Source organism: Pseudarthrobacter albicanus, from assembly GCF_018224015.1.
GTDB classification, from domain to species: Bacteria; Actinomycetota; Actinomycetes; order Actinomycetales; family Micrococcaceae; genus Arthrobacter; species Arthrobacter albicanus.
On the sequence record NZ_JAGPOT010000011.1, the window covers coordinates 1 to 55575 of the forward strand.

Genomic DNA, 55575 nt, shown 5'->3' on the forward strand with positions numbered 1-55575 from the left:
CCACGGACACCCCGGCCGGCCGTTACACGCCCGGCGACAAACTCCTCACCTTCCTCGAAGCCCTCTGATTATGCCGACAAGTATCCCGGGGAACCCCGCCAAATCAGGCTGCCCGGAGCGACATCGGCATAATCCGGACATCGGCATAATGCTCATTATGCCGACATCGGCATAATGAGCAGAGGATCGTGCCGTTGTCGGTGCCGGTGGACCCGCCGCGGGACCGGTAGCTGATGTGGTGGGCTTCGCACCAGGGCGCGGGGATGGTGCAGCCGGGGAAGGCGCAGCCCTGGTCCCGGGCGGTGAGGGCCTTGCGGATGTGGGGCGGGAAGATCCGTGAGGTCCGGCCGATGTCCAGGATCCTGCCCTGGCCCCCGAGCAGGACCGGGATGATGTCCGCGTCGCAGGCGATCTTCCGGACCGAGGCGGCGGTGACTGGCCCCGGTGAACAGCAGTGTCCCGGTGTTCAGTGTTCCGGTGTTCCCTGTTCCGGTGTGCGACGCCGTCCGGGCCGCCGCGTCGGTGTTCCCGAGCCTTTCGAGGAGGGCACGGTAGTCGATGGTGACCATGACCTGGGGGCGGAGTCCTCCGGCGGCGGGCAGTCCGCCGGAGGCCAGCGCGGCCTTGCAGGCGCCGATGAGGCCGTCGAGGAGTTTCTGCGGGCGGGAGCGGAGGTCCAGCCCGGCCGCGCCGGGGTCAGTGTCGTCTTCGCCGCCGGCACGCGGGATCGCGGCAGCGGCCGCCCGGGCAGCCGCGGTGGAAGCGGCGGGGCCGGCCCCGGGATCCTGGCCATCGCTGGAAGCGCTGGATGGCCCCGTGCCGCTGGTGCGGGGGTTGGTGGCGGTGTTCATGACGGTGAGGAGCTGTTCGAACTGGTCGGCGGTCGCGAAGATTTCCAGGTGGTGCAGGCCGTGGCGGGGCCGGCGGATGAAGGCGCCCTGGAGCTGGCGCAGGAGCTCTTCGGAGGGTTCCGCACCGTCCTGGTCCAGGGCGTCCGCCCAGCGCCGGGCGATCCGGACCAGGAAGTCCGGGTCGTTCCCGGCGGCGGTGCGCGTCAGGGCGTGCTCCATCGCCGCCGCGGCCGCGGCGTCGCAGGTGTGCCGGACGCCGTCCAGCGCCAGGGCGATGATGGTCGCGGACCGGGACGGGACCTCCCCGGCGGCCACGGCCTCGCCGAGTTCCGCCCGGAGGGCAGGCAGCGGCTGCCGGCCGGCGAGTACCGGGCGCGGCAGCACGCTGCCGGCAAGGGACAAACGGCGGCGGGCCTCCGCGGCGCTGATCCGCAGCCGCGCCCGCAGGAACTCCGTGGTGTTCCGGAAGCCGTCATCCACCGGCACGGCCCCGCCGGACCCGGCGGCACAGCCCGGGCTGCCGGCAGGGCTGTCGCCAGGGCTGTCCCGCCACCCCGTGGCCCACGACGTGGGGGCCGTGAAAGCCGTGGCGGCCGGCAGTTTCCTGGCCCGGTCCACCGCCCCGGCCGCGACGAGCTGCAGATACTCCACGGTCCGCGAGAGTTCCTCCACCCGGCCGGCGAAATCGGTGGCGTCGGTCAGGCGGAAGGCTGCTGAATCGGCAACCGCCGTCGTGCCCAGACCCTGCAGCAGCGCCAGCGCGCCGTCGAGCGCCTCAGACCATGGCGGGACGGGAGCCGCAGCCCGCCGCGGGCCGCCGGGGAACATCCCGGCGTCCGGCCAGGCGGCCGGATCCGGGATGAAATCTCCAATGGCTTCCATGACTCCCCTCTTCCAGAGACCTACGACGTTATTAGCCCGGCGGCGCTGGCAGGCCCCCGCCCGCAAAGCGTCGCCAGACTACGGCTTCCCCGGGGACAGGTCTCGTCCGTGGGAAACTGGACGCATGGACAGCCCAGTTGCCCCACGCTCGGGGAATCACTATCCGGCGGGATCTTTTCGGTGGAACCCCGCCGGCCCTTGGGACCCCGCGATCCCGGTGACGCCTGGGTCGAAGGGGACCTCGGGAAATTCTGGGGGCGTTTCGGCTCGGCCGGACTCCTCGTTCACGATCCGGCCAAGGGCGTCCTGCTCCAGCACCGCGCCTTGTGGAGCGATCAAGGCGGCACGTGGGGACTCCCGGGAGGCGCCCTGCACCAGGGCGAGGAGGCTGTCCACGGGGCGCTGCGAGAGGCCAGGGAAGAAGCTGCCGTCCCGCCGGAGAGCCTCCGCATCCTGTTCACATCCGTGTTCGACGTCGGCTATTGGTCCTACACCACCGTCGCCGCGCAGGTGGTCGAGCCCTTTGAACCGGCCATCAGCGACCCGGAAAGCCTCGAACTGGCGTGGGTGGGGATCGACCGCGTCAGCACCAAGGAACTGCACCCGGGGTTCGCCGCGGCCTGGCCCGCCCTTCGCAGCAGGCTCCAGGGCGTGGCCACCGGCATAGACGCCGGCCGGAACATCAGCGAGGGCTAAACGGCCAAGGCACCACCCGCAGTTTCCGGCACGCATTCCGCGATGGCCCGGCCGGTCCTAAGGTACGAGCATGACTACCGAAAACCCAACCCCGCATCCTGTCCGGCAGCTGCGCCTCGTCGTCGAGACGGAGGACTACGACGCTGCCCTGACGTTCTACCGCGACGTTCTCGGGCTGGTGGAGCGCGAGGTCATCCCCAGCGAAGGGGATGCACGCATCACGATTCTCGAAGCAGGCCGGGCCACCCTGGAGCTCTCAAACCCGGCACAGATCAGGATGATCGACCAGGTCGAGGCAGACGGCCAGCCGAGCGCGAAGATCCGCGTTGCCTTCGAGGTCGAAGACGCCGAAACCGCCACGGGGGCTCTCGTGAAAGCAGGAGGAAGCCTCATCGCGGAGCCGCGGGAAACGCCGTGGCGGTCGCTGAACTCCAGGCTCAGCGGGCCGGCCGGACTGCAGATCACGCTGTTCCAGGAACTGGACGCGCCCGCAGAGCCAACCGAGGGCCCAGACACCGGCCCAGTCACCGGTCCAGCCAGCACCGCTCCAGCCGCTGCGGCTCCGGCCACGGACTCTCCGGCCACTGACAGTCCCTGAGCCCGCAGCCCGCCATGAAGAAGTCTCAGGCCTGCTTGGGCGCCGGGCGGCGGCGGTAGAGCCAGATGAGTCCCAGGATGGGCAGCAGCAGCGGAATGAAGCCGTAGCCGCGGCCGAACAGGGACCAGACGGTCTCGTGCGGGAAGTTGACGGAGTCGAAGAGACTCAACGCGCCCACCACCAGCACGCCGATCAGTTCCACGAGCACGGCCGTCACGGAGATCTTGAACCAGGTCCGGCCGGGCTTTGCCAGCGACACCGTTGCCACGATGTACACGACGGCGGCGAAGGCGGACAGCAGGTAGGCCAGCGGCGCTTCGGCGAATTTGGTGAGGATCTGGTAGGCCGCCCGGGCCGTCGCCGAAAGGGCAAACACTGCGTAGACGGCGATCAGCAACCGCCCGGGGCCCGTGTTGCGGGTGTCGGTCGACGCCGGGCCGGCGGCTGCCGGAGTTTCCCCCGGGCCGGTCCCGGTGTCCTGCGGCGAAGGTTTTGCCGTCACGTTCTGTTCCTCTTCCATGTCAGTACCAGATCTGGTTCATGCGGGCGGCCATCACCAGGGCGGTGACGCCGACAGCCGCCAGGACAAAGTTGCTCCAGCGGGTCCGTTCCAGGATGGACCAGTACACCGCGCCGACCGGCAGCATCAGGGCGGTCACCAGATAGCCCCAGAATTCCCAGGGCTCCCCCGCGATCCGCTCCCCACCCAGGACCCGGACGATGGAACCGACCAGGTACACCAGCAGGGACAGTTCGACGGCGGCCACCGACAGGATCGTCGTGTCGTTCGGGGCCTTCTTCAGGATGCCCGCGGTGGCGCAGATGATCGTGGAGAGCAGCCCGACCACGAGGATGATGTAGAAAAACGCGTCCAAGACTAGTCGGCCTGCTTTTCGGTCCGCTGTTCAGTCCGCTGTTCCGGAGCAGGGACCCTGGCGCCGTTTTCGCTGGCGCCCGTTTCCCCGGCGCGCTTCTCGTTGTCGGGCGCAAAGACCAGCACGGGCTTGGCGTAGCTTCCCGCATCGGCCAGCAGGGCCACCAGCGTGCCGTCCGGTGCGAACGCAGCGGCGGGCTTGTCTGCCGTCGCGGCTTCAGGCGTTCCGGCGGCAGCCCCGGCGGCGATCCTGCGGCCGAAGGAGAGCTCGGTGGTTTCCGCGTCGCTGAGTTCGCGGTTCGGCATCAGGGCCCGGGCCGCCTGGGACATTTCCAGGACGTCCAGTTCCTCGGCCAGCTGCTCCAGCGTGCGCGCCTGGTCCAGGGTGTACGGGCCCACCTGGGTCCGGCGCAGCGCCGTCAGGTGGCCGCCGACGCCGAGGCCCTCCCCCAGGTCACGGGCCAGGGCGCGGATATAGGTGCCGGAGGAGCATTCCACGGTGACGTCGACGTCGAGTGCCTCGCCGTCGCGCACCCGGCGGACCCCGTGGACATCGAAGCGGTGGATGGTGACCGGGCGGGAGGCCAGTTTGACCTCTTCGCCGGACCTGACGCGGGCGTAGGCGCGTTCGCCGTTGACCTTGATGGCGCTGACGCTGCTGGGAACCTGGGAGATCTCACCGGTCAGGACGGCGACGCCGGCGCGGAGGGCTTCCTCGGTGACCGCGGCGGCGCTGCGGGTGGCAGTGACCTCGCCCTCGGCGTCGTCGGTCACCGTGGACTCGCCGAGCCGGATCGTGGCCGTATAGGTCTTGGAGGTGCCCACAATGTAGGTCAGCAGCCGGGTGGCCTTGTTGATGCCGACCACCAGCACGCCGGTGGCCATCGGGTCCAGGGTCCCGGCATGGCCCACCTTTCGGGTACCGGCGATCCGCCGCATCCGTCCAACCACATCGTGGCTGGTCCAGCCTTGCGGCTTGTCCACTATCACCAGTCCAGAAAGCACGCTCCCCAGTATATCTGCGCCCGGCGCGCCGCCGACGACGCGCCGCCGACGACGGGCCCGCGCCCGGGCTCCTCCGCCGCCGGCCGGCTCCGGCCGGACCTTCCCCCGTTTTGCCCTGCCCGGGCCCGGGGCTGCTGGCGGTTAGGATGGCTGACATGCCCGAGCTTGCCGCCCATGTCCGCGACGTCCCGGCCAACCAGATCCGTGAGATAACCGAAGCCGCCTGGGCCACCCCCGGTGCGATCGTGCTGAGCATCGGAGAGCCGGGTTTCCCCGTCCCGCGCCACATCCTCGAGGCCGGGATGGCGTGCCTGGACAGGGACGAGACCAACTACACCCCCAACGCCGGGATCCCGGCGCTGCGCGAGGCCTTCGCCGCCAGGTTCGCCGCGCACAACGCGACGCCGGTCGGCCCGGACCGGGTGTACGTGGTCGGCGGCGCCCAGCAGGGCCTGCATTTGGCCATGAGCCTGCTGCTCTCCCCCGGGGACGAAATCCTCATCCCGAACCCGGGCTACCCTACGTTCGTGATGACCGGCAGCCTGCTGAATGCCGCACCGGTGCGGTATCCGCTCTATCCGGAGCACGATTTCCAGCCGCGGATCCAGGACATCGAGGCCCTGATCACGCCGCGGACCAAGGTCCTGGTCCTCAATTCACCCTCCAACCCGCTGGGTGCCGTCGTGGGCGAGGAACTCACCCGCAGCCTCGTGGAACTGGCCCTTCGGCACGACCTGTGGATCATCTCCGACGAATGCTATGAGGCGTTCACCTACGATGTCCCCCATGTCAGCCCGGCCCGCTTCGACAGCGATGTCCCCGGCGAGGCGCGCGTGTTCACCTCGCTGACCCTGTCCAAGACCTACGGGCTGACAGGGCTCCGGATCGGAGCGCTGATCTGCCCGCCCGGTCTGGAACAGAAGATGAACAACGTGATGGAGTCGATCGTCTCGTGTGTGGCATCGCCGTCGCAGTACGCCGCCCTGGCGGCGCTGACCGGGCCGCAGGACTACGTCCGCGACGCCCACGCCCATTACCGGGCCAACCGGGATGCGGCCTCCGCGGTGCTGCGGCCCAGGGGGATCCCGTTCCTCACCGCGCAGGGGGCGTTCTACCTGTGGGCGGACGTTTCCCACATCAGCGGCGGGGATGTACGGGCCTGGGTCCGGCGCTTCCTGGCGGATTCCGGGGTGGCCTTCGCCCCGGGCACGGCGTTCGGTTCCATCGGCGAGGGCTGGATCCGGATCGCCCTCTGCGGCAGCCGTGCGGACCTCGTCGAAGGCCTCGGCCGGCTCCCCGCCCGGCAGGGCTGAACCGCCAGGCTGGGTCACGAGGCTGGGTCGCCAGGCCGGGCCGCCAGACCGGTGGGTCGATAGCCCCTACCGCCGGTACGGCAGGCGCCGTAGCCTGAGCCCACGGCACTTTGCGCTCGAAGTGCCGGAGTTTCCAGCCGAGAGGGTACATCATGTGGTGGCAGGACTTGCTGTGGGGTATCTGGAACGGGCTGACCGCGTGGATCGTGCTGATCGTCCATGTCTTCGGGGTCTGGAGCGAGTTCCCCTTCTACAACTCCGCCCGTTCCGGCAACTGGTATGACTTCGGCTTCCTGCTGGGCATGGGATCGCCCCTGCTGGGCGGCCTGAGATTCAGGTCCCGGCGCTGAGCCGCACCGGCGTGTGGCCGCGGTCCGGGGCTACTTTGAAGTCCCAAGCCACGGAATCCCGGCCGGGCGACGGCGTGTCGGCGCCAAAGTCCCCCCGGACCGCGGACGGCACCGCCGCCTGGGGATGATTCGGACGGGGTCAGTACTCGGTGCGGTCAGGATTATCGCGCCACGCGTGGAAGGGAAGGTCCGACGCCGGGAGATCAGTGTGGCTCACCGGCATCAGCTCCGGACGGTCCCCGTCGAAGTATTCGTGGAAGAGGGCATCGTCGAAGCCTGCCGCGGCGGCGCTGTACCGGTCCGCCGCGAAGTACACCCGGTCCACGCGCGCCCACAAAGCCGCGGCCAGGCAGAGCGGGCACGGCTCGCAGCTGGCGTACAGCACGGCCCCGCTGAGGTCGAAGCTGCCGGACGCGGCCGCTGCCTTGCGGATGGCCACAACCTCGGCATGGGCAGTGGGGTCGTTGTCCAGGGTCACCCGGTTGACGCCGTCGTGGGTCCGGCCGTCCGCGGTGACTACGACCGCGCCGAACGGCCCGCCGCCGTCGGACACGTTCCGGACGGCGAGGCGGATGGCCTGATTGAGGAATTCCCCGATGACATGGGCTGGGGGCTGCATCGTCATGGTCCGATCATAGCCAGAGGAGCGGGCGCCGCACACGCGGAAGACAGAAGTGGCCGGACCCGTTGCCGGTCCGGCCACTTCCCCTGCAGAATTCCCGCGGTCCTACCTGGTGCTGCCCTGGTCCTTGTTGCTGTCCTCGTCGATCTCGTCGTCGTCGATCAGGTCCAGGTCCTCTTCGTCGAAGTCGTCCTCGTCGAGTTCCACGTCCTGGGGCGTGTCGGACTTGTACGGATCGGCGTCGCCCGCGTGCTGGGCGCTTGCGGCGAGGGCAGCCACTTCGGCGTCGCGCTTCTTCGCGGCCCGGAGCAGTTCCTCAAGGTTGGACGCGTTAACCGGGATCTGGTCCGCCACGAACTCGAGCGTGGGAGTGAGCCGCACGGTGATATTGCGGCCGACTTCCTGCCGGAGCACGCCCTTGGCCTTCTCCAGGCCCTTGGCGGCCTCGGCCTGGACCACCTGGTCACCGAGCACCGTGTAGTAGACCGTGGCGTGCTGCAAGTCATTGGTCACCCGGGCATCCGTGACAGTAATGCCCTCCAGCCGCGGATCCTTGACCTTCCGGCCCAAAGCCTCGGCAACGACAACCTTAATCCGCTGCGCCAACTTGGCAGCCCGTGCGGGATCAGCCATTTTTGCTCCTAAATTCTTGAGTACGACGGCGCCGTAGCGGCTGACGTACACATGTTGAGTTTGCTGCCACGCGCCCAAGGCGAGTCCACGACGGACCCGTTGGATTTTTCCGGCGGCCTGGGAGTGGCATCGGGCCTACCGGAGCTGGGCGGCACAGGATCGCAGATCCAGTGCCGCCCAGCGTAGGGGCGGGGCCGCCGGAAAATCCGACGGCCCCGCCACAACGGACCAACCTTAGGCGCGCGGCTTTTCGCGCATCTCGAAGGTCTCGATGATGTCACCCTCGTTGATGTCGTTGAACGAGCCAAGACCGATACCACACTCGAAGTCCGTGCGGACCTCGGTGGCGTCGTCCTTGAAGCGCTTGAGCGTCTCAACGGAGAGGTTCTCGCCGATGACCTTGCCGTCGCGGCTGATGCGGGCCTTCGCGTTGCGCCGGATAACACCGGAGCGGACGATCGAGCCTGCGATGTTGCCGAACTTGGAGGAACGGAACACTTCGCGGACCTCGGCGGTGCCAAGCTGGACCTCTTCGTACTCCGGCTTGAGCATGCCCTTGAGGGCCAGCTCGATGTCATCGATTGCTGCGTAGATGACGGAGTAGAAGCGCATGTCCACGCCTTCGCGGTCTGCCAGGTCGGCAACCCGCTCGGCGGGCTTGACGTTGAAGCCGATGATGACGGCGCTGTCGACCGTTGCCAGGTTGACGTCGTTCTGCGTGATCGCACCGACCCCGCGGTGGATGATGCGGAGCTGGACACCCTCGCCGACGTCGATCTTGAGCAGCGCGTCCTCGAGGGCTTCCACGGCACCGGACACGTCACCCTTGAGGATGAGGTTGAGGGTGTCGATCTTGCCTTCGGCGACGGCCTGGTCGAAGTCTTCCAGGCTGATGCGCTTGCGGCGCTTGGCCAGGGCGGCGTTGCGGTCGGCGGTTTCACGCTTCTCGGCGATCTGGCGGGCGGTGCGCTCGTCAGCGGTCACGAAGAAGGTGTCACCGGCGCGCGGGACGTTGGACAGACCCAGGACCTGCACGGGGCGGGACGGGCCGGCCTCGGTCAGGGCGCTGCCGTCGTCGTCGAACATCGCACGGACGCGGCCGTGGGCCGTGCCTGCCACGATGGTGTCGCCGACGTGCAGGGTGCCGGACTGGACCAGGACGGTGGCCACGGAACCGCGGCCCTTGTCCAGGTTGGCTTCAATCGCGATACCGCGGGCATCCTTGTTCGGGTTGGCGCGCATGTCCAGGGCTGCGTCCGCGGTGAGCAGGACAGCCTCGAGCAGCTCGTCGATGTTGAGGTTCTGGCGGGCAGAGACCTCCACGAACATGGTGTCGCCACCGTATTCTTCCGGGACCAGGCCGTACTCGGTCAGCTGGCCGCGGACCTTGTCCGGGTTGGCGCCTTCCTTGTCGATCTTGTTCACGGCCACGACGATCGGCACATTGGCCGCCTGCGCGTGGTTGAGGGCCTCAACGGTCTGCGGCATGACGCCGTCGTCCGCTGCGACCACCAGGATGGCGATGTCGGTGACCTTCGCACCACGGGCACGCATGGCGGTGAACGCCTCGTGGCCCGGAGTATCGATGAAGGTGATCTTGCGATCGATGCCTTCGTGCTCGTGGCTGACCTGGTAGGCACCGATGTGCTGCGTGATGCCGCCGTGCTCGCCCGCCATGACGTCGGACTTGCGGATGGCATCGAGCAGCCGGGTCTTACCGTGGTCAACGTGGCCCATGACGGTGACAACCGGAGGACGTGCCTCGAGGTCTTCATCGCCTTCGGCTTCCAGTTCGGCTTCGAAGTCGATGTCGAAGCCGGAGAGCAGCTCGCGCTCCTCGTCTTCCGGTGACACAACCTGCAGCTTGTAGCCAAGCTCCTCGCCGAGCAGGGCGAAGGTCTCTTCATCCAGCGACTGCGTGGCCGTGGCCATTTCGCCGAGGTGGAAGAGGACGGTCACCAGTGCTGCCGGGTTCGCCTCGATCTTGTCGGCAAAGTCCGTGATGGAAGAGCCGCGGCGGAGCCGGACAATGGTGTTGCCGTCGCCGCGGGGCACACTGACGCCGCCCAGCGACGGAGCACTCATCTGCTCGAGTTCCTGGCGCTTGGCACGCTTCGACTTGCGCTGCTTGCCACGGCCTGCGCCGCCCTTGCCGAAAGCACCCTGGGTGCCGCCGCGGCCGCGGCCGCCCTTGCCGAAGCCACCGCCGGCCGGAGCGCCGCCACCGGCACCGGCACCGGCACCGGGAGCACCGGTACCCGGGGCGCCGCCCGGACGGCCCGGACCGCGGCCGCCGCCACCGGGACGGCCTGCACCAGCCGGTGCGGGACGTTCGGTGCGGTTGGGCATCATGCCGGGAGTCGGACGGTTTCCGCCGGCCCCGGGACGTGCTCCGGCAGCGCCGGCCGGACGCGGAGCGCCCGGACGTGCACCGGCAGCGCCGGCGGGACGCGGAGCACCCGGACGGGGACCGCCAGCGCCTGCCGCGGGGCGGGGGCCGCCGGGGCGTTCGCCCTCGGTACGGCTTCCGCCCGGACGCGGCATGCCCTGGGAAGGAGCGAACGGGTTGTTACCCGGACGCGAGGGACGATCGTTGTCGCCGCCGCGGCCCCGGGGCATGCCCTGGGACGTGGCGAAGGGGTTGTTGCCGGGACGGGGACCGCCCGGGCGGGGTGCCGAGCCGCCGTGGCGGGCCGGCGCAGCGGGAGTTTCAGCCTTCGGAGCGGGCCGCGCGCCGGGCTTGGCGCCCGTCGACGGAGCAGCCGGAGCCTTGGCAGCCGGTGCAGCCGGTGCAGGTGCCGCAGCGGCGGGTGCCGGTGCTGCGGCGGATGCCGCCGGGGGTGCCGAAAACGTTGCTGCCGCAGGTGCTGCCGGAGCCGGGGCTGCCGCAGGTGCTGCCGCCGGTGCTGCTGCAGGTCCTGAGGCAGGGGCCGCCGGCGCCGTGGGCGCGGCGGGGCCGGGCGCAGGCGCCGGACGGCCCGCCGGGGATCCGTCGGATGCCTTGGGGGCCGCCGCGGGTGCTGCGGCAGGCGCTTCTGACTTGGGTGCTGCTGCTGCAGCGGGGAATGCGTTGCGGAGTTTCCGCACGACGGGGGCCTCAATGGTTGAAGAGGCGGAGCGAACGAACTCGCCCAGTTCCTGCAGTTTGGTTACTGCATCTTTGGAAGTAATACCGAGCTCTTTAGCAAGCTCATGTACGCGGACCTTGGCCACATTTCTCCTGTCTCGGTCCGCACCGAGCCAGGCACGAACCGTCTACTTCTTAATGCGGACCTCCGCCGCGAGTGCAGCTGAAAGGTCCATTGCAGAGCGCAACAAAGTTGTCATCGTTGCGCACTCATCGCTGGGAACTCATCGGGTTTCCATCAGTTTTCTGACCCGCTTTCAGGTTGGACGGTTTTCGCTGCGGCCACCGGGGTGTCCACGGCTTTCGTGCCTGCCGCCAGCCGGCGTTCGACGTCGGCCGTTCCGGTTGCGCCGTTGAGGGCGCGTCCGAACGCTCGACGTTTGACCGCCAGTGCCAGGCACTTCTCGCTGGGGTGCAGCCATGCACCCCGGCCAGCCATCCGGCGTCGTTCATCCACCAGGACGGCGGATGAACCGCTGCCGTCGGCGACGAGCCGGAGTAACTCAGACCGCGAGCCCTTCTGTCGGCATCCGATGCAGGTGCGCTGCGGCTGATGCTCGAGGTGCTGCACTTGTGCCACGTACGAGAATCTTCCTGCCAGTACATATCTGCCGGCCTGTTGCTTCCGGATGGCTTGGCGGGACGTGAACAACAACGTCTCCGCCACACCCGGACGCGCTCAGGGCACGCGGATACCGGCCGTTAGGCCCGGTCATGTCTATTCTAGCCCCTCCGGCGCCCGGGTCCCGAACTTGCAGGATCCGGGCGCAGGCGGGCAGGCCGGAACTGCGGCCTATTTGTCCCGGCTGACCGCGGCGTCGGAGGCGATGTCGATCCGCCAGCCCGTGAGCTTGGCGGCGAGCCGGGCGTTCTGGCCTTCCTTGCCGATGGCCAGGGAGAGCTGGTAGTCGGGGACAACCACGCGGGCGGAGCGGGTTGCTTCGTCCGTGATGGTGACCGAATTCACGCGCGACGGCGAGAGGGCGCTGGCGATGAAGGTCGCCGGATCATCGCTGTAGTCGACGATGTCGATCTTCTCGTCGTTCAGTTCGGTCATGACGGCGCGCACGCGCGAGCCCATTTCACCGATGCAGGCGCCCTTGGCGTTAATGCCGGAGACGTTGGCCTTGACCGCGATCTTGGTGCGGTGCCCGGCTTCCCGGGCCAGGGCCACGATCTCCACGGAACGGTCGGCGATCTCGGGAACTTCCAGCTCGAAAAGCTTCCGGACCAGGCCCGGGTGCGAGCGGGACAGCGTGATCGAGGGACCCTTGGTGCCGCGGTGGACATCGATGACGAAGGCGCGGAGCCGGTTGCCGTGGACGTACTTCTCCCCCGGCACCTGCTCGGGCGGCGGCAGCAGTGCCTCCACCGTGCCCAGGTTGACCTGGATCATGTGCGGGTTGTTGCCCTGCTGGATGGTTCCGGCGACCAGTTCGCCTTCACGGCCCTTGAACTGGCCCAGTACGTTGTCATCCTCGGCATCGCGCAGACGCTGCAGGATAATCTGCCGCGCGGTGCTGGCCGCGATGCGGCCGAAGCCCGCGGGAGTGTCCTCGAATTCGCCGATGGGGGCGCCGTCGTCGTCAATCTCCGTGGCCCAGATGGTCACGTGCCCGCTCTTCCGGTCCAGCTCGGCGCGGGCCTTTTCAAAGGCGCCCGGGGTCTTGTGGTACGCCACCAGCAGTGCCTGCTCGATGGTCGGAATCAGGAGATCCAGCGGGATTTCACGCTCACGCTCCAGGAGTCTCAGTGCGCTCATGTCAATATCCATCAGGCCTCCTCAGAAGGTCCATTGTGTCCGTTTTCCAGGCCGGCCTCGTCGAGGCGGCTGAACTCTATTTCGACTTTTCCGCTGCGGATCCTGTCGAAGGGGAGCTTGATGGGGTCGCCCTGCTTGGGCTTCATTCCCTTTTTCACGGTGATCTCCGGGACCACGGTGACGCCGTCGTCGTCCACGGACTGGATCCTGCCGGTGACGTTGTCCCCCTGGATGACGTTGACCGACGCCATCCGCCCGCGGGCGCGGTGCCAGTGCCGCTGTTCTGTAAGGGGACGTCCGACGCCGGGGGAGGACACCTCGAGCTCGTAGGGACGCGAGTCCGTGCTGGGGTCATTGTCCAGGACATCGGAAAGGGTCTTGGAGATCTCGGCGATGACGTCGAGCGTGACGCCGCCGGTCTCTTCCTGCGGCAGGTCCACCACCACGTGGACCACGCGGTTGGCCCCTGCGACGTGGATGGAAACGTCCTCCACGTACAGCCGGTTCGCCAGGACGGCGGGCTCCAGGAGAGCGTGCAGGCGCGTGGCCTCCAGGTTCTGGGCGGGTTCGGCTTCGGCCTTCCCCGTCCCGGACCGGCCTGTTGAAGTCGTGGCTTCTGGATTGGACATGACGCCGCCGCCTCCTGCTAGATGATGTTGTGTGACTACTAGCGTAGCGATTTTCCCGGCGCCGTGGTGCACTCAGTTCCTTGCCGGCATGACAACATGGTCTGTTGTGAAAGACGACACCAGGGAAAAACGACGGCGGGTCTCCCCCCGCCGCCTTTTTCCCCGGATCCTTCCCCGCTTTGCATTTCTGGCCTGCCTCGCCCTGGTGGCTGTCAGCCTGGGAGCGGCATTGACGCCCGTTGTCCCGCGGGAGCCCCCGGAACCGCCGTTTTCCGAACGGGCACGGGCCTCGGCACTGACGGCAGCGCTCCGGCTAAGGACCGCCGGCGAACAGCTCTCCGAGGCTGCCCCGGACCCCGGATCCGGCACCGGGCAGCCGGCCTTTTCGCAGACTGTGACCTTGCTGACAACCCAGGCCCGGGCGCTCCTGGGACCGGGCGATGCCCCCCCTGATGCGTCCGCTGAGCCGCCGTCGTCAACCCCGTCCGCTGCCTCGTCCTCCCCTCCCCTGCCGACCTCGGCGGCAGGCCTGGCCGCCGAACTGGCGCGCAGCGGCAGCCAGCGCCTGGCCGATGCGGCCACGGCCGACGGCGGCATGGCACGCCTCCTGGCAGCCGTCGGAACCGGGCAACTACTCCAGGCGTCCGCCCTGGCCGCCGGCGCCGGCCCCGCAGTGCCCGCCGTGCCCGCCGGCCCCGCAGTGCCCGCCGTGCCCGCAGTGCCCGCGCAAGCCGATCCTGCCTCTGCCTCTGCCCAGCCTTCCGGAGCGTGCCCGGCCCCGGACGTGACGGCGTCGTCCGTTCCTCCGGCTCCTTCCACGGGCGGCACTCTGCCGGGTGCCGCTGCGCTCGGCGGCGCGCTGGCGGCGACAGTACGGATCGAAGCGGAGACTGTCTACGGCTACCAGGTGGCCCTGACCCGGCTTGGCGGGGATGCGGCGAAGCCGGCGGCCGAGCAGCTGGCCCGCCACGAGGCACTGGTCAGCGCGGCGGAAACCCTGAGCCGAGGGCAGTGCGTCCCCGTCCCGCCGCTCGAGGCCGGCTACGTGCTGGGGCCGTCATTCCTTGCAGCGCCCGCCGCCGGCCTGGCCGGGCAGGAAACGGCCACGCTGCCGGTCTACGGCGACCTCGTGGCGCTGAGCGACGGGGAGACCCGCCGGTGGGCGATCGCCGGCCTGCTGGACGCAGCCCGGCGGGCCGTACTCTGGGGCCGGGATCCCGGTCCGCTGCCCGGATTATTGGCTGACCCGGCGGCGTTTCCCGCGCTGCCTGCTGGCGCGCTGCCCCCTGAAAGCCCGGCAGCCCGCTGACGCAGGGCTTACGGCGCCGTCCGGGGGCACTTTGAACCCCGAAACCGGCGATTTCGTGCCGGAACGCGGCGAGTCCCTGACGAAGTGCCCCCGCTGGGGCGCCGCTGCCCCGCTACTTCCACTCGGACAGGCGGCCTTCAGACTTGCCGTCCGCCACCTCGTACTCGAACAGGACCGCGATCCCGTTGAGGCTGCTCAACTCGTCGGAGGTGGTTTCGTAGAACAACGCACCCCGCCAGGCGAGTTGGCCCGGACCGGTGAACCTGCCGACGCCTCTGCCGGTGAAGGTCGCAGTCTGCCCGCTTGCGGTGACGACAAAACCGTTTCCGCTGCCGGCGACCGTGCCGCCGGGGCGGATCGTGCCGACGTAGGTGACCGTGACGTCAACCTGGACACCGCAGAGCGTGCCGACCTGATGATCGGTCACTTCGCTGCGCGGACCGAGACCAATGTCTTCCAGAACCCGCGTGCTGATGGCTTGTCCGGTGAATTCCCCGATTTGCTCTCCGAGCATCATGATCTCCTTGCCAATTGGATCGGTGCATGGACCCACGTCGACTGACGTGACGCTCCAATGGTAGGGCGGAGACCGCTCGAGGTCGACGTCGGTCCGGTGCCCGTTGCGACAGTTCGGATGACTGGGCCCGGCGCCCTGTCGCCCCGGCAACCCATCCCTCCCTCATATCGTCCTAGGCCAGTACCTTGTCGAGCTTGGTGAACGAGCTGCCCCAGCCCTCGCGGGTCATCTCCACCCATTCGGTGCTGTCGAAGGGGCCCTGGGTAAGGTGCAGCCGGGTCCGGCCTCCCAGGTCCTCGAACTCAAGCCGCAATTCGAGCTGGAGGGTGATGCCGACGTCGGGCTCCGCCCTCTGGCTGGCCACCAGTAGCGACGGCGGGTCGTAGACGGAGATCACGGCGTCGATCGGCGACTCCTTGGCGACGCCGTCCTCCTCGTAGACCATGACGAGCTGCCAGGTGCCCCCGACGCGGGGTTCGACGACGATCCGGTCCCGGGGCGAGTCCACGCCCTCCGGGCCGAACCATGCGGCGAGCTGGTCCGGATCGGTGAAGGCCTTGAAGACCAGCTCGCGTGGAGCATCGAACTCCCTGGTCATGGTGAGGGTGTGGGACTCAGTGGTGTTCTGTTGCGTGTTCATTACCTGACTCCTGATTCTTGGGAACTTGCTGGATCGTTCGCAAATGCGCATCGAGACGGCTGAAGCTGACGTCCCAAAAGCGCCTGTACTTGTCCATGTATTCAGCAGCCTCGCGCAGCGGTGCGGCCTCGAGCTTCGAGGAGCGCCATTGCGCATTCCGGCTCCGAGTGATCAGCCCGGCGGTTTCCAGCACCTTAAGGTGGCGGGAGACCGCAGGGAGGCTGATGTCGAAGGGCTCGGCCAGCTGATTCACGGTGGCTTCGCCCTCCGCCAGCCGGGCCAGGATGGCCCTGCGGGTGGGGTCGGCAAGCGCCGAGAAGATGAGGCTGAGCCGATCGGTTGACATCGTGATGCGCCCTTGTATTTAATATTTCCGTTAATTAACTGATCTGTTAAATATGCGCCCCCGGGGACCGGGTGTCAAGGGTTCCCTGTAACGCTCCCTCGGTCCGCCCAAGCCAGCGGCGCAACGTGGCACTGCTGACGCTGGCTTGACTTGCTTAGCGTCGCAATACTGGCAAGCACATGGCGCTGGTGCTTTGCTGGAGTAATGGAAACTTCCGGCGCGGCAACCCTCCACGAGAACGAACCCCATAGGAACGACCTCGCCCAGCGGCTCAATTGGCTACGGGCAGGCGTTCTGGGCGCCAACGACGGGATCGTGTCCGTGGCCGCGATCGTGGTCGGCGTCGCGGGCGTCACCACGGACTCGGGCCCGATCCTGATCGCCGGCGCCGCGGGCATGGTCGGCGGTGCCATCTCCATGGCCCTGGGCGAATATGTTTCCGTCAGCAGCCAGAAGGACAGCCAGGAGGCCTTGATCTCGAAAGAACGCCGGGAGCTGGAGGAGGAGCCCGAAGAGGAGCTGGAAGAACTTGCCGCCATCTACCAGGCCAAAGGACTCAGCGCAGAGACGGCCCGCACCGTGGCCCTCGAACTCACCAAGCACGATGCCCTGGCCGCTCACCTTTCGGCGGAGCTTAACATCGACGAGACCGATATCGTCAGCCCCTGGCACGCCGCCTTCGCCTCGTTCGTCGCGTTCCTGATCGGTGCCGTCCTGCCGATGCTGGCCATCCTGCTGCCGCCGGAGAACATCCGTGTCCAGTTGACCTTCGGTGCCGTCCTCGTGGCCTTGGCGATCACGGGAGCGCTGGGCGCCTGGATCGGCGGCGGCTCGAAACTGAAGGCGGCGGTCCGCGTCGTGGTCGGCGGTGCACTGGCCCTGGCGGCCACCTTCCTCCTCGGCAACCTGCTCGGCGCCAGCGGGGTCGTCTAGCGAGACGCAAAATGCTTCTCGCTGCGACAATTCCCTGACGCGGCCGGCATTCGGCATTCCGGTAGCGCCAGGGAATTTGCGCGTCGCACTCGATTCAGGACCCATCCTGTGCACACTGTACTGGGGCCCGGTCAGCTGGCGCGCACCGCCGCGAGGGCGTCCCGGACGGCGCCGACGGCGACCGCCACGTCGTCGTCGTCCGTGCTCCAGTTGCTGACGGAGATCCGCAGGATGTCCCGGTCCTGCCACCGCGAACCGGACATCCACACCCGGCCGTCGCCGATGATCCGTGCGGTCACCGCCCTCGTCACGGCGTCGTCCCCGAAGTCGAGGCACACCTGCGTGTAGCCGACGTCGTTGAGCACCTCGACGCCGTCCAGCGCGGACAGCTGCTCCGCCAGCTGCGAGGCGCGCAGCACCAGTTCGCGGACCTGGGCCGTGACGCCGTCCCGGCCGAGCGATTTCAGTGCCGCCCACACGGGCACGCCGCGTGCCCGGCGCGAGAGCTCGGGAACCTTCTCGAACGGGTCCCCCGCGCCGTCACCGGCCGGGATCAGGTAGCTGGTGTGCACGCCCATGGCCGACCGCAGCGCCTGGGCGTCCCTGACCATCGCGATCCCGCAGTCATAGGGGACATTGAGGGTCTTGTGCGCGTCCGTGCCCCAGGAATCGGCCAGCGCCAGGCCCGCGGTCAGCCCGGCCAGTTCCGGCACGGCGGCGGCCCAGAGCCCGAACGCCCCGTCCACATGCACCCAGGCACCGTAGGACTTCGCGACGGCGATCGCCTCGGTGAAGGGATCGAAGGCGCCCGAATGCAGGTTTCCGGCCTGCAGGCACACGAGCGCCGGCGCCCGCCCGGACTTGTTCCCGCGGCTGGGCGCGGCGTCGAGGGCGCGCTCCAGGGCGCGGTCCAGCTCGGCGGGGATGATCCGCCCCTGCCGGTCCGCGGGGACCACGGCGGGCCGGCCCAGGCCCAGGTACCGCAGCCCGAGGTCGATCGTGTCGTGCCGTTCCGCCCCCACGAAGCAGTGGATCCGGGGGCCGCCGGACAGTCCCTCGCCGTCGAGGTCCCAGCCGGCGTCCGCCATCAGGCGCCACCGTGCGGCGGCCAGGCCGGTGAAGTTCGCCATGGTGGCGCCGGTGGCGAAGCCGACATCGGACTCCTCCGGAAGCCCCAGCAGCTCCAGGAGCCAGGCCCCGGCCGCCTCCTCGATCGCGGCGGTGGCCGGCGTGGCGTAGCGCAGCCCGGCGTTCTGGTCCCAGGCGCTGACCAGCCAGTCCGCGGCCAGCGCCGCCGGCAACGTCCCGCCGATGACCCAGCCGAAGAACCGGCCGGACGGCATCGCCATCAGGCCCGGCTCGGCCTTTTCCGCGAGATAGTCGATCACCTCCGCGGCCGGCATGCCTTTCCTGGGCAGCGGGCCGCCGAAGTCGGCGGCCAGCTCCGCCGCCGTGCGCCGCGGCCCGACATGGCGTGTCCCCTGGCTCTCCAGCCACTTGCGGGCGTGCCCGGCGGCAGCCGCCAGGGCGGCCGCATAGCGTTCCTCGGCTGCTGACATAGCTGCATGCTACGCCTGCGGCCTCCTGGCAGGGAGGGCCCGCCGTCGTGGGGCGGGTCAGGCGAGGCTGTCCTGCCAGATGTCGGTGCCGAGCTTGAGGATGAGCGCCGCCACCACGATCAGGAACACGATCCGGATGAAGCGGCTCCCCTGCCTGACGGCGGTCCGCGCCCCGAGATAGCCGCCGGCCATGTTAGCCAGGCCAAGGACCAGCCCGAGCCCCCACAGCAGCGAGCCGTGCGGCAGGAAGAAGATCAGGGCGCCGGCGTTGGTGGCCATGTTCACGATTTTTGCCTTGGCACTGGCCTCGAGGAAGGCGTAGCCCATGGCGGAAACGAGCGCGATGACCAGGAACGAGCCCGTTCCCGGGCCGATCAGCCCGTCATAGAAACCGATGACTGCCCCGATCAGGCAGGCCACCACGTAGTGCCGGTGGCCCTCGTGCCGCAGCCTGGTCAGCTCGCCGACGGCGGGCCGGAAGGCCGTGAACAGTGCGACGGCGACCAGCGCCGCGACGATGATGGGCTTGAACACGCTGGCCGGCAGCGTGGCCGCGAGCACGGCGCCGCCGAAGCTGCCCGCCAGGGCGATCACCGCCATCGGCAGGGCGGTCCGCAGGTCCGGCCGGACGCGGCGGTAGTAGGTCACGGCGCTCGTCGTCGTCCCGAAGATGGACCCCATCTTGTTCGTCGCCAGTGCCTGCACCGGGCTGATGCCCGGGACCAGCAGCATCGCCGGCAGCTGGATGAGTCCCCCGCCGCCGACGACGGCGTCCACCCAGCCGGCGGCGAAGCCGGCCACCACGATCAGGATGAGGGTGCCGAGCTGGATCGACTCCAGTCCGGAGACCACTCTGCCCCGTTAGTTGTTGCGGACGGCGTTGACCACGTAGTCCACGGCCTTCTCGACGGCCACGTTCTCGGCGTCGCCGCTGCGGCGGTCCTTGATCTCCACGACGCCGTCCACCAGGCCGCGCCCGACGGCGAGGATGGTGGGCACCCCGACGAGCTCGGCGTCGCCGAACTTCACGCCCGGGGAAACCTTGGGGCGGTCGTCGTAGATGACGTCGAGGCCGGCGGCCTCCAGCTCCAGCGACAGCTTTTCGGCGGCGGCGAAGATCTCCTCGCCGCGGCCCACCGCGACGACGTGCACATCGGCCGGGGCGACGGCGCGCGGCCAGACGAGGCCCTTGGCATCGTGGTTGGACTCGGCGAGGGCCGCGACGGCGCGGGTGACGCCGACGCCGTAGGAGCCCATGGTCACGACGACCTGCTTGCCGTTCTGGTCCAGGACCTTGAGCTCGAGGGCTTCGGCGTACTTGCGGCCAAGCTGGAAGATGTGGCCCATTTCGATGCCGCGGGCGGTCTCCAGCGGTCCGGAACCGTCGGGGGCCTCGTCGCCGGCGCGCACCTCGGTGGATTCGATCACGCCGTCCCAGCCGAAGTCGCGGCCGGCGACGAGGCCGAACACGTGCTTGCCGGCCTCGTTGGCGCCGGTGACCCACGCGGAGCCGCGCACGACCCGGGGGTCCACGAGGTAGAGCAGCTTGGCCGCGCCTTCGGTGCCGAGCAGGGGTTCGTCCAGGCTCAGGCCCGGGCCGAGGTAGCCCTTGACGATGAGGGGGTGCTTCTTGAGGTCGTCCTCATTGGCGGCCTCGAGCGTGATCTCGCCGGCGATGGGCAGGAAGGAACCGATGTTTGCTTCCACCCGCCTGAGGTCCACGCCGCGGTCGCCCGGCAGGCCGATGACGACGATCTGGCGTTCGCCGGTGGGAAGCGTCACGGCGAGCACGACGTTCTTGAGGGTGTCGGCGGCAGTCCAGGCGCCGCCGTCGGACTCTTCCCGGGGCACGAGGCGGTTGGCGGCGTCCACGAGGGTGTCGATCGTGGGGGTGTCCGGGGTGTCGCGGACCTCCGCGGCGGGGGCGTTGCTGAAGTCAATATCCGCGGGAACCACCGTGGTGACGGCCTCGACGTTGGCTGCGTAGCCGCCGGCGGAGCGGACGAAGGTGTCCTCGCCGATCTCGGTGGGGTGCAGGAATTCCTCGCTCTTGGAGCCGCCCATGGCCCCGGCGGTGGCGGCGACCGGAATGACTTCCAGGCCCAGCCGCCCGAAGATCTTCAGGTAGGCTCCGCGGTGCGCGGCGTAGCTGGCGTCCAGGCCGGCGTCGTCGACGTCGAAGGAGTAGGAATCCTTCATGATGAACTCGCGGCCGCGCAGCAGGCCTGCCCGGGGACGCGCCTCGTCGCGGTACTTGTTCTGGATCTGGTAGATGCTCAGCGGCAGGTCCTTGTACGAGGAGTACAGGTCCTTGACCAGCAGGGTGAACATTTCCTCGTGCGTGGGGGCCAGCAGGTAGTCGTTGCCCTTGCGGTCCTTGAGCCGGAAAATGCCGTCGCCATATTCGGTCCAGCGGTTGGTGACCTCGTAGGGCTCCTTGGGCAGCAGGGCCGGGAAATGGACCTCCTGCGCGCCGATGGCGGTCATTTCCTCGCGGATGACCTGTTCGACCTTGCGGAGCACGCTCAGTCCCAGCGGCAGCCAGGTGTAGATGCCCGGCGCGGCCCGGCGGATGTAGCCGGCCCGGACCAGGAGCCGGTGGCTGGCCACTTCGGCGTCGGCGGGGTCTTCACGCAGGGTGCGCAGGAACAGCTTGGAAAGTCGAAGGACCACTGGGTAGGTATCCGTTTCTGGGGAGGAGCAGGGTGAAACCGGCCAAAACCGGCGAAAAACGTCTAGGTACTAATCTACCGTCAGCCCGGACGCAGAAGAGCCACGCCAGGAATGACCGGAGCCCCTGGCCGCTGCGCAACTGGTCTTCCGGTCCATTGACCATCCGTTCTTCCCTGCCTAGATTTAATTCATCAGTTGATGAATTGTTCGTTTGTGTGATTGGCCCGGCAGTCAGGCGGAGGAAACCATGGCAGATCCAGCAGCAGCGGTGCAGGTGGGCGGCCTGCGGATCGTGCGCGCCGGCAGGGACATCCTGCAGGATATCGGGTTCAGCATTTCCGCGGGCCGGATCACAGGGCTGCTGGGCCCCTCCGGCAGCGGCAAGACCACCTTGATGCGCGCCATCGTGGGCGTCCAACGCATCACCTCCGGAACCGTCACGGTGCTGGGAAGGCCCGCCGGCGATCCAGCCCTCCGGCATGAAATCGGCTACGTCACCCAGTCGGCGAGCGTCTACCCTGACCTCAGCATCGAAGCGAACGTCCGGTATTTCGGGGCCATGTACGGCGTCCATCGGCGCGATGCCGCCGAGGCGATTGCCGCCGTCGGCCTGGAAGGGCAGGCACGGATGCGGGCGGCGGATCTCTCCGGCGGCGAACTCAGCCGCGTGTCGCTGGCGTGTGCCCTTGTGGCCCGCCCCAGGCTGCTCATCCTGGACGAGCCCACCGTCGGCCTGGATCCGGTTCTCCGGGCAGACCTCTGGGAGCGCTTCGGCGCCATGGCGGCGTCCGGAACCACCCTGCTGGTCTCCAGCCACGTCATGGAAGAGGCCCGCCACTGCGCCTCCCTCCTGCTCCTGAGGCAAGGACGGCTGCTGGCCTCGCTCACCCCCGCCGAGCTTAGCGGGCAGGGCGGCAGCGAGGACCTGGAGCTGGCGTTCCTGAACGTCATCAGGCAGGCGGACTCCGACGGCGGGCCGCTTCGGAGCCCCGGGGAACCGGGTCCTGCCGCCGAAACGCGCCGGACGGCCGGAATGAAGGTGCCGGAATGAATCCCCGCATGATGCTGGCGACGACGGGCCGGGTCCTGGACCAGCTGCGCCACGACCACCGCAGCGTGGCGCTGATGCTCGTCGTTCCCGCGCTGCTGCTGACGGCAGTGTATTTCCTCTACGAGAACGAAACAGTCCCGCCGGGCGCCCCGCGGACCTTTGACCGGGTGGGTCTGATGATGCTGGCGATCTTCCCGTTTGTGGTGATGTTCCTCGTCACCTCCATCACGATGCTCCGCGAACGAACCTCCGGAACGCTGGAGCGGCTGCTGACCACGCCCATCCACAAGACGGACCTGCTTTTCGGCTACGGGCTGGCGTTTTCCCTCATGGCCGCCCTCCAGTCGCTGGTCGCCACCGGCGTTGCCTACTGGGTGTTCGGCCTGGAGATCAAGGGCAGTCCGGGCCTCGTGGTGATGATCGCCGTCGTCAATGCGGTGCTGGGCGTTGCGCTGGGCCTGCTGTGCTCCGCGTTCGCCCGCACCGAATTCCAGGCCGTGCAATTCATGCTCGTGGTTGTGGTGCCCCAGATCCTGCTGTGTGGACTCTTCGTCGCACGGGACAGGATGAACGAGGTCCTGGAGGCCGTCTCCAATGTGCTGCCGCTGACGTTTTCGGTGGATGCCCTGAAGGAGATCGCCGGCCACGCCGAGGCCACCGACGTCCTGTGGCAGGACACCGGCATCATGGCCGCGATCGTCCTGGCAGTACTGGTCCTGGCCTCGCTGACCCTTCGCCGGCGGACCGCGTGAGCAGCGGGCAGCCTGAGCCCCGGCGGGGGCGCCGGCCCGGCGGTGCGGGCTCCCGGGGCCAGATCCTCGCGGCCGCGCGGCGGTTGTTCGCGGAACATGGATTCGAGGGCACCAGCCTGCGCCGGGTCGCGCGCGAGGCGCACGTGGACCCGGCCATGATCCATCATTTCTTCGCCGGCAAGGACGAACTCTTCGCCCTGAGCGTCGAGCTGCCTGCCGACCCGTCAACGGTGCTGGCCGGATTGGACCGCCGCGATCCTTCCGAGCGGGCCGAAGCCCTGGTCCGGGCGGTGCTGGGACTGTGGGAAAGCCCCGCGCAGCACAGCCTCCTGGCCTTCCTCCGGGGCACGATCGGTTCAAAGGCGAAGACGGCGATTCTCGGGGAAATCGCCAGCCAGAGGATCTTGCCGCGCATCATGGCGGGGGTCGCCGGCACGCCGGAGGAGGTGGCCCTGCGCGGAAATCTGGTGGCCGCGCAGCTGGTCGGCGCCGTGCTGATGCGCTACGTTATCCGGCTCGAACCGCTGGCCTCCGCCGGCCGGGAGGACGTGGTCAGGCTCATAGCGCCCACCATCCAGCGCTACCTCGCCGGGGATCTGCCGGAGCCCTCCTAGAAAAGGACGGTAGCGAACGTTCCGACCTGCCGGAAGCCGACCCGCTCATAGGTGGCGCGGGCACGGGTGTTGAAGCCGTTGACGTAGAGGCTCGTGACGGGCGCGATGGTCTGGGCCAGGACCACGACGGCGGCCATGTAGCCGGGGCTGCGGCCGAGCCCGCGGAATTTGGGGTTCATCCAGACGCCCTGGACCTGGGTTGCCTCCGGCGTCACGGCACCGAGCTCGGCCTTGAACACCACCTCACCGTCGGCGTCCAGATGCACCAGCGAATGGCCCGCACGGATCAGGCCCTTGACCCGCCGGCCGTAGTACTCCCTGCCGCCGAGGTACGGGGAGTAGCCGACTTCCTCTTCGAACATCGCTGCGCAGGCGGGCAGGATCTTGTCGAAATCCGCGAGCTGGCCGAAGCCCAGCGCCGGCTCGGGCTCGACGGCGGGCGGGCCGGTGATGCTCATCAGCGGCTGGTCGTCGCGGACTTCATGGGCGGACTGGCCCAGCCGCTCCAGCCCGGCATAGATGGCCATCACCGTGTCGGCCGGGCCGAAAATCGAGGCGTATCGGCGCCCGGAGCGGTGCGCCGCCGTCGCGACGAGGCCCGCCAGTTCAGGGTCCAGCTGCACCGGCACCAGGTTCGCACCCGCCCAGCAGGCACCGAGGAGGGTGCCGCCGTCGAACACGCCGAGGATGCTGGCGCCGGCGGCCGTGGGCGACGCCGTGCCGGCGGTTTCCAGGTGGGAGAGGATGAAGACATTGGCGACGGGATCCTGCCCGGCGAGGTCCAACAGCGGTGCGGTGTCCTCAACACCCAGGACGCGGACGGCGACGCCGGAAGCGGCGCCGTCCCTACGAGACGCTAACCACGGGGCTACCCTTGACAGCATCTTCGCCACCGGTCTCCCCCATCTCTTCTGCAATACGCATGGCCTCTTCGATCAGTGTCTCAACAATCTGGTCTTCAGGGACAGTCTTGATGATCTCCCCCTTCACAAAGATCTGGCCCTTGCCGTTGCCGGAGGCGACGCCGAGGTCAGCTTCGCGGGCTTCTCCGGGCCCGTTGACGACGCAGCCCATGACGGCGACGCGCAGCGGGATCTCCATGCCTTCCAGGCCCGCGGTGACCTGCTCGGCGAGCGTGTACACGTCCACCTGGGCGCGGCCGCAGGAGGGGCAGGAGACGATCTCGAGCTTGCGCGGGCGCAGGTTGAGCGACTGCAGGATCTGGTTGCCCACCTTGATCTCCTCCACCGGCGGCGCGGAGAGGGAGACGCGGATGGTGTCGCCGATGCCGCGGGAGAGCAGGGCCCCGAAGGCGGTGGCGGACTTGATGGTGCCCTGGAACGCCGGGCCGGCCTCGGTGACGCCCAGGTGCAGCGGCCAGTCGCCCTGCTCTGCCAGCATCTCGTAGGCCGCGACCATGATGACCGGGTCGTTGTGCTTGACCGAGATCTTGAAGTCGTGGAAGCCGTGCTCTTCGAACAGCGAGGCTTCCCAGACAGCGGATTCCACGAGGGCTTCCGGGGTGGCCTTGCCGTACTTCTTCAGGATGCCGGGCTCCAGCGAGCCCGCGTTGATGCCGATCCGGATCGAGGTGCCGTGGTCCTTCGCGGCGCGCGCGATTTCCTTGACCTGGTCATCGAATTTCCGGATGTTGCCGGGGTTCACCCGCACCGCGGCACAGCCCGCCTCGATCGCGGCGAAGACGTACTTCGGCTGGAAGTGGATATCCGCGATCACCGGGATCTGGGACTTCTTGGCGATGATCGGCAGCGCCAGCGCGTCGTCGGCGGACGGGCAGGCCACCCGGACGATGTCGCAGCCGGAAGCCGTGAGCTCGGCGATCTGCTGCAGGGTGGCGTTGATGTCCGTGGTCGGCGTGGTGGTCATCGACTGGACGCTGATCGGGGAATCCGAACCGACGCCGACGGAACCGACCTTGATCTGGCGGGTCTTCCGCCGCGGGGCAAGAACGGGGGGCGGTGCTGACGGCATTCCCAGGCTGACCGAGGTCACATGGACTCCTTGTATGGAAGTAACGGCATCGAAGTATCGAAGGTCTGTAGGCGGAACAGGCTAGGCTGCGTGGTCGGCCAGGAGGCCGGTCAGCGGGGCCCACACGCTCGTGCGGATGCCGGAGATGGCGCCGGCCGCCGCGAACGGATCCTGTTTCAGGAGCTCGTTCAGGGCGTTCTCGTCGGCCGCTTTGAAGATCAGCAGGGCGCCGGCTCCGTCCGTGTAGGGCCCGCTGGCGAGGAGCGCGCCTTCCCTGACAAGTCCCGCGGTCCAGTCGCGGTGCGCGGGACGGCTGGCGTCACGGGCATCGGAGGATTCGGCGTCGTATACGTACTCCACAGCAAAAACAGTCATACGGATACACTATCGCCCCGCCTGCCCCGTTCACATCCGGCCGCTTAGCCGCGGTAGGCGTCACGTCGGTGGACGATCGATACGATTTCGATCACGACAACGTTATCGAGAATCCGGTAGATGATCCGATAGTCCCCGCGTCGAGCCGAATATAGGGGAAAGAGCTTGGGCAGGAGCTGCCTGCCCAGCCGTTGGGGGTTTTCGCTCAGAGCGCCGGTGATGAACTCGAACGCTGCTGCAGCGACCTTCTCCGGCAGATCCTCGGTCAGTGCACGCCGGGCGGACCGCGAAAACCTGACGTCGTAATGGAGGCTCATCCCTTAGGGGCAGCCGTCCTCATGTCGGCCCGTACCTGCTCGACGGTGAAGGTGTCGCCGCTTTCGAGATCCTTGAGGCTTTGACCGATCTCCTTGACCAGCTTCAATTCGGACAGGATCGCCAAAGTTTCCAGCATCGCGTCGTAATCCTCAGCGCCCAGGAGCACCGCGGCGCGCGAGCCGTTCCGGGTGATCCCGAACCGCTCGTGGGTCGTGGACGCCTGCCGGGGTTCAGCCCAGGAAGTAGACCTTGGCCAGCGCCGCGATGCCGGCCGCCCACAGCAAGGACGCCAGGGTTCCGATGATGAACCGCTCGGCGGCCACCGGTGTAGCCTTCAGTTCGGCAAAGCGGCCCAGGCCCTTGATGGCCACCACGTAGGCGATGGCCACCGGCTGGCCGGCCAGAATTGCGAGGCACACCGCCAGCCGTTCAAGGACGCCGATGATCGCGCCTCCCCGCAGGATACGTTCGCTGCTGACCGCCTCGCTGGAGTCCGCCTCGCTGGAGCCCGGGGCCGATGACGGCGGCTGCGGCTGCCGGGTCCCTGAATCAACCACTGCATCAACCACGGGATCAACGGTGACGTCGGCCGAGGGGTCGGTGGCGGCGTCGGCGGCGGTGGTGCTGCCGGCGTCGCTGGCCGTGTTGGCGGCGTCGGCCCTGGCGTCGATGGTCCGGGCCAGCCGGAAGACCAGGGCAGTCACCGGCCAGCCGGCGAATCCGGCCGTGAGCAGGGCCAAGGTGATCCAGAGGGCGTTCACCTGTCTCCTTCTGTGCTGCTGTCCTGGGCATCGGCGTTCAGGGCATCGGCGTTGAGGGCATCGACGCCACGCGCCTGGGGACTGCGGGGCCCGGGATCCCGGGCGTCCGGAATCTTCAAGCCGCCGGTGCCTGTGATCAGGCCGTGGGCCAGTGCCAGCAGCATTTCCGCAGCCGGCCTCGCCGTCCATTCTTCCTGCCAGCCGGACCGCAGGAGCGCACGGCTCACCGACTGTTCGGTGATTCCGAGTTTCCGGGCGGCGATTTTTTGGGTTCCGTGCGTGCCGGCGTGGCCGTGCCGCACGGAGCGCAGCGCATCGACCACCTTCCATTGCGCCGCGGTCCGGTCCTGGACCAGCCGCCCGATCAGCCGCAGCACGGCCTCGGCGTTGGCGCAGGCCCTGGCGCCAGCCGACGCCCCCGCCCGGCCGTCCGGCACTAAGCCCTCCGGCACTGAGCGGTCCGGCACTGAGCGGTCCGGCGCTGAGCCGTGCGCCTCGGGGGGCGCCGCCATCGGCGCCGCATCCGTCCGCCGGACGCCGCCGGCCACCCCGCCCGGGGCCACGCCGGCAACCACCGCCAGCGGGACGTGGGAGGCCGCGGCCTTGGCCCGGTCCACCGCCAGCCGGGCCGCGACGAAGGCTGGCCCGGAGCCTTCCCGGGGGCTGGCCGGCAGCGGCAGGTCCACCTGCCCCACGCCGATTCCGACATACCAGCGGCCGCTGCGCAGGGCGTGCAGCGCAATCTCCACCACTTCGTCCGGGCGTTCAACCACGCCCTGGACCTCGTCGCCGACGGAGCGTTCGAAGCGCCCTGCGGTGGAAAGGGTGCCCAGTTCCGCGAGGAGCCCGGGGACGCGGTCGGTGTCGGTGCTGCTCCCGCGCTGGTCGATAGTCATCACGTACATAGGCCAACCCTAGAAGGCTGATTGTGAATAATCAATCATTTTCGAGTGATTCTCAATAATCAGCCTCAATGGCTTAGATCGGCCGGTCGGCGGAAGCCGGTTCGGGCGGAAGCCGGCGGAAGACCGGCAATAGACCGGCGCAGAGCCTCAGCCGAAGAGGTTCACCGGCTTGACGATGTCCGCGTAGATCAGCAGCGCCCCCATGCCCATCAGCAGCACGGCCACCACATAGGTCACCGGGAGCAGCTTCGCGATGTCGAACGCGCCGGGGTCCGGGCGGCCGAACAGCCTGGCGATCCGGCGCCGGGCACCCTCATACAGGGCCCCGGCGACATGGCCGCCGTCGAGCGGCAACAGCGGAACGAGGTTGAAGACGGCCAGGGCGAAGTTGAGGCCGGCCAGCAGTCCGACGAGGGCAGCCAGGCGGGACTGCAGCGGGACCTGTTCCATCGCGGCGACCTCGCCGGCCACGCGGCCCACGCCCACCACGCTGATGGGCCCGTTGGGATCGCGGGGCTCCTCGCTGAAGGCCGCCTTCGCCACGCCGGCCACGCGCTCCGGCAGGTTCAGGATGACGCCGGCGATCTGCCTGATGTTCTCGCCCGCCATCGGGAGAACGGCCGACGCCGGCTGCTGTACCAGCGCGGTCTGCGCGCCGATGCCGAGGAACCCGACGTCCTGGTACAGGAGCTTGCCGGCGGCGTCCTTGGCTTGCCGGCCGTCGTCGCCGACCACCGGACGTGACGAGAGCACCGGGGTGACGGTGGCGGTGACCGGGGCGCCGTCGCGCTGCACGGTGATGCTGACCTGCCGGCCCGCCGAGGCGCGGATCCAGCCGGTGAGCTCATCCCAGCGGGTGACGGCGTTGCCGTCGAAGGAGGTGATGACGTCGTTGGGCTTGAGCCCTGCCGCAGCCGCCGGGGTGGGCCTGCAGCCGGCGGAATCCGGGTCCACGGTCTCGCCGGCCTTGACCTGGCATTTGGAGACGTCTGCGATGGTGGTGGTCTGCGCCGCGACGCCGAATCCCATCAGCAGCACGGCCGTCAGCACGAGGCCGATCAGCAGGTTCATCGCCGGGCCGCCGAGCATGACGATGACTTTCTTCCAGACCGCGAGCCGGTAGAAGACGCGGTCCTCATCTTCCGGCCCGACTTCCTCATGCGCCAGGGAGCGGGCATCGGAGGCGAGGGACTGGAACATGCCGGTGCTGGAGGGGCGGACGGTGCCGTTGTCCTTGTTCGGCGGGTACATGCCGATCATGGAGACGTAGCCGCCCAGCGGGATGGCTTTGAAGCCGTATTCGGTCTCGCCCTTCTTCTTGGACCAGAGCGTGGGCCCGAAGCCGATCATGTACTTGGTGACGCGGACCTTGAACAGCTTGGCGGGAAGCAGGTGCCCCACCTCGTGCAGGGCGATGGACGCGGCGACGCCGATCGCCACGAAGACGACACCGAGGATAAAGAGGAGGACGGGGCTCATGCGTTGATCTGCTGCTTCCTGGAGACTTCTGCGCTACTTAGACACTTCTCTTCGGCACGTTTCCTAGAGACTTCTAACGGCCAAACGTTCGTGGGCCCGCGCGCGTGCCCACGCTTCAGCATCCAGCACCGACTCCACCGTCAGCCCGGAGGAGCCTGTGTGTTCGCTGAGTACTGCTTCGATGGTATCCACGATGTCGGTGAAGCGGATCCGGCCTGCGTGGAAAGCCATCACGGCCTCCTCGTTCGCGGCGTTGAAGACGGCCGGGTAGGTGCTCCCCTGCCGGGCGGCGTCCTTCGCGAGGCCGACGGCGGGGAACGCCGCGGTGTCCAGCGGCTCGAAGGTCCAGCTGGCGGCCTTGGTCCAGTCGCAGGCCCGCGCGGCGCCGGGCACGCGGTCCGGCCAGCCCAGGCCCAGCGCGATGGGTAGGCGCATGTCCGGCGGGGAGGCCTGGGCAATCGTGGAGCCGTCGACGAACTGGACCATGGAGTGGACCACGGACTGCGGATGGACCACGACGTCGATCCGGTCCAGCGGGATGTCGAAGAGCAGGTGCGCCTCGATCACCTCCAGGCCCTTGTTCACCAGGCTGGCGGAGTTGGTGGTGACCATGAGGCCCATGTCCCAGGTGGGGTGGGCGAGGGCGTCCTGCGGGGAGACGTCGTGCAGTTCGTCCCGGGTCCTGCCGCGGAACGGCCCGCCGGACGCGGTGAGGATCAGCCGGTCAACCTCCCCCGCGGTGCCCGAGCGCAGGCACTGGGCGATCGCGGAGTGCTCCGAATCCACCGGGACGATCTGCCCGTCCCGGGCCGCGGCCTTGACGAGGGCGCCGCCGACGATGAGCGATTCCTTGTTGGCCAGGGCCAGCGTGGCCCCGGACCTGAGCGCGGCCAGGGTGGGGGCCAGGCCGATGGAGCCGGTGATGCCGTTGAGCACGACGTCGGCGCCGGTCTCCGCGATCCGGGTGGAGGCGTCCGGGCCGGCGATGATCTCGGGCCGGTACCCGGCCAGCCCGGCCGCGCCGGCGGCGTCGTCGATCAGCTTTTGGAGGGCGGAGGCGTCCCCGCTGGCGACGCCCACCGCCCGGGCCCGCGTGTGCACGGCCTGCCGGGCAAGGAGTTCGAGGTTCCCGCCGCCGGCGCTGAGCGCCACGACCTCAAAAAGGTGGGGGGCGCCGTCGACGACGTCGATCGCCTGCCTGCCGATGGAACCGGTGGACCCGAGGATGACGATCTTGCGCGGCTGCATGGCTTAAGTATCCCGTACCCGCGGGGACGCCGGCTCCGGGACCGGCTCCCGGCAGGGACGGCGCCCGGCCCGCACCACCCGTTTGCCGCAAAAGGCCGCCATGGGCACCCCATTCCGGCCGTTTGCGGCAAACCGGCGGCTTGGTCGGGTGCTGTGGAGCACGGCACCCGGCCGTGGCTTGGCCCAAGGTGCGGGGGCGTGTTGTAGCCTGGGCCCAGAGCGTGACAATTGGGAACCGGGGGTGGAAGTGGCAGGGAAACCATCGGCGTGGTCCGAAGCCGAGGTGGCTGCCACGGTGCGCAGCTACCTGGAGATGCTTCGGCTGGAAGTCTCGGGCGAGCCATACGTCAAGAGTCAGTTCCGGAAAGCACTCGTGCCGTTGCTGTCCAACCGGTCCGAATCCGCCGTCGAGTTCAAGTATCAGAATGTCTCCGCGGTTCTCATGAAGCTCGGCCTCCGTCCCATCCAGGGGTACCAACCGGCCCGGAACTACCAGCAGTCGCTGAGCCCGGAGGTTCAGCGGCAGCTGTCCTCGAGTCCTTCGCTCGTTGAACTGGTCCTGACCGAAGCCCTGCAGCCGCCCGATGCGACAACCACCGGTCCACTGGATTTCGTCAGCGCCAATACCCCGGTAGTGATCTTCCCCGAACATTCGGGATCACCCCCACGCCGGAATTGGCCGCCCCGACTATGCCGCGATCGAGGCACGGAACCGGGCCCTCGGCCTGGCGGGGGAACGTGCCGTGGCCGATCTGGAGTACCGGCGCCTCATGAAGGCCGGAAAGGCCCGGCTCGCCGGCAGGATTGACCACGTCAGCCGGACCGAGGGGGACGGGCATGGCTACGACATTCTGTCCTTTGAGGATAGCGGCAAGGAGAAGCTGATCGAAGTCAAGACCACCCGGTCGCGGGCGGAAACACCCTTCTTCGTCAGCCGCAACGAACTGAAAGTCTCCAAGGACCGCGCGGACAGCTACCATCTGGTGCGGGTGTTCAACTTCGGGCACGCCCCGGCATGGTTCCCCCTCAGCGGCAGCCTTGATGCCAGCTGCATCCTGGAGCCCAACGACTTCATGGCGCTGCCCCGTCCCGCTTAACACACACCTTTCCGCCTAGCTCAACCCTGTGCCGGGCCACCCTATCCCGGCCGCTCCGGCCCGCACCACCCGTTTGCCGCAAAAGGCCGCCATGGGCACCCCATTCCGGCCGCATGCGGCAAACCGGCGGGGCGGCCGGCGGCCCTGCATGGGACCTGAACGGGCCCTGTGGAGCGGGGGGCGCGCCAGGCGTAACGTGGGGAACGTGGAGTGGGCCGCGTGGTTCGACGCGCCGGAGTACGAGTTCGCCCGGCAGGTGTTGCAGCGCGGCATCGCCTCGCTCTACTTCGTGGCCTTCCTCTCCTCGCTCAACCAGTTCCCGGCCCTGCTCGGCGAGCGCGGGCTGCTGCCGGTGCCGGAATTCCTCGCGTTCTTCCGGCGCCTGCCCAGGCCCACCCTGTTCCGCTGGCACTACTCGGACCGGCTGCTCCGGGCGGTCTGCTGGGCCGGCCTGGCCATCGCCGCCACCCTCGTTGCGGGGCTGCCGCAGCTCGGGCCGCCCTGACTGCCGCTGCTCGCCTTCCTGGCCCTGTGGCTGCTGTACATGTCCATTGTCAACGTGGGGCAGACGTTCTATGGCTTCGGCTGGGAGATGCTGCTGCTCGAGGCGGGGTTCACCGTGGCCTTCCTCGGCTCCGACCAGACTCCCCCGCCCAGGACGGTCCTGATCCTGCTGGCGTGGCTGGTGTTCCGCCTGGAGTTCGGCGCGGGCATGATCAAGATCCGGGGCGGCCGCGAGTGGCGGGACCTGACGGCGCTGTACTACCACCACGAGACCCAGCCGATGCCCGGGCCGCTGAGCCGGCAGGCCCATCTGCTGCCCAGGCCCTTCCACCGGCTGGAGGTCCTGGGCAACCATTTCGCCCAGCTGGTGGTGCCGTTCTTCCTCTTCGCCCCGCAGCCGCTGGCCAGTGCCGCGGCGGGGATCATCATCTTCACCCAGCTCTGGCTGGTGGCCAGCGGGAACTTCGCCTGGCTGAACTGGATGGCGATCGTGCTGGCCTTCGCGGCGGTCAGCGACCCGGTGGCCCACGCGGTGCTGCCCGTCATCCCGCTGGAATGGCATGCCGCTGCGGCTTCGGGCCGGTCCCCCGCATGGTGGCTGGCGGTGGTCCTTGCGGCGAGCCTGCTGCTGGCGGTGCTCAGCTACTGGCCGGTCCGGAATCTGTTCTCCCGCGACCAGCTGATGAATGCCAGTTTCAACCGCTGGCAGCTGGTCAACACCTATGGTGCGTTCGGCACGGTCACGAAGCGGCGGGTTGAGATCGTCGTGGAGGGAACCCTTTCCGTGGAGCCCGACGACGAGGCGGGCTGGCGCGAGTACGGCTTCAAGGGCAAGCCCGGCGACGTCCGCCGGCTCCCGCGCCAGTGGGCCCCCTACCACCTGCGGCTGGACTGGCTGATGTGGTTCCTGCCGCTGCGCACCGTGCACGAGGAGTGGTTCTATGCCTTCCTGGCCAGGCTGCTGGAGGCCGACCGGACCACCCTGCGCCTCCTGCGCAATGACCCGTTCGACGGCGAACGCCCCCGCTGGGTGCGGGCCCGCAGCTACCTGTACCGCTTCGCCACCCGGGCCGAGTTCCGGGCGACGGGCCAGCGCTGGATCCGGATCCCGCTGCACGAGCCGATCCCGCCGCTGTCCCTGCCGCCGGGGCGCTGAGCCGGCGGGGGGTCAAACCGGCTTCAGCGCATAGCGGCGTTCGGGCCGCCCGGCGCCGTACTTGAGCCGCACGTCCACCCTGGCCTCATCGTGGAGATATTCGAGATAGCGGCGTGCACTGACCCGGGACATGCCAAGCAGGTCCGCTACCTCGGCTGCCGCAACGTCTGCCTCGGCGGAATGAAGAACCTGTTCCACCAGTCTCAGCGTCTCGGCGCTGCATCCTTTGGGCAGCGGTCGCTCCGTCCGGTCAACACCGAACACGCGGTTTACATCGGACTGCTCGGCCACGTCCTTGGAAGAATCCAGTCCCTGGTATGCGCTCAGGTAATGCTCCAGCCGTTCCTGCAGGTCAGCCTGTGAGAACGGCTTGATGAGGTAGTGGACAATGCCGCCGCGGAGGGCCCGCCGCACTGTCTCAACCTCCCGTGCTGCACTGATCACCAGCACATCCAGTTCGGGGGCGACCTCGCGTAACTGCAGCATCAGATCGAGCCCGTTGGCGTCAGGGAGATGGATGTCCAGCAACACAAGGTCGGGCCGCAGCTCCCTGGTCTTCTCGAGGGCCTCCGCACCCGCGTGGGCCGCCCCCACCACGGCGAAGCCTGGCGTGTTCTGGATAAAACCGGCGTGGACCTTGGCAACCATGAAGTCGTCGTCGACGATCAGGACCCTGATCATGGCTGGACCTTCCCCTCGACGAGCCGGGCGGTAAAGACAGCGCCGCCATCGTTGTGCACCGAAAGCTGCCCGCCGCGGCGTTTGCACACAACGCGTGTCAGCGCCAGGCCATAACCCCTGCCACCTTCGGTGGTGGGCCGTTTAGTGGTGAATCCCTGCCGGAAGATTGCCTCCATGTCTTCCGGCAGGACCCCGGGGCCGGAGTCCCGGACGACGACCCGCAACTGGTCCCCGCCGTCGTCGACCAGGACTTCAACAGCTGCGTCCGGCGCGCCGGTCACGGCATCGAGGGCGTTGTCCACCAGATTCCCGACGACCGTCGTCAGATCCCGGGACAAGTCCTCATCCACGCGGCCCAGATGTGACTCCGCGGAAAGCTGCAGTGACACTCCCCGCTCGGCCGCCAGGCTCGACTTCGCAATGAGCAGTGCCGCCAAGGCCGGGTCCTCGATCCTGCCGGTAACTTCGTCGTTGAGCCGGGTCCGGTCCACGGTTGCGCCGTTCACGAACTGCACGACGGAATCGTACTCCCCGATCTGGATCAGGCCGGAGATGACGTGCAGCTGGTTGGCGAATTCGTGGGCCTGGGCGCGGAGGGTATCGGTCGCGGTGCGCGTCGTCCCCAGCTCCCGCTCCAGCGATGAGAGCTCCGTGCGGTCACGAAGGGTGGTCACGGAGCCGATGGTTCGTCCGCGGGAAACCATAGGCATGCGGTTGAGGACAACCAGCCGCTCGCCCACCAGGACCAGCCTGTCCGGGCCCGGCTGGTCCTGTGTGAGGACCTCCCGCAGCGCCGGCTCCACCGCCAGGCTGTTGAGGTTTTTGCCCACGCAGTCCGGCGACAGATTCAGCAGCTGCCGGGCGCTTTCGTTCACAACCGTGATTCGCTCATGCGGATCCAGGGCCACCACGCCCTCTTTCAGCCCGTGCAGCATGGCCTCGCGGTTCTCCACCAGGCCTGTGATTTCCTTGGGCTCCATGCCGAGGGTCTGCCGCTTGACCCGGCGCGCGAGGAGCAGGGATCCGGCGACACCGAGTACGCTGGCCACGCCCAGGTAGATGAGCAGATCGGGCACGGCGTCGCCCAGCCGCTCCCAGGTGGAAGGGTAGTTCCGGCTGATGGAGGCTACACCGATCATGGCTCCGGTATCGTCCAGGACCGGAACGTGGGCGGAGAGCAAGGGCGTGGCGGATCCGCCCACCACTCCGGTCCAGGCACGGCCCTCCATGACCCGGCTTGCTCCCAGCTCCAGCGGGCGCCCCAACAGCCCGGGGTCCGATGACGCCACCACCGTCCGGTCCAGCTTTGCCAAGGCGACTTGGGAAGAGCCGGAGACCGTCCGGACCGACTCCGCCACCGCGGGCAACGCTGAACCCCGGCCCGGCTTTGCCGCAGGAAGCAACTCACGGACGGCGGGGTTGTTGCCCAGCGTTTCGGCAGCTGACAGCGCCCGGCGGCCCTCGATCCGCTCAAAAGCGGCGGCGGACTGCGCCAAGGAAATCGCGACAACGGCCACCAGGACGGCCAGGACAATCAGCAGCTGCAGAACCAGGTATTGCCCGGCAAGGGACATTCCTCTGCGTCGAGTCACATACCGTCTTTCCTTGTGGTGGTTCAGCCGGCTTCCTGGAGAGGGAGCCGGGGCGCGTCCTGGATCCCAATCCGCCGCGGTGGGGTGAACTATACCCCAACATTGCAGCCCCGGTTCCGGCGCGGCCGGGGCCGTGGTGGGAGCCGGAAACGTGAACGCAATGAACTTAACTTTCTCTGGTTACACAAGAGTGATGCCTATCACTTCCGCACCTAGCATCAGATCACCAGCCAGATATGGCTGATCAGTTTTAGTGAGAAGAGGAACACCATGCGCCAGATCCGCGCATTGCGAATTGCCGCCGTCGCTGCCGGCATCGCCCTGATGGCCACCGGCTGCGGTGCGACCGGCAAGAGCTCCACCGGTCCCGCCAGCTCCGGCGCCGCTGCAGGCCCCGTGACGGGGCTGCAGATCCTGGTCCCCAACACCGCCGGCGGCGGTTACGACACCACCGCCCGGGCGGCGGCGAAGGTTCTCGACGATGAGAAGATCGCCACGAACACCGAGGTGTTCAACCTCGCCGGCGCCGGCGGCACCGTGGGGCTGGCCCGCGTGGTCAACGAGAAGGGCAACGGCGACCTGGCCATGCTGATGGGCCTTGGCGTGGTGGGCGCGAGCTACACGAACAAGTCCCAATCCAAGCTGACGGACACCACTCCCCTGGCCAAGCTCATCGAAGAGCCGGGCGCGATCATGGTCGGCAAGGATTCGCCCTACAAGACCATCGGCGACCTCGTCAAAGCTTGGAAGGCGGATCCGGGTTCCATCAGCGTAGGCGGCGGCTCCTCGCCCGGCGGCCCGGACCACCTCCTGCCGATGCAGCTTGCCGGCGCGGTCGGCATCGATGCGACAAAGGTCAACTTTGTCTCCTACGACGGCGGCGGCGCTCTTCTTCCGGCCATCCTCGGAAACAAGCTGGGCTTCGCCGCGTCGGGGGCCGGTGAGTACCTCAGCCAGATCAAGTCCGGTGAGGTCCGCGTCCTGGCCACCAGCGGGGACAATCGTCTTGACGGCGTCGATGCGCCGACCCTGAAGGAATCGGGCATTGACCTGGTCTTCAGCAACTGGCGCGGCGTCGTGGCACCCCCCGGGATCAGCGATGCGGACAAGGCATCCCTGATCGCCGCCTTGGAGAAGATGTACGGAAGCCAGGCTTGGAAGGAAGTCCTCAAGACGCGGGGCTGGACCGACGCGTTCCTCACCGGGGATGAGTTCAAGACCTTCCTGACCGAGCAGGACAAGCGGGTGGCCGACGTACTGACCAAGCTTGGGCTGGCGTGAGTTCCTTAGCCACCAAACTCAAAGGCCGCTCCGAGCTGGGGGTCGCCCTCCTGCTCGGGGCGGCCGGCGGGCTCGTCCTGTGGGACGCCGCCGGCCTTGTCACTCCGTACTCCAAGTCGGACCCTGTCGGACCCAAGACCGTTCCCTACCTCGTCGCGGGCCTCCTGATCGTCTGCGCGGTAATGCTGGCCATCAACGTTCTCCGTGGCGGCCACGGCGAAGCGGAAGGCGGCGAAGACGTCGACCTGACCCACCCTGCCGACTGGAAGACAGTGCTCCCCCTCGTTGGCGCTTTCGTGGCCAATATCCTGCTGATCGATTGGGCCGGCTGGGTCATTGCCGGGACCGTCCTCTTTTGGGGCAGCGTCCTGGCCCTGGGCAGCCGGCGCTATGTCCGCGACGGCCTCATCTCCGTAGCCCTGTCCCTCCTGACCTTCTACGGCTTCTACCTCGGCTTGGGGATCTCCCTCCCCGCCGGCCTGCTGGAAGGGATTCTCTAAATGGACGTCTTCACCTCCCTCATGGACGGCTTTGCCACCGCCCTGACACCCATGAACCTCCTCTACGCCGTGATCGGCGTTATCCTGGGCACCGCCGTCGGCGTCCTGCCGGGACTGGGCCCGGCGATGACCGTGGCCCTGCTGCTTCCCGTGACGTCTGTACTGGAGCCCACGAGCGCTTTCATCATGTTCGCCGGCATCTACTACGGCGGCATGTACGGCGGATCCACCACCTCCATCCTGCTCAACACGCCCGGTGAGTCTTCCTCGGTGGTCACGGCCATCGAGGGCCACAAGATGGCTAAGGCCGGCAGGGCCGCCCAGGCGCTGGCGACGGCAGCCATCGGCTCGTTCGTGGCCGGCACCATCGGCACCACACTGCTGGCCGTCTGTGCACCTATCGTGGTCAAATTCGCGGTCAGTCTGGGTTCCCCCAGCTACTTCGCCATCATGGTCCTTTCACTCCTTGCCGTTACTGCCGTGCTGGGGTCCTCCCGGCTCCGCGGCTTTGCCTCGCTGGGCCTGGGCCTGGCGATCGGCCTGATCGGGATGGACTCTGTCACGGGACAGCGGCGGCTCACCTTCGGCCAACCGCTGCTCACCGACGGCCTGGACATTGTGGTGGTGGCCGTCGCCATCTTCGCCGTGGGTGAAGCCCTGTGGGTGGCCGCCCACCTGCGCCGGACCCCCCTTAACGTCATCCCGGTGGGGAAGCCCTGGATGGGCAAGCAGGACTGGAAGCGGTCCTGGAAGCCCTGGCTGCGGGGAACCGCCTTCGGCTTCCCGTTCGGTGCGCTTCCGGCCGGCGGCGCCGAGATCCCGACCTTCCTGTCCTACGTCACGGAAAAGCGCCTCAGCAAGCACCCCGAGGAGTTCGGACATGGCGCCATCGAGGGTGTTGCCGGGCCGGAAGCCGCGAACAACGCATCCGCGGCCGGCACACTGACCCCGCTGCTGGCGATGGGGCTACCTACCAACGCCACCGCGGCGGTGATGCTGGCAGCGTTCACCGGGTACGGCATCCAGCCCGGACCTCAGCTGTTCGAGAGCCAGGGGCCCCTGGTGTGGGCACTGATTGCCAGCCTCTTCATCGGCAATTTCCTGCTCCTGATCATCAACCTGCCCTTGGCACCCCTGTGGGCCAAACTCCTGCAGCTGCCGCGTCCCTACCTGTATGCGGGAATCCTGTTCTTCGCCACGCTGGGCGCCTACTCGGTGAACCTGCAGGCGTTCGACCTGGTGCTCCTGCTGGTGCTCGGCGCGCTCGGGTTCATGATGAGGCGCTTCGGACTCCCCGTGCTCCCACTCATCCTCGGCGTGATCCTGGGGCCGCGTCTCGAGGGCCAGCTGCGCCAGACCCTGCAGCTCAGCGCGGGCAACCCCGCCGGTCTCTGGAGCGAACCCATCGCCGTCGGGATCTTCATCATCGTGGCGATCATCCTCGTCTGGCCGCTGCTGCTCAAGCTGTGGCGCCGCAGCCGCCCGCAGACGGCGATGGCCTCCACGGGCGGTTCGGACGGTACCGGTACCGCCAATGGCACGGACGTGCTGCCGGAAGATGCGGCCGCCGAACTTCCCGCGGACAACGTCACCACCCCTGCGGAACATGCCTACAGCAACAATGAACCCGTCCACAGCCGGCGGCGACAGGAGAAACCATGAGCATCATCGTCGGATACGTTCCCACTCCCGAAGGGGAGGCAGCCTTGGAACACGCCGTCACCGAGGCGCGAAAGAGCCAGAAGCTCCTGGTAGTCATCACCTCATCCTGCAGCCGGTCCGTGGCAACGATGCAGCAAGCGAGGTCCTGCAGGCGGCCGAGGAGTACCGTGCGGACCTGATCGTCATCGGCCTGCGGAAACGCACGCCGGTGGGGAAACTGATCATGGGCAGCACAGCCCAGCAGATCCTCCTCGAAGCGGACTGCCCCATCCTCGCCGTCAAGGCGGTGCCGGCGGCCTAGCTGGCTGAACAGAGGTGCACGCGGCAAGGGCCGGAGGCTGTCCAGCTTCCGGCCCTTTGTCGTAGGTGGACCAATCCGCCTATGACGGCGGCCGTGGCAACACCGCGCTTTAGCGCCCGGCGCGGCGCAGGGTGGATTCCGCGTGCTTGAGGATGGGCCCGTCGACCATCTTGCCGTTGAACGCGAACACGCCGCTTCCGGCGGCCGCAGCAGCAGCCAGGAGTTCGGCCGCCACGGCGAGCTCGGCGTCGGAGGGCGCGTACGCCGCCCGGACGGCGGCGACCTGGCCCGGGTGGATGCAGGCCTTGGACCCGAAACCGGAGGCGACGGCGTCGCGGGCTTCCGCGGCCAGCCCGTCCAGGTCCGGGATGTTGACGTAGACCGCGTCGATGGCTTCCTTGCCGAAGGCGCCCGCGGCGAGGAGCACCGTGGAGCGGGCGTGCAGTGCGACGGCGCGGTAGGCGCCGTCGTCGGTCCGGCTGGAGGTCCCGCCGAGGGAGGCGAGCAGGTCCTCGGCGCCCCACATCAGGCCCACCACGTTCGGCTCGGCGGCGATCGCGGCGGCGTTCAGGATGCCCGCCGCCGTCTCGCAGAGCGCAATCACGCTGAATCCCCCAAGCTTCTTGAGCTGGTCCGTGCTTTCGGCCTTGGCGAGCATGACGTGGCGGTACGGGGTGTGCTTGAGGCAGTGCAGGTCCTTCTCGAACTCCTCCGTGCCGGCGGGGTTGATCCGGATGATGGTGCGGCTCGGGTCCAGTTCCGGGACGTCGCCCGCGGAACCGAGCTGGGCGAGGATGGCGCCGCGGGCCCGCTGCTTGTCGGCAGGAGCGACGGCGTCCTCCAGGTCCACGATCACGCCGTCGGAGCGCTCGGCGGCCTTCTGGTAGCGCTCGGGACGGTCGGCGGGGCAGAACAGCAGGGCGGGGCCCATCAGGAAGCTCATGTATCCATTGTCCCCCGTTACGCCGTCCGCGCCTGCGCTTCTGCGTGCGCCTCGCGCGTCCACATCAGGGCGCTGCGGGTGGCGAGGGCCACCACGTCGCCGTGCTGGTTCCGGCCGGTGTGCTTCAGGGTCACGATGCCCTGGCCGGGGCGTGAGGCGGAGAGCCGCTTCCCCGCCACCACCGTCTCCGTGTAGAGGGTGTCCCCGTGGTACATCGGGTGCGGGAAGGACACATCCGTCAGGCCCAGCTGGGCGATGATGGTGCCCTGCGTGAGCTGGGGAACGGACTGGCCCACCACGGTGGCGAGGGTGAACATCGAATTCACCAGCCGTTGGCCGAACGGCTGGTCCGCGCTCCAGGCCGCGTCGAGGTGCAGCGCCTGGGTGTTCATGGTCATGGTGGTGAACAGGACGTTGTCCGTCTCCGTGACCGTGCGGCCGGGCCGGTGGGCGTAGACCACGCCTTCTTCGAGCTCGTCGAAGTAGAGCCCGCGCTGCTCAATCACCCGCGGGCTGCCGGTGGTTGAGCTTGTCGAAACCCCGGCTGCGTCGCTCATACGGTCAGTTCCTGGTCTTCCTCGAAGAGGTCGGCGCCGGTTGCCGCGGCGACGTCCTCCACCGACACGTTGGGCGCCAGCTCCCGCAGCACCAGCCGGGACGTCCCGCCGTCGGACACGACGTCGATCACGGCGAGGTCCGTGATGATCCGGTCCACGCAGGCCCTGCCCGTCAGGGGCAGCGTGCAGCGTTCCACGATCTTCGGCCTGCCGTTGCGGTCCACGTGCTCCATCATCACGATCACCTTCTTGGCGCCGAAGACCAGGTCCATCGCGCCGCCCATGCCCTTGACCATCTTGCCCGGAACCATCCAGTTGGCCAGGTCCCCGTTGACGGCGACTTCCATGGCGCCGAGCACCGCCACATCCACGTGCCCGCCCCGGATCATGCCGAACGAGGCGGCCGAATCGAAGAACGCGGCACCCTTGTTGACCGTGACGGTTTCCTTGCCGGCGTTGATCAGGTCCGGATCGACCTCATCCTCTCCCGGGTACGGGCCGACGCCCAGGATGCCGTTCTCCGAATGCAGGACCACCTCGATGCCGGCGGGAATGTAATTGGGGATCAGCGTGGGCATTCCGATGCCGAGGTTGACGTACTGGCCGTTCCGCAGTTCCTGCGCCACCCGGGCGGCCAGTTCATTGCGCGTCCACCCCTTGATTCCGGGGTGCTCGACGGCGGAGCGCCGGTATTCGTGCCGGACGGCTTCGGGACGGGGAGGTTCGCCCTGCGGGCTGAGGGTTTCCACGGCTATGCTCCTGCCTGATCGGTGGTGCCGGAGGTGGTGCGGGACGTGGTGCCGGCTGCCGGCGCCGCGACGGTCCGCTTTTCGATCCGCTTCTCGACCCCGGGCACGAAGACCACCCGCTGGACGAAGATGCCGGGAACGTGGACGTGCTCCGGGTCCAGCTCCCCCGGCTCCACGAGTTCCTCGACCTCTGCGATGGTGATCTTCCCCGCCATCGCGCACAGGGGGTTGAAGTTCATGGCGGTGGCGTGGAAGACGAGGTTGCCGTGGCGGTCGCCCTTCCAGGCGTGGACCAGGCCGAAGTCCGGCGTCAGCGACTGTTCCAGGACGTACTCGGCGCCGTTAAACGTGCGGACTTCTTTCGGGGCGGAGGCGATCTCGACGTTGCCCCCGGCGTCGTACTTTTGCGGCAGTCCGCCCTCGGACACCTGGGTGCCGACGCCCGCCGGCGTGTAGAACGCGGGGATGCCGGCCCCGCCGGCGCGCAGCTTTTCGGCCAGGGTTCCCTGCGGGGTGAGGACCACCTCGAGTTCGCCGGCAAGGTACTGCCGGGCGAACTCCTTGTTTTCCCCCACGTAGGAGCTGATGGTGCGGCGGATCCGGCCGTCCTTCAGCAGGATTCCCAGCCCCCAGTCATCGACGCCGCAGTTGTTGCTGACGGTTTCCAGGTTGGTGGTGCCGTGCCCGTGCAGGGCATCGATCAGGGCCACGGGGATGCCGCAGAGCCCGAACCCGCCGACGGCGAGGGAGGCGCCGTCGGAAATATCCGCCACGGCCTCGGCGGCGCTGGCAACAACTTTGTTGATCATCGTGGTCCTTTCAGGGGTCTCGACAAGCTCGACCACCGGGTGGAAAGTTGCGGCCAGCGGGCCGGTTAGAGCCCCAGTTCGCGGGCGATCAGCATCAGCTGGACCTCCGTGGTGCCCTCCCCGACCTCAAGGATCTTGGAGTCGCGGTAGTGGCGCGCCACGGTGAATTCGTTGATGAAGCCATAGCCGCCGAACACCTGGGTGGCGTCCCGCGCGTTGTCCATGGCTGCCTCGCCTGCGACCATCTTAGCGATGGCCGCCTGCGTCTTGAATGGCTTGCCGGCGAGCATCCGGGCGGCCGCGTCGTAGTAGGCCAGGCGGGCCGTGTAGGCGCGTGCCTCCATCCGGGCGATCTTGAAGGAGATGCCCTGGTACTTGCCGATGTTCTGGCCGAAGGCGCTGCGTTCCTTGGCGTATTTCACCGAGAGGTCCACGCAGCCCTGCGCCGCGCCGGTGGCCAGCGCGGCGATGGCGATCCGGCCCTCGTCCAGGATGGAGAGGAAGTTGGCGTAGCCGCGGCCCCGGATGCCGAGCAGGTTGGCCTCCGGGACGCGGACGTCGTTGAGCGTGAGCGGGTGCGTGTCCGAGGCGTTCCAGCCGACCTTGTTGTAGGCCTTCTCCGCCGTGAACCCCGGCGTGTCGGTGGGCACCAGGATGGTGGAGATTTCCTTCCTGATGCTGCCGTCCGGGCGTTCCTCCTCGCCGGTCACGGCGGTGACCGTGACGAGGCGGGTGATGTCGGTGCCGGAGTTGGTGATGAACTCCTTGTTGCCGTTGATGACCCATTCCTTCTTGTCTCCGACGGCCTCGAGCCGGGCCGTGGTCTTGGTCCCGCCGGCATCGGAGCCGGCCTCGGGCTCGGTCAGGCCGAAGCCTGCGAGCGCCTTGCCGGAGGCCAGCAGCGGCAGCCACTCCTGCTTCTGCGCCTCGCTGCCGAAGCGGTGGACGGGCATGGCGCCGAGGGACACGCCGGCCTCGAGGGTGATCGCGACGGACTGGTCCACGCGGCCCAGCTGCTCGAGGGCCAGGGCGAGGGCGAAATAGTCCCCGCCCATGCCGCCGGACTCCTCCGGGAAGGGCAGGCCGAACAGGCCCATGTCCGCCATCTTGGACACCACTTCGTAGGGGAAGCTGTGTTCCTCGTCGTGCCTGGCGGAGACCGGGGCCACCACCTCGTCAGCGAATTCGCGGACGGTGTCGCTGAGGTCCTGGTATTCCTCGCTGAGTTCAAAATCTGCCATCGGTGACTCCTGTGTCTGGTGTGGCTGTGGTGTGGTGCTGAAGCTGTGGACTGCTAGTCCGCCGCGCCCATCGCGATGGCGGCTTCGTCGACGGTGTCCTCGGCTTTGGAGGGCGCCGATGCGTGGGGGCTGGCGTGGATTGTGGCGAGCACCTGGTCCGCCTTGACGAGGTCCCCGGCGTTGACGCTGATGTGCACGGTCCCGTCCAGGGGTGCCAGCAGTTGGTGTTCCATCTTCATGGCTTCCACGGAGAGCAGCACCTGGCCGGCCTGCACCGTCCCGCCGTTGCTGACGGAGACGGACACCACGGTGCCGGGCATCGGCGAGCGCACCGCGGGGTCCGCGGCGCCCTCCTCGCGTTCGATCGCGGCCAGCACCCGGGAGAGCCGGGCCTCGCGGCTGAGCACTTCCAGCCGGCAGGACCAGCCCTCGCTGCCGAGGAAGAGCTCCGTGGGCGCCGGGGTGTCCCGCCCCGGGGGGACCGGTCCCTGAGACACCGGCGCGAGCGAATACACCCGGGCTTCGCCGTCGAGAGTCACCTCTGCGTGGTTGCGTTGGGGGAATCGAAGTGATGCCGTGCGCGGCGGCCCGCCGTCGACGGTCACCGTTGCCGTGCCGTGCCCTACCGCGCCGGACACCTCGACCGTGGCGACACCGCCGTCCGGTGTCCCCACACTGATCCGCCGTGGGGCGCGGGCGCCAAGCCTCCACCCGTCCCGGCGGGTCCACGGGCCTCCCCCGGCTTCCTGCGCGTCATGCTCCTCCATGGCGGCGGCGTAGACGGCGGCGGTCACCAGCTCGAAGTCGCCCACCTGCCGGAAGGTGAAGTCCGGCATCTTCCGCTCGATCAGGCCGGTGTCGAGCCGGCCGGCGCGGACGTCGGCGTCGTTGATCAGCAGCCGCAGGTATTCGACGTTCGTGTCGATCCCCAGTGCCGTGTAACCGGCGAGCGCCCCATTCAGGGTGTCGAGGGCCGCGGTGCGGTCCTCCCCCCACGCGATGACCTTCGAGATCATCGGGTCATAGTTCGTGGAGATCGAAAGGCCCTCTACCAGCGCCGAGTCGACCCGGACGCGGCCGGCTGAATCAGCGGGCAGTTCGTCGAGCAGCCACACCCGGCCGGCGGAGGGCAGGAAGTTCCGCTCCGGGATCTCGGCATAGACGCGCGCCTCCACCGCGTGGCCGTTAAGCACGACGTCGTCCTTGGCCACGGTGAGCACCTCGCCGGCCGCGATCCGCACCTGCCATTCGACGAGGTCGATCCCGGTGACCATCTCGGTGACGGGGTGCTCGACCTGCAGGCGGGTGTTCATCTCCATGAAGAAAAACTCGTCCGGGGCGTTGTCCGAGACGAGGAACTCCACGGTGCCGGCGCCGCTGTAGTTGACGCTGCGGGCGGCGTTGCAGGCTGCCTCGCCGATCCGGGCGCGGGTGGCGCCGCCGTCGTCCATGCCCTCCAGCAGCGGCGAGGGCGCTTCCTCGATGACCTTCTGGTGGCGGCGCTGCAGCGTGCATTCGCGCTCCCCCAGATGGATGACGTTGCCGTGGTTGTCCGCCAGGACCTGGACCTCGATGTGCCGCGGGGTCATGACGAGCCGCTCCAGGAACAGGGTGTCGTCGCCGAAGGCGCTGGCCGCGACGCGGCGGGCGGTGGCCAGGGTGGCTGCCAGGTCTACCGGGCGCTCGACGATGTGCATGCCCTTGCCGCCGCCGCCCGCGGACGGCTTGATCAGCAGCGGGAAGCCGACGCCGGCCGCGGCCTCGATCAGCTGCGCGTCGCTCATGCCGGGTTCCGCGATGCCCGGGACCACGGGGACGCCGTAGCCCGCGACGTGGTTCTTGGAGCGGATCTTGTCCCCCATGACGTTCAGGGACTCGACGCCGGGGCCGATGAAGGTGATGCCTTCCGCTTCCAGGGCGCGGGCGAAGTCGGCGTTCTCGCTCAGGAAACCGTAGCCCGGGTGCACGGCCTCGGCGCCGGTGTCGCGGCAGGCCTGGAGGATCGCCTCGATCTTCAAGTAGCTCTCGGCCGCGGCGGCCGGGCCGATCCGCACCGCGACGTCGGCCTCGCGCACGTGGCGGGCGCCGGCGTCGGCGTCGGAATAGACGGCGACCGAGCGGATGCCCAGGGCGCGCAGGGTCCGGATCACGCGGCAGGCGATCTCGCCGCGGTTGGCGACGAGGACGGTGCCGAACAGGGGCTTCCGGGGGGCGGTGGTAGTGGTCGGTGAAGGAGTAGTCACTGCTGGCTCACATCCGGAACAGGCCGAAGGAGGTCTCCGGCAGCGGGGTGCGGGAGACGACGTCGAGCGCCAGTCCCAGGACGGTGCGGGTGTCCGCGGGGTCGATGATTCCGTCGTCCCAGAGGCGGGCGGTGGAGTAGTAGGGGCTGCCCTGGTCCTCGTACTGGGCCTTGATCGGGGCCTTGAACGCTTCCTCGTCCGCGGCGGACCAGTCCTCGCCGCGGGCCTCGTACTGGTCCCGTTTGACGGTGGCGAGCACGCTGGCGGCCTGGCTGCCGCCCATCACGGAGATCCGGGAGGCCGGCCACATCCACAGGAAGCGCGGCGAGTAGGCCCGCCCGCACATGGAGTAGTTGCCGGCGCCGAAGGAGCCGCCGATCACCACGGTCAGCTTGGGCACGCGGGCGGTGGCGACGGCGGTGACCATCTTGGCGCCGTTCTTGGCGATGCCGCCCTGCTCGTAGTCCTTGCCCACCATGAAGCCGGAGAGGTTCTGCAGGAAGACCAGCGGGATGCCGCGCTGGTCGCAGAGTTCGATGAAGTGGGTGCCCTTGAGGGCTGATTCGCTGAAGAGCACGCCGTTGTTGGCCACGATGCCGACGGGGTGGCCGTGCAGCTTCGCGAAGCCGGTGACCAGGGTGGTGCCGTAGTTCTTCTTGAATTCGTGGAAGCGGCTGCCGTCCACGAGCCGTGCGATCACTTCGCGGACGTCGTACTGGGCGTTGACGTCAGTGGGGACGGCGCCGTAGAGCTCGCTTTCGTCGACCAGCGGTTCGACGGCGGGGTCCACGTCCCACGCGGGGGCCGCCGGCTTCGGCAGGGTGGAGACGATGTCGCGGACGATCTGCAGGGCATGTTCGTCGTTTTCGGCCAGGTGGTCGGTGACGCCGGAGATCCTGGCGTGCACGTCGCCGCCGCCGAGCTCCTCTGCGGTGACGATCTCGCCGATCGCGGCCTTCACGAGCGGCGGGCCGCCCAGGAAGATGGTGCCCTGGTTGCGGACGATGACGGTCTCGTCGCTCATCGCGGGAACGTAGGCGCCGCCGGCGGTGCAGGAGCCCATCACGGAGGCGATCTGCGGGATCCTGGCCGCGGACATTTTCGCCTGGTTGAAGAAGATCCGGCCGAAGTGTTCCTTGTCCGGGAAGACCTCGTCCTGCCTGGGCAGGAAGGCGCCGCCGGAGTCGACCAGGTAGATGCACGGCAGCCGGTTTTCCAGCGCGATTTCCTGGGCCCGGAGGTGCTTCTTCACCGTCACGGGGTAATAGGTGCCGCCCTTGACGGTGGCGTCGTTGGAGATCACGAGGACCTGGCGTCCGTGCACCAGGCCGATCCCGGCGATGAGGCCGGCGCCCGGGGAATCGTCGTTGTACATGCCGTTGGCGGCCAGCGGTGCGATCTCCAGGAAGGGGCTGCCGTCGTCGAGCAGCCGGTCGATGCGCTCGCGGGGCAGGAGCTTGCCGCGGGCGACGTGCCGCTCCCGGGATTTCTCGGGGCCGCCCAGCGCCGTGGCCGCGAGCCGTTCCTTCAGCTCGCGGGCCAGCCCCAGCTGGGCTTCCCGGTTCGCGGCGAAGGCGGCGCTGCCGGCGTCCAGCTGGCTGGCGATTGTCTCCATTGACTGCTTCCGTTCCCTGCCGCCGGGCCGGTCCGATTGTGACAGACCCAGCCCTTTCGGTTAGTACCGCATAACTGAGATTTAGGTTAGTCTCAATTAACTGTGATGTCCAACATGGACACGTGAAACGAGGGATGTGCCGGTGACCGAGCCCAGCCAGACGACCCAGCCTCCATCTACCCAGCGCAGCCAGGCCAAGGAGAACCGCCGGCAGGCCCTGTTGTCCGCGGCCGCGGCGCTGTTCGCCGTCGAAGGTTTCAACCGCGTCTCGCTGGAGGACCTCGGGGCCGCGGCCGGAGTCAGCGGTCCGGCGGTCTACCGCCACTTCGCCGGGAAACAGGCCGTGCTCGGCGCCCTGCTGCTGAGCGTCAGCCAGGACCTGCTCGACGGCGGCCGCCGCGTCGTGGCGGAGTCCGACGGCACACCGGCGGCCCTGGCCGGGCTGGTGGCTTTCCAGGTGGACTTCGCCCTGAGCAATCCCGACGTCATCCGGGTCCAGGACCAGGATTTCAGCAGCCTCACCGACGACGACCGGACGGAAGTCCGCACTCTGCAGCGCAGCTACGTGGAACTGTGGGTGGATGTCCTGGCGGAACTGCATGCCGGCACCGACGGCACCGAACTGCGGGTACGGGCGCACGCGACCTTCGGCCTGATCAACTCCACCCCGCATTCGGTGCGCAGCCACGGGCGCCGGCTGGCGCTCAGGCGGGCCAGGCCGCTGCTCGAGAGCATGGCACTGGCTGCTCTGATGGCCCCGGCAGCTCCCGGGGACTAGCCGCAGGGGCTCAATGGCGTCCGGCCGCGACAGTTTCCAATGTTTGTAACAATTCACTCTTCCGGAGCTACGCGTTTAAGGAGCGCTAGTGTCTCCGGCGCTTCGGTCTGATTTTCGGGCATCGGGACAGGTGATTTCGCCGTTCTCGGGCTCGTATGGGTAATGAGAACCAGGGCGGCAGCGATGAGCACGCTGTTTTTTGCCACGAATTCGCCATCGGCCGTCAGCAGCAAAGGGTTGCTGTCGCTGAACATCAATGCGGGCGCCATTGCGAAAGTGGAGAAAGTTCCTGCCAGGTGCAGACCCACTGCCAACAATGCCAGGCGAAGGAATGCCCCGCTGATTAGCAAGGCGCCAAGCCCCAACTCCGCCATTCCCAGTAGCACGAGCACGAGATGGTTATGGCCGAATGGCAGTGTTTGCGCGATGAGGCCGGCCACCGGAGAACGGCCAATGATCTTGAGCCCACCAAACCATACGAACAGGACCCCGAGCAGCAAGCGCAGTGCGGGCAACGTGACCGGCCGCAGTGACCCCGCGATCACTTGGTCCAGGGCATGTACCCTGTCGGCGACCCTGATGAGACCGGGGACGTGTGTTCGATCGAGGCGTAATCGAGCCAGCCAAGTCCGTGGGCGCAAGGGCCGGCTCAGCCTCGTTGACGAGCGGAAGGTTCTTGTTTCATCAGACATAATTTCATCTTCTTCCTCAAAGCAATCGGGCAGGCAGGCCGTCCCGGCTGAAACTGTGGCCCCCGCTGCTTGAGGAATCCTTGAGGAAGTCGGCCACAACCGGTGGGAGCGCCCCTTTCGCCGGCGGTCCGGGGGGACTTTGGCGCGGACACGCCGGGAATAGCGGCCTCGCAGTCGACAATTGCCCGCAAAGTGCCCCCGGACGGAAGAAGGCTGCCTATGACAAAGCCGCCGGCCGCCCCTTCCTTTCGAAAGGGGCGGCCGGCGGCTTCATTGGCCTGGGTGGCTAGACCATGGCCAGCGCCATGCCCGGATCGGCCAGGATCGTGCCCAGGTCCTGCAGGAAGCGGGACCCCTGTTCGCCGTCGACCAGCCGGTGGTCGAAGGACAGGCTCAGCGTCATGACCTGGCGCAAAGCCACCTCATCCTTGTACTCCCACGGCATCTTGCGCACGGCGCCGAGGGCCAGGATCGCGGCTTCCCCCGGATTCAGGATGGGCGTGCCGGCGTCGATGCCGAAGACGCCGATGTTCGTGATGGAGATCGTGCCGCCGGAGAGATCCGCCGTGCCGGTTTTGCCTTCCCGTGCCGTGTCCGTCAGGGCGGTCAGCGCCGTGGACAGTTCGGCGAGGGACATGCGGTCCGCGTCCTTGATGTTCGGCACGGTCAGCCCCCGCGGAGTCGCGGCCGCGATGCCCAGATTCACATAGTTGAACTGGACAATCTCCTGGTGGGCTTCGTCCCAGCGGCTGTTCAGCGCCGGGTGGTTCCCCAGGGCGATCAGCACCGCCTTCGCCGCCAGGGTCAGCGGCGTGAGCTTGTAGCCGGCGAACGCATGGCTGGCCTTGAGCCTGGCCAGCAGGTCCATGGTGGCGGTGACGTCGATGGTCAGGAATTCCGTGGCGTGCGGCGCCGTGAAGGCACTCGCCACCATGGCGGCGGCGGTGAACTTGCGGACGCCCTTGATCGGGGTCCGTGTCTCCCGCACGCCGGGCGCCGGGGCCGCGGCTTGAACCGCCGCCGGCTCTCGGGCTGCCGCCGGCAGGTCCCCGCCTCCGACGAAGGTCTGCACATCCTCGCGGGTGATCAGCCCATACTCCCCGGTGCCGGTCACGGCTTCGAGGTCCACTCCGAGGTCCTTGGCCAGTTTGCGCACCGGCGGCGTGGACCTCGGCCGCTCGGCCGGGCGGGACGGAGGGCCGGCCGGCGCCGGGGTCTCCGCCGCCGGCTTGGTCTGAACGGGCGCGGCCGCCGCCGATGCGAACGTGCGGGCCCGGCGGGCGGGACGGCCGGAGCTTTCCAGCACGGCACCGTAGCCGACGAGGTTGGGCTCCCGCTTGGCAGCCGCGGCCCCGTCGGCACCACCGCCCGCAGCGCCGGCGGGGGCGCCGGCGTCGTGAGCATCATTTTGGATTTCGAACGAAACGATCGGCTTCCCCACCTCCACCACCGTGCCCGGCTGTTCGAGCAGGGCGGTGACCACTCCGGCGTAGGGCGAGGGAAGTTCGACGACGGCCTTGGCCGTTTCCACCTCCGCAATGATCTGGTTGAGGGAGACCGTGTCCCCCACTCCGACCTTCCAGCTGACGATTTCAGATTCGGTCAGCCCTTCGCCGAGGTCCGGCAGCCTGAAATCCTTGATCATGGTGGCGCTCAACCTTCCAGCCCGCTCAGGGAGTTGGGGCGGCCAAGGGCACGGTCGACGCCGTCAAGGATCCGGTCCAGGCCGGGCAGGTGGTGCATTTCGAGCTTGGAATACGGGTACGGGACGTCGAAGCCGGTCACCCTGACCGGGGCGGCTTCGAGGTGGTGGAAGCAGCGTTCGGTGATGCTGGCGGCCAGCTCGGCGCCCACGCCGCCGGACTTGCCTGCCTCATGGGTGATGACCAGGCGTCCGGTCTTCCGGACCGAGGCTTCCAGGGTCGCGAAGTCGACCGGGGCCAGCGAGCGCAGGTCGATCACCTCGACCGAGACGCCCTCGTCGGCGGCCGCGGTGGCGGCGTCGCGGGCTGTCTTGACGAGCGGCCCGTACGCCACGAGGGTCACGTCCCTGCCCTCGGTGACCACGCGGGCCTTCTCCAGGGAGAGGGCGGCGCTGAGGTCGAGCGACTCGTCCACCTCGCCCTTGTCGTGGTAGCGGCGCTTCGGTTCGAAGAAGAGCACCGGATCGTCCGAGGCGATGGCCTGCCGGATCATCGTGTGGGCGTCCTGCGGGTTGGAGACGCTGACGACGCGCAGCCCCGAGGTGTGCGTGAAGTACGCCTCGGGTGATTCGGAGTGGAATTCCGGGGAGCCGATGCCGCCGCCGAAGGGGACCCGGATGGTGATGGGCATCTTCACGGCGCCTTGCGTGCGGTAGTGCATCTTGGCCACCTGGCAGACAATCTGGTCGAAGGCCGCGTAGATGAAGCCGTCGAACTGGATCTCCACCACCGGGCGGTAGCCGCGGTAGGCCAGGCCGACGGCGGTGCCCACGATCCCGGATTCGGCGAGCGGGGTGTCCACGACGCGGTGCCTGCCGAAGTCTTTCTGCAGCCCGTCGGTGACGCGGAAGACGCCGCCGAGGGTGCCGATGTCCTCCCCCATCAGGATCACTTTTGGATCGTTTTCCAGGGACTTGCGCAGGCCCGAATTGATGGCTCGGGCAAAGGTCATCTGCGTCATCAGCGTGCACCTTCTTCAGAAGCGGCTTCCGCGGGGTCGCCGAAGGAAGCCAGGTAGCGGGAATAGTGGTCCTGCTGGCGGTCGAGCCAGGAATTGGGCGTGCTGTAGACGTGCTTGAAGATGTCCAGGGGCTGCGGCTCGGGCATGTTGATGCAGCCGGCCCTCAGTTCCTTGGCCACGGCGTCCGCCTTCGCGGCGACGGCGGCTTCGAATTCAGTGCCGAACAGGCCCTTGCGGTCAAGCAGTGATTTCAGGCGTGCGATCGGGTCCTTCGCGGCCCAGTCCTCGAGCTCGTTGGCGTCCCGGTAACGGGTGGGATCGTCCGCCGTCGTGTGCGGGCCCATCCGGTAGGTGACGGCCTCGATGAACGTGGGGCCGCTGCCCCGGCGTGCCCGGTCGAGGGCGATGCGGGTTGCGGCCATCACGGCCAGGACGTCGTTGCCGTCCACCCGCATGCTGGGGATGCCGAAGCCGGAGGCCCGGTCCGCGAGCTGGACGTGGGACTGCAGCCGGACCGGCTCCGAGATCGCCCAGTGGTTGTTCTGGCAGAAGAAGACCACCGGTGCCTGGAAGCTGGCCGCGAAGACCATGGCCTCGTTGGTGTCGCCCTCGCTCGTGGCACCGTCACCGAAGTAGGCAACGGCGACCGAGTCGGCGCCGTCGTTCTGGATACCCATGGCATAACCGGTGGCATGCAGCGTCTGCGCGCCGATCACAATCTGCGTCGTTGCCATGTTCACGGTGTACGGGTCCCAGCCGGCGAAGGCGTTGCCCCGCCAGACGCGCACGATGTCCGTCAGGTCCACCCCGCGGCAATAGGCGACGCCGTTATCGCGGTAGCTGGGGAACACGAAGTCGTCCTCGCGGAGGGCCCGCGCCGAGCCGATCTGGGACGCTTCCTGGCCCAGCAGCGGCGGCCACAGGGCGAGTTCGCCCTGGCGCTGAAGAGCGGTGGCCTCGGTATCGATCCGGCGGATGACCACCATGTCTTCGTAGAGCGAGCAGAGCTGTTCATCGCTGACATCCTGGACCCAGGGGTCGAACTCGGGATGGCTGACTCGTTCACCCGCCGGGGTGATGAGCTGGACGAGATCCCCGCCCGTCCGGCTGGTGGATCCTGCACTGTTTCCCGGGCCGCCGGCGGCAGCGCCGCCCCTGCCCGTTTCGTCCGTAATCACAGTTGTCCGCAACCTTCTGACGTCGTCTGACCGGCGCTGCCAGGACTCGTGATCCCGGTGCACGCCCGCCGCCCGGGCGCCGTTGCCCCGGATAATTGTGACCCTACTCACAATGCTCATCGGGTACAACCACCCGCGGATAAGTTGAGCATTATGCCCTGTCCGGAGGCCAGCGACCGTGCTAATCTTGCGCATTATGCAACCCTTGGATGGCACCGACACCCGGCTGCTTTCGGCCATGGCCCGAGATCCCCGGCGGACCGTCGTGGCCCTGGCCCAGAAGCTGGGCTTGTCCCGGAACACCGTGCAGGCGCGGATGGCCCAGCTGGAGAAGAAGCACGTCTTCCTCTCCTTCGAACGCCGCATCAACCCCGTCTCGCTCGGCTACCCGCTGATGGCGTTCATCTCCGTGCACGTCCAGCAGCAGAAGCTTGGCAAGCTGGCGGTGGAGCTGGCGGGCATCCCGGAAATCCTCGAGGGGTACGGCCTGACCGGCTCCGCCGACCTCCTGCTCCGCGTTGTTGCCCTCGACGCCGAGGACCTTTTCCGGGTCAACGGCAAGATCCTGGCCTGTGACGGCGTGGACCGGACGGATACGGCCCTGGCGATGGGCGAACTCATTCCCTTCCGGGTCCAGCCGCTGCTGGAACGGGCCTCCGCCGAGGGCTGAGCGAGGCACGGACCGACGCTCCCTCACCTCCTGCGGGGCCTGGGCCGACGCTCCCTCACGTTTCGCGCCATGGGCGCGAAACGTGAGGGAGCGTCCGGCTCTACCGCGCGAGACGTGAGGGAGCGTCAGTGGCTGACGGCCTTTTCGGCGCCCACCCCGGTGAGGGAACGGACTTCCATTTCGGCCTGCTTGGTGGTGTCCTCGAGTCTCTTGTCCAGCACCGTGCCCAGCCAGCCCAGCAGGAACGCGAGCGGGATGGAGACGAGGCCGGGGTTGCTGAGCGGGAAGATCGCGAAGTTTGCCCCCGGGATCATCGAGGTCTTGGTACCGGAGACCACCGGGGACAGCGCGATCAGGAGGATGGCCGAGCCCAGCCCGCCGTACATGCTCCACAGCGCGCCCCGGGTGGTGAACCTGCGCCAGAACAGCGAGTACACAATGGTGGGCAGGTTGGCCGAGGCGGCCACGGCGAACGCGAGCGCCACGAGGAACGCGATGTTCTGGCCGTTGGCGAAGATGCCGCCGATGATGGCGAGGATGCCGATCACGACGACGGTGCGGCGGGCCACCTTGACCTCGGTGTCGGCGTCGGCCTTGCCCTTGCCGCCGTCCCTGCCCTTGGCGATGACGTTGGCGTAGATGTCGTGGGCAAAGGACGCTGCCGCGGTGATGGTCAGGCCGGCAACCACGGCGAGGATGGTGGCGAAGGCCACCGCCGAGATGAAGCCGAGCAGCAGCGGTCCGCCCAGGTGGAAGGCGAGCAGCGGCGCCGCGGAGTTGACCCCGCCCGGAGCGGCCTTGATCGTGTCAGCGCCCACCAGGGCGGCCGCGCCGTAGCCCAGGACCAGGGTGAAGAGGTAGAAGATGCCGATCAGCCAGATCGACCACACCACGGATTTGCGGGCTTCCTTGGCGGTGGGGACCGTGTAGAAGCGCATCAGCACGTGCGGCAGGGCGGCGGTGCCCAGGACCAGGGCCAGGCCCAGGGACATGAAGTCGAGCTTGGTGGTCTCGGTCTTGCCGTACTGCAGCCCCGGGTTGAGCATGCTCGGGTTCTTGGAGGTTTCCACCGCGCCGCCGAGCAGGTCCGAGAGGTTGAAGCCGTAGATGGCCAGGACCCAGAAGGTCATCACCGCGGCACCCGCAATCAGGAGCATCGCCTTGATGATCTGGACCCAGGTGGTGCCCTTCATGCCGCCGATCAGCACGTACATGATCATCAGCGCGCCGACGACGACGATCACCAGCGCCTGGCCGCCCCAGTCGCTGATGCCCAGGAGCAGGGAGATCAGGCTGCCCGCGCCGGCCATCTGCGCGAGGAGATAGAAGAAGCAGACCGCGAGCGTGGAAATGGCTGCCGCGATGCGCACCGGGCGCTGCTTGAGGCGGAACGAGAGCACGTCGGCCATGGTGAACTTGCCGGTGTTGCGCAGCAGTTCGGCGACGAGCAGCAGGGCCACGAGCCACGCAACGAGGAAGCCGATGGAGTACATGAAGCCGTCGTAGCCGTTGATGGCGATGGCGCCGGTGATGCCTAGGAAGGAGGCCGCCGAGAGGTAGTCGCCGGCGATGGCCGTGCCGTTCTGCGGGCCGGTGAAGGAACGCCCGGCCGCGTAGTAGTCCGCCGCAGTCTTGTTGTTGCGGCTGGCCCTGATCACGATCACCATGGTGATGGCGACGAACAGGGCGAAGATGCCCATGTTCAGCAGGGTGGTGTCCTTGAGATCCGCAACGTTAACTGCGGGAACCATGAGTGTCATTTTGCTGTCCCGATCGCTGGATTGCCGTGCTGGTCGAACTCGTGGCCTTCGATCTCGTGGCGGATCTCGGAGGCAATGGGGTCAAGCT

At 68.2% G+C, this 55575-nt stretch carries 54 protein-coding genes and 3 pseudogenes (1 of these 57 only partly in view); 17 read left to right on the forward strand and 40 right to left on the reverse strand.

What is annotated here, in order from left to right:
- Positions 1-155 precede the first annotated feature (155 nt).
- Complete coding sequence (locus J9611_RS03815) at positions 156-1733, reverse strand: DUF222 domain-containing protein (RefSeq protein WP_307857010.1); 1578 nt, start codon at positions 1731-1733, stop codon at positions 156-158.
- A gap of 198 nt (positions 1734-1931) precedes the next feature.
- Here J9611_RS03815 and J9611_RS03820 point away from each other — a divergent pair, with 198 nt between their 5' ends.
- Together J9611_RS03820 and J9611_RS03825 are read left to right on the forward strand one after the other, a co-directional pair.
- Entirely contained in the window at positions 1932-2429 is a 498-nt protein-coding gene (locus J9611_RS03820; RefSeq protein WP_246527348.1) for an NUDIX domain-containing protein, read from the forward strand.
- Positions 2430-2499: 70 nt separating this feature from the next.
- On the forward strand, positions 2500-3027 hold the full coding sequence (locus J9611_RS03825; RefSeq protein WP_211877876.1) for a VOC family protein: 528 nt from the start codon (positions 2500-2502) through the stop codon (positions 3025-3027).
- A gap of 25 nt (positions 3028-3052) precedes the next feature.
- On the opposite strand, the gene J9611_RS03830 is transcribed toward J9611_RS03825, so the two are convergent.
- From J9611_RS03830 to truB, 3 genes are read right to left on the reverse strand one after another with little or no spacing between them, the layout of a single operon-like run.
- A complete protein-coding gene (locus J9611_RS03830; RefSeq protein WP_246527349.1) occupies positions 3053-3547 on the reverse strand; it encodes a hypothetical protein in 495 nt (164 codons plus the stop codon).
- A gap of 1 nt (position 3548) precedes the next feature.
- The gene (locus J9611_RS03835; RefSeq protein WP_211877877.1) at positions 3549-3902 is read right to left on the reverse strand and encodes a hypothetical protein; all 354 of its coding nucleotides are present in this window, start codon (positions 3900-3902) and stop codon (positions 3549-3551) included.
- Positions 3903-3904: 2 nt separating this feature from the next.
- Positions 3905-4906, reverse strand: coding sequence for a tRNA pseudouridine(55) synthase TruB (gene truB, locus J9611_RS03840; RefSeq protein ID WP_307857011.1), 1002 nt, complete (start codon positions 4904-4906; stop codon positions 3905-3907).
- A gap of 155 nt (positions 4907-5061) precedes the next feature.
- Here truB and J9611_RS03845 point away from each other — a divergent pair, with 155 nt between their 5' ends.
- Both J9611_RS03845 and J9611_RS03850 read left to right on the forward strand, forming a co-directional pair.
- Positions 5062-6219 carry a pyridoxal phosphate-dependent aminotransferase gene (locus tag J9611_RS03845; protein WP_211877879.1) on the forward strand — a complete coding sequence of 386 codons (1158 nt, stop codon included), beginning with the start codon at positions 5062-5064 and terminating at the stop codon, positions 6217-6219.
- 152 nt (positions 6220-6371) lie between these two features.
- Positions 6372-6569 (forward strand): hypothetical protein, encoded by a 198-nt coding sequence (locus J9611_RS03850; protein WP_211877881.1) that lies wholly within the window; start codon positions 6372-6374, stop codon positions 6567-6569.
- A gap of 139 nt (positions 6570-6708) precedes the next feature.
- On the opposite strand, the gene J9611_RS03855 is transcribed toward J9611_RS03850, so the two are convergent.
- The 6 genes from J9611_RS03855 to rimP all read right to left on the reverse strand — a co-directional run bounded on the left by J9611_RS03855 (position 6709) and on the right by rimP (position 13342).
- Positions 6709-7194: a nucleoside deaminase gene (locus tag J9611_RS03855; RefSeq protein ID WP_246527350.1), complete on the reverse strand. Its 486-nt coding sequence runs from the start codon at positions 7192-7194 to the stop codon at positions 6709-6711.
- A 102-nt stretch (positions 7195-7296) separates the two neighbouring features.
- On the reverse strand, positions 7297-7824 hold the full coding sequence (gene rbfA / locus J9611_RS03860) for a 30S ribosome-binding factor RbfA (protein ID WP_211877883.1): 528 nt from the start codon (positions 7822-7824) through the stop codon (positions 7297-7299).
- A gap of 234 nt (positions 7825-8058) precedes the next feature.
- The gene (gene infB / locus J9611_RS03865) at positions 8059-11037 is read right to left on the reverse strand and encodes a translation initiation factor IF-2 (RefSeq protein ID WP_211877885.1); all 2979 of its coding nucleotides are present in this window, start codon (positions 11035-11037) and stop codon (positions 8059-8061) included.
- A gap of 152 nt (positions 11038-11189) precedes the next feature.
- Positions 11190-11531 carry a YlxR family protein gene (locus J9611_RS03870; protein WP_211877886.1) on the reverse strand — a complete coding sequence of 114 codons (342 nt, stop codon included), beginning with the start codon at positions 11529-11531 and terminating at the stop codon, positions 11190-11192.
- A 213-nt stretch (positions 11532-11744) separates the two neighbouring features.
- Positions 11745-12725 carry a transcription termination factor NusA gene (nusA, locus tag J9611_RS03875; protein ID WP_211877887.1) on the reverse strand — a complete coding sequence of 327 codons (981 nt, stop codon included), beginning with the start codon at positions 12723-12725 and terminating at the stop codon, positions 11745-11747.
- Positions 12725-13342 (reverse strand): ribosome maturation factor RimP, encoded by a 618-nt coding sequence (gene rimP / locus J9611_RS03880; protein ID WP_211877889.1) that lies wholly within the window; start codon positions 13340-13342, stop codon positions 12725-12727. Before rimP ends, nusA begins: the two co-directional genes overlap by 1 nt.
- An 88-nt stretch (positions 13343-13430) precedes the next feature.
- On the opposite strand from rimP, the gene J9611_RS03885 reads away from it, so the two are divergent.
- A complete protein-coding gene (locus tag J9611_RS03885) occupies positions 13431-14651 on the forward strand; it encodes a DUF4439 domain-containing protein (RefSeq protein ID WP_211877891.1) in 1221 nt (406 codons plus the stop codon).
- A gap of 112 nt (positions 14652-14763) precedes the next feature.
- Here J9611_RS03885 and J9611_RS03890 read toward each other — a convergent pair whose 3' ends face one another.
- From J9611_RS03890 to J9611_RS03900, 3 genes are all read right to left on the reverse strand, one after another.
- Positions 14764-15168: a hypothetical protein gene (locus tag J9611_RS03890; protein WP_211877893.1), complete on the reverse strand. Its 405-nt coding sequence runs from the start codon at positions 15166-15168 to the stop codon at positions 14764-14766.
- Between the two features lie 172 nt (positions 15169-15340).
- Positions 15341-15808 (reverse strand): SRPBCC family protein, encoded by a 468-nt coding sequence (locus J9611_RS03895; protein ID WP_211877895.1) that lies wholly within the window; start codon positions 15806-15808, stop codon positions 15341-15343.
- Positions 15783-16154, reverse strand: a complete 372-nt coding sequence (locus J9611_RS03900; protein ID WP_211877897.1) for an ArsR/SmtB family transcription factor — start codon at positions 16152-16154, stop codon at positions 15783-15785. The genes J9611_RS03895 and J9611_RS03900 overlap by 26 nt, the downstream gene beginning before the upstream one ends.
- Positions 16155-16358: 204 nt before the next feature.
- On the opposite strand from J9611_RS03900, the gene J9611_RS03905 reads away from it, so the two are divergent.
- Complete coding sequence (locus J9611_RS03905) at positions 16359-17087, forward strand: VIT1/CCC1 transporter family protein (protein WP_211877899.1); 729 nt, start codon at positions 16359-16361, stop codon at positions 17085-17087.
- 131 nt (positions 17088-17218) lie between these two features.
- Here J9611_RS03905 and J9611_RS03910 read toward each other — a convergent pair whose 3' ends face one another.
- From J9611_RS03910 to J9611_RS03920, 3 genes are read right to left on the reverse strand one after another with little or no spacing between them, the layout of a single operon-like run.
- Positions 17219-18646, reverse strand: coding sequence for a pyridoxal phosphate-dependent decarboxylase family protein (locus J9611_RS03910; protein ID WP_211877901.1), 1428 nt, complete (start codon positions 18644-18646; stop codon positions 17219-17221).
- A 57-nt stretch (positions 18647-18703) separates the two neighbouring features.
- Positions 18704-19498: a sulfite exporter TauE/SafE family protein gene (locus J9611_RS03915; protein WP_211877904.1), complete on the reverse strand. Its 795-nt coding sequence runs from the start codon at positions 19496-19498 to the stop codon at positions 18704-18706.
- Between the two features lie 9 nt (positions 19499-19507).
- Positions 19508-21319: a proline--tRNA ligase gene (locus J9611_RS03920; RefSeq protein ID WP_211877905.1), complete on the reverse strand. Its 1812-nt coding sequence runs from the start codon at positions 21317-21319 to the stop codon at positions 19508-19510.
- 247 nt (positions 21320-21566) lie between these two features.
- On the opposite strand from J9611_RS03920, the gene J9611_RS03925 reads away from it, so the two are divergent.
- Genes J9611_RS03925 through J9611_RS03935 form a run of 3 tightly spaced genes read left to right on the forward strand, consistent with a single transcriptional unit; the run spans position 21567 to position 23736 of the window.
- The gene (locus J9611_RS03925) at positions 21567-22370 is read left to right on the forward strand and encodes an ABC transporter ATP-binding protein (RefSeq protein ID WP_211877907.1); all 804 of its coding nucleotides are present in this window, start codon (positions 21567-21569) and stop codon (positions 22368-22370) included.
- Positions 22371-22378: 8 nt separating this feature from the next.
- Positions 22379-23122, forward strand: a complete 744-nt coding sequence (locus J9611_RS03930; RefSeq protein WP_211878069.1) for an ABC transporter permease — start codon at positions 22379-22381, stop codon at positions 23120-23122.
- Complete coding sequence (locus J9611_RS03935; RefSeq protein WP_211877908.1) at positions 23119-23736, forward strand: TetR/AcrR family transcriptional regulator; 618 nt, start codon at positions 23119-23121, stop codon at positions 23734-23736. Before J9611_RS03930 ends, J9611_RS03935 begins: the two co-directional genes overlap by 4 nt.
- On the opposite strand, the gene J9611_RS03940 is transcribed toward J9611_RS03935, so the two are convergent.
- From J9611_RS03940 to dxr, 9 genes and pseudogenes are all read right to left on the reverse strand, one after another.
- A complete protein-coding gene (locus J9611_RS03940; RefSeq protein ID WP_211878070.1) occupies positions 23733-24620 on the reverse strand; it encodes a GNAT family N-acetyltransferase in 888 nt (295 codons plus the stop codon). The two genes, J9611_RS03935 and J9611_RS03940, sit on opposite strands and share 4 nt — an antisense overlap.
- A complete protein-coding gene (gene ispG, locus J9611_RS03945) occupies positions 24583-25749 on the reverse strand; it encodes a flavodoxin-dependent (E)-4-hydroxy-3-methylbut-2-enyl-diphosphate synthase (protein ID WP_211877909.1) in 1167 nt (388 codons plus the stop codon). The genes J9611_RS03940 and ispG overlap by 38 nt, the downstream gene beginning before the upstream one ends.
- A 60-nt stretch (positions 25750-25809) precedes the next feature.
- Positions 25810-26103, reverse strand: coding sequence for a YciI family protein (locus tag J9611_RS03950; protein WP_211877910.1), 294 nt, complete (start codon positions 26101-26103; stop codon positions 25810-25812).
- A 44-nt stretch (positions 26104-26147) separates the two neighbouring features.
- Positions 26148-26420, reverse strand: coding sequence for a type II toxin-antitoxin system RelE family toxin (locus tag J9611_RS03955; RefSeq protein WP_211877911.1), 273 nt, complete (start codon positions 26418-26420; stop codon positions 26148-26150).
- Positions 26417-26635: pseudogene (locus tag J9611_RS03960) on the reverse strand (type II toxin-antitoxin system Phd/YefM family antitoxin); the annotation flags it as partial. The gene J9611_RS03955 and the pseudogene J9611_RS03960, both read right to left, overlap by 4 nt.
- A gap of 16 nt (positions 26636-26651) precedes the next feature.
- Positions 26652-27182 carry a hypothetical protein gene (locus tag J9611_RS03965; protein ID WP_211877913.1) on the reverse strand — a complete coding sequence of 177 codons (531 nt, stop codon included), beginning with the start codon at positions 27180-27182 and terminating at the stop codon, positions 26652-26654.
- Positions 27179-28087: a MarR family transcriptional regulator gene (locus tag J9611_RS03970; RefSeq protein WP_246527351.1), complete on the reverse strand. Its 909-nt coding sequence runs from the start codon at positions 28085-28087 to the stop codon at positions 27179-27181. The genes J9611_RS03965 and J9611_RS03970 overlap by 4 nt, the downstream gene beginning before the upstream one ends.
- Positions 28088-28234: 147 nt before the next feature.
- The gene (locus tag J9611_RS03975; protein WP_211877914.1) at positions 28235-29566 is read right to left on the reverse strand and encodes a M50 family metallopeptidase; all 1332 of its coding nucleotides are present in this window, start codon (positions 29564-29566) and stop codon (positions 28235-28237) included.
- Between the two features lie 63 nt (positions 29567-29629).
- On the reverse strand, positions 29630-30814 hold the full coding sequence (gene dxr / locus J9611_RS03980) for a 1-deoxy-D-xylulose-5-phosphate reductoisomerase (protein WP_211877915.1): 1185 nt from the start codon (positions 30812-30814) through the stop codon (positions 29630-29632).
- A 743-nt stretch (positions 30815-31557) separates the two neighbouring features.
- Between dxr and J9611_RS03985 the strand changes: the two genes are divergently transcribed.
- Positions 31558-31911, forward strand: coding sequence for a protein NO VEIN domain-containing protein (locus J9611_RS03985; RefSeq protein WP_211877916.1), 354 nt, complete (start codon positions 31558-31560; stop codon positions 31909-31911).
- Between the two features lie 205 nt (positions 31912-32116).
- A pseudogene (locus J9611_RS03990) lies at positions 32117-33571 on the forward strand (lipase maturation factor family protein).
- Positions 33572-33583: 12 nt separating this feature from the next.
- Here the strand turns inward: J9611_RS03990 and J9611_RS03995 are convergent.
- Positions 33584-34252 (reverse strand): response regulator, encoded by a 669-nt coding sequence (locus J9611_RS03995; protein WP_211877917.1) that lies wholly within the window; start codon positions 34250-34252, stop codon positions 33584-33586.
- A complete protein-coding gene (locus tag J9611_RS04000) occupies positions 34249-35826 on the reverse strand; it encodes a sensor histidine kinase (RefSeq protein WP_211878072.1) in 1578 nt (525 codons plus the stop codon). The genes J9611_RS03995 and J9611_RS04000 overlap by 4 nt, the downstream gene beginning before the upstream one ends.
- Before the next feature lie 288 nt (positions 35827-36114).
- On the opposite strand from J9611_RS04000, the gene J9611_RS04005 reads away from it, so the two are divergent.
- The 4 genes and pseudogenes from J9611_RS04005 (at position 36115) to J9611_RS04020 (ending at position 39588) form a co-directional block, all read left to right on the forward strand.
- A complete protein-coding gene (locus J9611_RS04005; RefSeq protein WP_211877918.1) occupies positions 36115-37125 on the forward strand; it encodes a Bug family tripartite tricarboxylate transporter substrate binding protein in 1011 nt (336 codons plus the stop codon).
- Positions 37122-37625 (forward strand): tripartite tricarboxylate transporter TctB family protein, encoded by a 504-nt coding sequence (locus J9611_RS04010; RefSeq protein ID WP_211877920.1) that lies wholly within the window; start codon positions 37122-37124, stop codon positions 37623-37625. The genes J9611_RS04005 and J9611_RS04010 overlap by 4 nt, the downstream gene beginning before the upstream one ends.
- A complete protein-coding gene (locus J9611_RS04015) occupies positions 37626-39287 on the forward strand; it encodes a tripartite tricarboxylate transporter permease (RefSeq protein WP_246527352.1) in 1662 nt (553 codons plus the stop codon).
- Positions 39284-39588 (forward strand): annotated as a pseudogene (locus tag J9611_RS04020) (universal stress protein). The gene J9611_RS04015 and the pseudogene J9611_RS04020 overlap by 4 nt, the downstream one beginning before the upstream one ends.
- A 109-nt stretch (positions 39589-39697) precedes the next feature.
- On the opposite strand, the gene J9611_RS04025 reads toward J9611_RS04020, so the two are convergent.
- The 7 genes from J9611_RS04025 to J9611_RS04055 form a co-directional block, all read right to left on the reverse strand.
- Positions 39698-40531 (reverse strand): HpcH/HpaI aldolase/citrate lyase family protein, encoded by an 834-nt coding sequence (locus tag J9611_RS04025; protein WP_211877921.1) that lies wholly within the window; start codon positions 40529-40531, stop codon positions 39698-39700.
- Positions 40532-40548: 17 nt separating this feature from the next.
- Positions 40549-41088 (reverse strand): MaoC family dehydratase, encoded by a 540-nt coding sequence (locus J9611_RS04030; protein WP_211877927.1) that lies wholly within the window; start codon positions 41086-41088, stop codon positions 40549-40551.
- Positions 41085-41837 carry a CoA transferase subunit B gene (locus J9611_RS04035; protein WP_307857013.1) on the reverse strand — a complete coding sequence of 251 codons (753 nt, stop codon included), beginning with the start codon at positions 41835-41837 and terminating at the stop codon, positions 41085-41087. The genes J9611_RS04030 and J9611_RS04035 overlap by 4 nt, the downstream gene beginning before the upstream one ends.
- Before the next feature lie 2 nt (positions 41838-41839).
- Complete coding sequence (locus J9611_RS04040; protein WP_211877929.1) at positions 41840-42646, reverse strand: CoA transferase subunit A; 807 nt, start codon at positions 42644-42646, stop codon at positions 41840-41842.
- 65 nt (positions 42647-42711) lie between these two features.
- Positions 42712-43887 carry an acyl-CoA dehydrogenase family protein gene (locus tag J9611_RS04045; RefSeq protein WP_211877941.1) on the reverse strand — a complete coding sequence of 392 codons (1176 nt, stop codon included), beginning with the start codon at positions 43885-43887 and terminating at the stop codon, positions 42712-42714.
- A gap of 53 nt (positions 43888-43940) precedes the next feature.
- Complete coding sequence (locus J9611_RS04050; RefSeq protein ID WP_211877943.1) at positions 43941-46130, reverse strand: ATP-binding protein; 2190 nt, start codon at positions 46128-46130, stop codon at positions 43941-43943.
- 7 nt (positions 46131-46137) lie between these two features.
- Positions 46138-47745 carry a carboxyl transferase domain-containing protein gene (locus J9611_RS04055; RefSeq protein ID WP_211877945.1) on the reverse strand — a complete coding sequence of 536 codons (1608 nt, stop codon included), beginning with the start codon at positions 47743-47745 and terminating at the stop codon, positions 46138-46140.
- 142 nt (positions 47746-47887) lie between these two features.
- On the opposite strand from J9611_RS04055, the gene J9611_RS04060 reads away from it, so the two are divergent.
- The gene (locus tag J9611_RS04060; protein ID WP_307857014.1) at positions 47888-48523 is read left to right on the forward strand and encodes an SACE_7040 family transcriptional regulator; all 636 of its coding nucleotides are present in this window, start codon (positions 47888-47890) and stop codon (positions 48521-48523) included.
- A gap of 53 nt (positions 48524-48576) precedes the next feature.
- Here the strand turns inward: J9611_RS04060 and J9611_RS04065 are convergent, their stop codons facing one another.
- The 4 genes from J9611_RS04065 to pdhA all read right to left on the reverse strand — a co-directional run bounded on the left by J9611_RS04065 (position 48577) and on the right by pdhA (position 53057).
- Positions 48577-49215 carry a DoxX family protein gene (locus tag J9611_RS04065; RefSeq protein ID WP_211877948.1) on the reverse strand — a complete coding sequence of 213 codons (639 nt, stop codon included), beginning with the start codon at positions 49213-49215 and terminating at the stop codon, positions 48577-48579.
- 286 nt (positions 49216-49501) lie between these two features.
- The gene (locus J9611_RS04070; protein ID WP_211877950.1) at positions 49502-50860 is read right to left on the reverse strand and encodes a dihydrolipoamide acetyltransferase family protein; all 1359 of its coding nucleotides are present in this window, start codon (positions 50858-50860) and stop codon (positions 49502-49504) included.
- Positions 50861-50868: 8 nt separating this feature from the next.
- Positions 50869-51879, reverse strand: a complete 1011-nt coding sequence (locus J9611_RS04075; protein WP_211877953.1) for an alpha-ketoacid dehydrogenase subunit beta — start codon at positions 51877-51879, stop codon at positions 50869-50871.
- Positions 51879-53057 (reverse strand): pyruvate dehydrogenase (acetyl-transferring) E1 component subunit alpha, encoded by a 1179-nt coding sequence (pdhA, locus tag J9611_RS04080; RefSeq protein WP_211877956.1) that lies wholly within the window; start codon positions 53055-53057, stop codon positions 51879-51881. Before pdhA ends, J9611_RS04075 begins: the two co-directional genes overlap by 1 nt.
- A 196-nt stretch (positions 53058-53253) precedes the next feature.
- Between pdhA and J9611_RS04085 the strand changes: the two genes are divergently transcribed.
- Complete coding sequence (locus J9611_RS04085) at positions 53254-53727, forward strand: Lrp/AsnC family transcriptional regulator (protein WP_211877960.1); 474 nt, start codon at positions 53254-53256, stop codon at positions 53725-53727.
- A 125-nt stretch (positions 53728-53852) separates the two neighbouring features.
- Here J9611_RS04085 and J9611_RS04090 read toward each other — a convergent pair whose 3' ends face one another.
- Positions 53853-55487, reverse strand: coding sequence for a monocarboxylic acid transporter (locus J9611_RS04090; protein WP_211877961.1), 1635 nt, complete (start codon positions 55485-55487; stop codon positions 53853-53855).
- Positions 55484-55575, reverse strand: the final stretch of a protein-coding gene (locus J9611_RS04095; RefSeq protein WP_211877962.1) for a DUF485 domain-containing protein. The gene runs 289 nt beyond the window's last position; 92 of the gene's 381 nt are visible here — the last part of the coding sequence; the start codon falls outside the window, past its right edge — the gene reads right to left on this strand; it ends in the stop codon at positions 55484-55486. Before J9611_RS04095 ends, J9611_RS04090 begins: the two co-directional genes overlap by 4 nt.

Bases quoted from the DNA above. Each gene is read 5' to 3' on its own strand.
- J9611_RS03855 (WP_246527350.1), bottom strand. From the start codon at position 7,194: ATGACGATGCAGCCCCCAGCCCATGTCATCGGGGAATTCCTCAATCAG.
- J9611_RS03995 (WP_211877917.1), bottom strand. From the start codon at position 34,252: ATGATCAGGGTCCTGATCGTCGACGACGACTTCATGGTTGCCAAGGTC.
- J9611_RS03925 (WP_211877907.1), top strand. From the start codon at position 21,567: ATGGCAGATCCAGCAGCAGCGGTGCAGGTGGGCGGCCTGCGGATCGTG.
- J9611_RS03830 (WP_246527349.1), bottom strand. From the start codon at position 3,547: ATGGAAGAGGAACAGAACGTGACGGCAAAACCTTCGCCGCAGGACACC.
- J9611_RS04030 (WP_211877927.1), bottom strand. From the start codon at position 41,088: ATGAGCGACGCAGCCGGGGTTTCGACAAGCTCAACCACCGGCAGCCCG.
- J9611_RS03955 (WP_211877911.1), bottom strand. From the start codon at position 26,420: ATGAGCCTCCATTACGACGTCAGGTTTTCGCGGTCCGCCCGGCGTGCA.
- J9611_RS04065 (WP_211877948.1), bottom strand. From the start codon at position 49,215: ATGTCTGATGAAACAAGAACCTTCCGCTCGTCAACGAGGCTGAGCCGG.
- J9611_RS04045 (WP_211877941.1), bottom strand. From the start codon at position 43,887: ATGGCAGATTTTGAACTCAGCGAGGAATACCAGGACCTCAGCGACACC.
- J9611_RS03850 (WP_211877881.1), top strand. From the start codon at position 6,372: ATGTGGTGGCAGGACTTGCTGTGGGGTATCTGGAACGGGCTGACCGCG.
- J9611_RS04075 (WP_211877953.1), bottom strand. From the start codon at position 51,879: ATGACGCAGATGACCTTTGCCCGAGCCATCAATTCGGGCCTGCGCAAG.
- J9611_RS03905 (WP_211877899.1), top strand. From the start codon at position 16,359: ATGGAAACTTCCGGCGCGGCAACCCTCCACGAGAACGAACCCCATAGG.
- J9611_RS04085 (WP_211877960.1), top strand. From the start codon at position 53,254: ATGCAACCCTTGGATGGCACCGACACCCGGCTGCTTTCGGCCATGGCC.
- J9611_RS04005 (WP_211877918.1), top strand. From the start codon at position 36,115: ATGCGCCAGATCCGCGCATTGCGAATTGCCGCCGTCGCTGCCGGCATC.
- J9611_RS03975 (WP_211877914.1), bottom strand. From the start codon at position 29,566: ATGAGCCCCGTCCTCCTCTTTATCCTCGGTGTCGTCTTCGTGGCGATC.
- rimP (WP_211877889.1), bottom strand. From the start codon at position 13,342: ATGTCCAATCCAGAAGCCACGACTTCAACAGGCCGGTCCGGGACGGGG.
- J9611_RS03885 (WP_211877891.1), top strand. From the start codon at position 13,431: ATGACAACATGGTCTGTTGTGAAAGACGACACCAGGGAAAAACGACGG.
- J9611_RS04040 (WP_211877929.1), bottom strand. From the start codon at position 42,646: ATGATCAACAAAGTTGTTGCCAGCGCCGCCGAGGCCGTGGCGGATATT.
- J9611_RS04015 (WP_246527352.1), top strand. From the start codon at position 37,626: ATGGACGTCTTCACCTCCCTCATGGACGGCTTTGCCACCGCCCTGACA.
- J9611_RS03845 (WP_211877879.1), top strand. From the start codon at position 5,062: ATGCCCGAGCTTGCCGCCCATGTCCGCGACGTCCCGGCCAACCAGATC.
- J9611_RS04070 (WP_211877950.1), bottom strand. From the start codon at position 50,860: ATGATCAAGGATTTCAGGCTGCCGGACCTCGGCGAAGGGCTGACCGAA.
- J9611_RS03970 (WP_246527351.1), bottom strand. From the start codon at position 28,087: ATGTACGTGATGACTATCGACCAGCGCGGGAGCAGCACCGACACCGAC.
- J9611_RS03825 (WP_211877876.1), top strand. From the start codon at position 2,500: ATGACTACCGAAAACCCAACCCCGCATCCTGTCCGGCAGCTGCGCCTC.
- J9611_RS04090 (WP_211877961.1), bottom strand. From the start codon at position 55,487: ATGACACTCATGGTTCCCGCAGTTAACGTTGCGGATCTCAAGGACACC.
- J9611_RS03930 (WP_211878069.1), top strand. From the start codon at position 22,379: ATGATGCTGGCGACGACGGGCCGGGTCCTGGACCAGCTGCGCCACGAC.
- J9611_RS04000 (WP_211878072.1), bottom strand. From the start codon at position 35,826: ATGTCCCTTGCCGGGCAATACCTGGTTCTGCAGCTGCTGATTGTCCTG.
- dxr (WP_211877915.1), bottom strand. From the start codon at position 30,814: ATGCAGCCGCGCAAGATCGTCATCCTCGGGTCCACCGGTTCCATCGGC.
- nusA (WP_211877887.1), bottom strand. From the start codon at position 12,725: ATGGATATTGACATGAGCGCACTGAGACTCCTGGAGCGTGAGCGTGAA.
- J9611_RS03910 (WP_211877901.1), bottom strand. From the start codon at position 18,646: ATGTCAGCAGCCGAGGAACGCTATGCGGCCGCCCTGGCGGCTGCCGCC.
- J9611_RS03940 (WP_211878070.1), bottom strand. From the start codon at position 24,620: ATGCTGTCAAGGGTAGCCCCGTGGTTAGCGTCTCGTAGGGACGGCGCC.
- J9611_RS04025 (WP_211877921.1), bottom strand. From the start codon at position 40,531: ATGAGCTTCCTGATGGGCCCCGCCCTGCTGTTCTGCCCCGCCGACCGT.
- J9611_RS03895 (WP_211877895.1), bottom strand. From the start codon at position 15,808: ATGAACACGCAACAGAACACCACTGAGTCCCACACCCTCACCATGACC.
- J9611_RS03950 (WP_211877910.1), bottom strand. From the start codon at position 26,103: ATGACTGTTTTTGCTGTGGAGTACGTATACGACGCCGAATCCTCCGAT.
- J9611_RS03890 (WP_211877893.1), bottom strand. From the start codon at position 15,168: ATGATGCTCGGAGAGCAAATCGGGGAATTCACCGGACAAGCCATCAGC.
- J9611_RS03815 (WP_307857010.1), bottom strand. From the start codon at position 1,733: ATGGAAGCCATTGGAGATTTCATCCCGGATCCGGCCGCCTGGCCGGAC.
- J9611_RS03900 (WP_211877897.1), bottom strand. From the start codon at position 16,154: ATGTCAACCGATCGGCTCAGCCTCATCTTCTCGGCGCTTGCCGACCCC.
- J9611_RS04055 (WP_211877945.1), bottom strand. From the start codon at position 47,745: ATGGAGACAATCGCCAGCCAGCTGGACGCCGGCAGCGCCGCCTTCGCC.
- rbfA (WP_211877883.1), bottom strand. From the start codon at position 7,824: ATGGCTGATCCCGCACGGGCTGCCAAGTTGGCGCAGCGGATTAAGGTT.